Genomic DNA, 57671 nt, shown 5'->3' with positions numbered 1-57671 from the left:
GTCCATCTCGACGTGGCTCTCCGAGATCGGCGGCCAGGCGCCGAGCGCGTCGAGCGCGGAGACGAACGAGAACGGCGCCCCCGCCAGGTAGTCGCACGACCCCGAGCAGGTGAAGCCGAACCTCCGCAGCCCGGTGGCGGCCCGTACCTCCTCCAGCGGGGGCAGGATGAGCTCGGCCTCGCTCTGTCCCTCGTCGACGGCGCTGTGCCGGGTCTGCGCGAACGCGACGACCGCTATCTCCCGCATCTAGAGCTCCGCGTCCGGCTCGCCGGTGGGGGCGAACCACTTGATGTTCGACATGGACATCGTCCGCTCCTCCTCGGGCACCCACACGGCCCGCACCCGCATGCCCTGGCGCACCTCGTGGGCCGCGACCCCGCCGACCAGGGCGATCATCGGGATGTCGGTGCCGTCGAGCTGGATGTACGCCGAGACGAACGGCACCTCGGGGGCGCGCGGGTCGGGCAGGTTGTTGATGGCGAAGGTGGTGATCGTGCCGGTGTCCGGGACGACCAGCTCCTCGGTGATCGAGACCCCGCACTCGGGGCACGACAGCCGGTAGGGCACGTAGACCTTGTGGCAGGTGCCGCACCGGCAGCCGATGAGGACCCCCTCGGCGACGCCCTCCAGGAACCGGCCCAGCGCCAGGCCGGGTGTCACCGTGTACTCGACGCGGACCTCGGAGACGATCCTGGTGACCTCGGGGACGAAGCTCTCGATGTCGGTGATGTGCCCGGTGCGCCCGGCCCGCCAGCGGGGACGCACCCGCAGCCCGGGGCGCATCGCCCTGACGTCCCCCGCGTCCACCGCGTGCACCAGCGAGGTGTCGGCGCCGTCCAGCCGGATCAGGGCCCAGGCGAACGGCCGGTCCAGCGGGTGGTTCTTCCTGGGGGTGGTCACCCACGCCCAGCTCTCGACGGTGCCCGCGGGGCCGACCTCGACGAACTCGCCGGTCACGGCGTCGCCGGTCTCGGGGTCGTACTCCAGCGGCGGCACCAGCGTGCGTCCCGCCGCCGTACGGACCCCGACGAGCCGCCCGTCCCGCAGCTCGGTGAGGAAACGCCCGATCACCGGTCCCGTCGTACGCGTGTACCCGCCGGGGAACTCCAGCACGTGCCGCGCCCGCAGCGCCTGAGTGTCTTCGCTAGATGGCACGATCGTGTCCCTCCCAGTAGGGGTCACGCAGCTTGCGTTTGAGGAGCTTGCCGTTGGGCTCGCGGGGCATCTCCGCGATGAAGTCGACGGACTTCGGCCACTTCATCCTCGACAGGCGGCCCCGCAGCGACTCGACGAGCTCGGCGGCCAGCTCGGGTGAGGGAACGACGCCGGGCGCGGGCTCGACCACGGCCTTGATCTGCTCGCCCCACTCCTCGTCGGGGACGCCGAACACGGCCACGTCGGCGATCTTGGGGTGGACCATCAGCTCGTTCTCGATCTCGGCCGGGTAGATGTTGGTCCCACCGGAGATGATCATGTCCGCCTTGCGGTCGCAGAGGAAGAGGAAGCCCTCCCCGTCCAGGTAGCCGATGTCGCCGACGGTGAAGTGGTCGCGCAGCCGGTTGGCCTCGGTCTTCGCCGGGTCGCCCTTGTACTCGAACCGGACGCCCAGCATCTTCATGTAGATGGTGCCGGGGGTCCCCGTCGGTACGGGCTCCATGTTCTCGTCCACGACGAGCAGCTCGCTGATCGGCCAGGCGGTGCCGACGGTGCCGGGATGCTTGCGCCAGCCCTCCGGGGTGGCGATGGTGCCGCCGCCCTCGGTGGCCGCGTAGTACTCGTAGACGCAGTCGCCCCACCACTCCAACATCGCCCACTTGACTGGGACCGGGCAGGGGGCCGCCGCGTGGATCATCCACCGGAGGGAGGAGAGGTCGTACCTCGACCGCACGTCGTCCGGGAGCGCGAGCAGGCGCTTGAAGTGGGTGGGGACCATGTGCGAGTTGGTGACGCGGTACCTCTCGCAGAGCCGGAGCGTCTCCTCGGCGTCCCATCTGTCCATGTAGACGAGCGTGTGCCCCATCTGCAGGGCCGTCCCCCCGAACTGGGTGACGGCGGTGTGGTAGTTCGGCGAGGTGACCAGGTGGACGTTCTCCTTGCCCGGGGTGACGCCGAACAGGGTGAGCAGGAACGTCATCAGCTCGGCGCCCTCGTCCGGATCCAGGCCGCTGAGCGGGCGGCGCACACCCTTGGGCCTGCCGGTGGTGCCGGAGGTGTAGTGCATGGTGGCGCCCGCCGTACGGTCGGCGGGGGCGGTGTCCGGCTGCCCCTCGGTCAGCTCCGAGACGCGCCGCACCCCCTCCCCCCACCCGGACGCCTCCGCCTCTCCGGACGCCTCCGTCTTCGCCTCCCCAGATGCCCCCACCCGCACGGACGCTTCCGCCTGCCGGAACGCCTCCGTCTGCCCGAACGCCTTCAGACTCCCGAACGCGAAGACGCGGTCGGGGGCGATGCCCGACTCGGCGGCGCCGCGCAGGCCCTCCACGGCGTAGCGCTCGTGCACGAAGAAGGCGCGCGCCTCGCTGTCGGCGACGATGTAGCCGATCTCGGGGCCGGTGAGGTGCCAGTTGATCGGCGTGTAGTACCAGCCGGCCTGCAGGGCGGCGAGATAGAGGGTGAGCCCGTCGGAGCCGTTGGGCACGAGCCCGCAGATGCCGTCGCCCGCCTTGAGGCCGAGCCCTCTCAGGCCGTGGACGAGGCGGTTGGCACGGGCGAGCAGGTCACCGGCGCGGTGTTCGGTGCCGTCCGGGTCGACCGCCGCCACCCACTCGGGGTCCGCCTGCGCCAGTCTCCAGAAACCGAGCGTACCCATCGGACATCCTCTCGGTGGAAAGGCCCCGGCACACCGGAGTGCATCACGTTCTCTTTATCGCGACAAGCCCTGGCGGAACGGGGTATATAGAACAAGAATCTGTTCTTGTACGCATGGGCAGACTAACCCCGGGAGGTACACCTAGCAAGCGCTTGACTATCCGCAAACCCCGCCCCTTCCGTAAGGGACCGTCCCCCGAAGAGCACCTCACCCGACCCCGCCGGAACCCGTCTCCCAGGGCGGCCCAAGCGCGCGAAAGCGATCACACCCCGGGCGGCCCGACCACACGGAAGCGACCACACCCTGAGCGGTCCGACCGCCCGAAAAGACCACACCCCCGGGCGGTCACACCGCGCGGGAGCGATACGAACCCAGAATTTCCCATCAGACACCTGGTGAACCAACGGAGGTCGTCCCGTGGAACTCCTGCCGATCAGCACGCCGCACTGCCGGGTCGAACGCGACGGTCACGTCGTGATCGTCACCATGGACCGCCCCGAGGCGAGGAACGCGCTCTCCACCGACATTCTGGTCGGCCTGGCCGACGCCTGGGCGTACGTCTCGGAGGAGCCCGAGGTCCGCGTCGCCGTGCTGACCGGCGCGCACGGGACGTTCTGCGCGGGCGCCGACCTGAAGGCCATGGGCACCCCGTCGCGGGACCCCCGGGTCAGGGAGCGGGCCGCGGCCATCCCCGACTTCCACTGGAAGGGCCTGCTCCGCGACTCCGGCGCCCTGCCGACGAAGCCGATCGTCTGCGCGGTCGAGGGGTACGCCGTGGCGGGGGGCACCGAGTTGCTCGTCGGCACCGACCTGCGGGTGGTCGCCGAGTCCGCCACCCTCGGCCTGTTCGAGGCCCGTCGCGCCCTCTTCCCCATGGGCGGTTCCGCGATCCGCCTCCCCCGCCAGATCCCGTACGCCTTCGCCATGGACATCCTGCTGACCGGCCGCGCCGTCACCGCGCGGGAGGCGCTGGCCATGGGCCTGGTCAACCGGGTCGTCCCCGACGGCCAGGCGCTGACCGCCGCCCTGGAGATCGCCGCCCGGATCGCCGAGTGCGGCCCCCTCGCCGTCCAGGCCATCCTCCGCGCCTACCGCGAGACCCTGGGCCTGCCCGAGGCCGAGGCCCTGAAGGTCTCAGACACCATCGGCTGGCCGGTCATCGGCTCGGAGGACGCCAAGGAGGGCTCCCGAGCCTTCCGCGAAAAACGCCCGCCCGCCTACCGGGGCGAATGACCTGGAGCGGTATCGATTCCTTCTTCGATAACCGCCGTCCGCGACGCCCGCCGCCCGTTTATGCTGCTGCGGTGAACCATCGATGTCTACGCACTGTATGACTGGTGTTACGGAGATGACGCCCAGTGGCTTTACGACCTCGACGACGACCGGTCCATTTACTCGCATGATCACGGCCTGTACTTTCCGCCCAACCTCGGCGGCATCGAAGCCGACATCCTCAAGCGGTCCGCCGACGAACCGAACATGCTGCCCGACACCCCGAAAGGGTTGGATCCGAAGGCGGTCGAGACCGTCGCGAGGGCCCTTGAGAAAATAGATCGCGATGCTCTCGTCAACATCCTGCGCGCCGTGCCAGCATCGTGGCCGGTGAGCGACGAAGCTTTGGCAACGCTCGGCTGGTTTCTCGAATATCGGGCGCCTGCCGTGGCGAGCCGTCTCCGAGCCCTAGTCTGAAGGGGGTGTGACATCCGGTGAGCAGATACATCTACTCGATCGTTCGCTGTCTCCCCGATCCGCGAACCGGCGAATTCGTCAATGTCGGCGCCATAGCCGGCGACCCGAACACCGGCGACTGGGCTGTCCGGCGCTTGAGCAACACCGAACGGATCAAAAAGTTCGCACCGGCCACGGCGATCGATATCACCGACCGTTTCATGGTCCGCCTGAGCAGCGAGATAGCCGAAGCGCGAGAGACCCTGGAAACCGGGGACGGTCACCCGTTCGGCGACGACTGGCTCCGCGGGCTGCATCACGATCACCGGAACATCGTGCAGCTCAGCCCACCGGTTTCGATCGTCGCCAATCACGCTGAGGCCGCGCTTGACATCATCTTCGGGCGAATGATCATTGATCCGGCGTCGCAGCCACGACAGGTCACCGTCGGAAAGGACCGAGTCGTTCAGGATCTTCGTAAAGCCTATGCGCAGGCGCAAATACCAGCGCACCTCCTGAGACCGAAATCGGAGGTGTTCATCGGCGACAAACTGCATTCCGCCATCGACATAGCCATCGCCAACGGCAAGGTCGCACAGCTGGCACAGGGCTGGTCCTTCCGGATCACCGGCATGGAAAGGCTCCTCACACAGGTGAAGGCCTGGGGTTTCGCGCTGGAACGCCTGCGCCGCGGTGACGAGGCGCGGGTGGTGGACGCTCAGGGCCGGTTGAGCGAAGTCGCCCGAGACGTGAATCTGCAGGTGGTCATCGCGACACCTGAGACAACCCAGCAGGAGGCGGCCTACGAGGAGGCGGAGCAGGTGTTCCACACGCTGGGCGCCGAAGTGCATCCCGTGGAGAACGTCGGTGCCGTGAGTGCCCGAGCTGTGGAGCTCGTCCAGGAATTGCTCTGACGTGTCCGTTTTCGGTGCCCCGCCGCTCGCGGGTGGCGGGGCACTTCCGTATTGTCGACAGCGATCCTGGAGGTTCTGTGACATACGACGTGGCGGCCGTACGGGCGCGTTTTCCTGCTTTGGACGAGGGCGCGGCGCACTTCGACGGGCCGGGGGGTTCTCAGGTTCCCGCGGAGGTCGCGGAGGCCGTGGCCGGGGCGCTGCGGGCCGCCGTCTCCAACCGGGGGGCCGAGACCGCCGCCGAGCGGCGTGCCGACGGGATCGTGACCGGGGCGCGTCAGGCGATGGCCGACCTGCTCGGCGGCACGCCGGGCGGCATCGTGTTCGGCCGGAGCATGACGCAGCTCACCTACGACATGGCCCGCGCGCTCGCCAAGGAGTGGCGTCCCGGGGACGAGGTCGTGGTCACCACGCTGGACCACGACGCGAACATCCGGCCCTGGGTGCACGCCGCCGAGGCGCGCGGGGTCACGGTGCGCCGGGCCGGCTTCGACCCGGCGAGCGGCGTGCTGGACGTCGGCGCGGTCGCCGGACTGCTCACCGGGCGCACCAGGCTGGTGGCCGTCACGGCCGCGTCGAACCTGCTGGGCACCCGCCCGGACATCCCGGCGATCGCCGAGCGGGTGCACGCGGCCGGGGCGCTGCTCTACGTCGACGGCGTGCACCTGACGCCGCACAGCCTGGTCGACGCCGGGCGGCTGGGCGCCGACTTCTACGCCTGCTCGCCGTACAAGTTCCTCGGCCCGCACCTGGGCGTGCTCGCCGCCGACCCCGGCCTGCTGGAGACCGTCCACCCCGACAAGCTGCTCCCCTCCAGCGACACGGTGCCCGAACGCTTCGAGCTGGGCACGCTGCCGTACGAGCTGCTCGCCGGTACGACGGCGGCGGTCGACTTCCTGGCCGGTCTCGTTCCGGGGGACGGGACCCGGCGCGAGCGCCTGGCGGGCTCGATGGCCGCGCTGGAGGAGCACGAGAACGCCATGCTCGACCGGCTCGACGCCGGTCTGGCCGAGACCGCCGGGGTGACCTCGTACGGCGCGGCGTCGCGGAGCCGCACCCCGACGACACTGTTCTCCGTCGACCACGTCAAGCCGTCCGACGCCTACCGCTTCCTGGCCGAACGCGGCGTCAACGCTCCCGCCGGGAGCTTCTACGCGCTGGAGTGCTCCCGCCACCTGGGCCTCGGCGACACCGGGGCGATCCGGGCCGGAATCGCGCCGTACACCGACGAGTCCGACGTGGACAGGCTGCTCAGCGGCGTCCGGGAGCTGGCGGGCTAGGTGGGCGCGTCCGCCGCGACCGCACCCCGCCCTCCACCGCGCGCCCGGCACGGTTGGCGGAAAATCGGCCAGAAACCAGCCAAAAGGGACCGCTAGGAGGGACGCGGGCCGCCGAAGAGGCCGCCGGTGACGCAGACCCGGGTGTCGGCCGACAGGACCTCCACCCGTACGGAGGAGCCCGGGGCGGTGAAGGGGATGTGGATCCTGCCGTTTCCCTGGTCGAGGACGACCTCGACCTCCTGTTCCCCGACGTGCACGTAGGCCGCCGTCCGGGCGGTGGAGCGGTAGTCGAGGCCGAGGACGACCATGCCGCCCTTGTGCGCGAGGGGGATCGAGATCAGGCCGCCCCGCTGGGGGAAGCAGCCGCCGGGGGCGGCGACGTAGGGGCCGGTGAGGCGGGCCGGGAGGAGACGGCGTCCGGTGGGGTCGAGGACGAGGGGGGCGACGGCGGGCCGGGGGTTGCGCATGAGGGCGGCCAGACCGGGCGGGGCCAGCGGGCTGAGGGTGAGGTGGCTGAGCCCCTCGTCGCCGTACCCGAAGCCGAACTGGTCGTAGGGCGTCTGCTGGGGGTAGATGTCGCCGCCCGGCGGGGCGGAGGCCAGCGTGGCCCGTACCGAGGCGAGGTAGGAGCGGATCTCGGCCCGCCCCGGTTCCGTCCCCGTCACGTATCGGTGCGCGGAGTAGACGGAGAAGGCGGCGACTCCGGCCGCGAGCAGCACGCAACCGGTCCTGACGGCGGCGCGGGCCGGGACCCGCCTGAGGTACGGGCGCGCCTCGCCCAGCAGCGGGAGCGTCGCCAGCGCCAGGCAGAGGGCGAGCACCGGGGTGACGTCCGCGAGGTAGCGGGCCTCCTCGCCCAGGGCGCGGTCCAGGGAGCGTCCGGCCAGGATCGGCACCATGAGGAGGGGCGGGTAGAGGCAGAGGATCAGCCACGCCTTCCACGCCCCCCGCCGGAAGACCAGGGTGACGGCGACGACCACCGCGATGAGCAGCCAGGACGCGCCGATCATCAGCGGCGGCGGCACCGCGTAGAACTTGTACCACCACGGCCCCGGGCCTCCGGTCGCGAGCACGGGGAGGGTGACGCCCAGCATCCGCGCCATCGCCCGGCCCGCCACCTCCGACGCGGGCGCCCCGATGGCCTGGCCGTGCAGGCGGTCGAGCTGCAGGACGAACAGGATCGAGTACGCGCCCGCCATGACCGCGTACGCGCCGAACGCCGTCGCCAGGGAGCGCAGGCGCTCGCGGACCGGGAAGTACAGGACGGTGACCAGGACGAGCAGCAGGGGGATGGCGAAGACGGCCTTGAGGTGGAAGGAGCCGAGCCCGAACAGGAACCACAGTCCCGTCACGAACGCGTCCGCCCCCCGGCCGGTCCGCAGGAACGTCACGTGGGAGGCGACCGCCATCGCGATGGCGGCCTGCAGCGGCAGGGCCTGGACCGCCGCCGCCCACCAGTAGAAGGCGGGCAGGGCCAGCGGCGTGAACAGGTAGAGGGACAGGGGCACCAGGATCGCCCAGCGGGCCCCGAACAGCACGCGCAGCATGCGGTACACGGCGAGCGAGGCGCCGAGCTGGAAGAGCAGCAGCGCCGCCGCGGTCACCGTCCAGTTGTACGCGCCGAGCGAGGTGACGATCGTGTTGGCGACCATCCCGACCGGCATCACGTGCGCGGAGTAGACGCCGAAGAGGTAGTCGAGCCCGAACGGCTCGGCCGCGGCCCGGCCCACCATGTTGAGGTCGTCGCCGAAGAAGCCGCCCCGATGCAGGATCACGGCCCGCCAGGCCAGCTGGGCCACGACGAGGACGAGCGCGACGCCGAGCACCCGCCGAGCCCCGGGGAAGGACCGCGCGGGTCCCGTCAGGGGATCGGGAACACGGTCGGTGACCTGCGGGGACGCCATCGTTCTCCAAACTCATCGGCTCTGATGAGTTCTTAGCCCATTCGTCAATGTATGAGCTACCTACTCGTCGGTAATGCGACCCAATCGTTCCATAGCCCCGACGTACTGCTCGACCATGCGGAAAACGACGTCCCGGGTGGACCTGACCTGGTTCATCGTGCCGATGATCTGCCCGGCGGGGAAGGTCGCCAGCTCGGTCGCGTCGGAGCGGCCGATCCGGCGGAGCGCCTCGGAGATCAGCATGAACTGCAGCGGCATCGGGAGCGTGCCGGGCGACTCCCGCGACTCCCAGGCGTCGGTCCACTCGTTCCTGAGCAGCCGGGCGGGCTTGCCGGTCCAGGACCGCGAGCGCACGGTGTCGCGCGAGGTGGCCTCCAGGATGCGGCGCTTGACCACCTCGGAGGTGTCGGCCTCCTCCACGGCGAGCCAGATCGACCCCGTCCACACCCCCTCGGCGCCGAGCGCGAGCCCGGCCGCCATCTGGCGGCCGTCGCCGATGCCGCCCGCGGCCAGTACGGGGACGTCGACGGCGTCCACGACCTGCGGAATAAGGACCATCGTGGAGATCTCCCCGGTGTGCCCGCCCGCCTCGGTGCCCTGGGCGACGACGATGTCCACGCCGACCTCGACCTGCTTGACCGCGTGCCGGGGGGTGGAGGCGAGCGCGGCGACCTTCACCCCTTTGGCGTGGGCCTGGTCGACCACGTCGGCGGGGGGCGGGCCCAGCGCGTTGGCGAGCAGCGCGATCGGGTGCCTCAGCGCCACCTCGACCTGCGGGCGGGCGGTGGCGTCGGTCCAGCCGAGCAGCACCCTGCCCGCGTCCGCGTCGGCCGACAGCGGCGGCACGCCGTGCGCGGCGAGCAGGCCGTCGACGAAGTCGCGGTGCCCCTGGGGGATCATCCCCTGGAGCCGTCCCACGAGGTCCTCCGGGGAGTCGACCCCGAGGTCGGAGCCCGCGTACGAGGCGGGCATGACCACGTCGACGCCGTACGGCCTGCCGTCGACGTGGTCGTCGATCCACCTGAGCTCCGTTTCGAGCTCCTCCGGGGTGAAGTAGAGGGCGCCGAGCACCCCCATTCCCCCCGCGCGGCTGACCTCGGCGACGACGTCACGGCAGTGGCTGAACGCGAAGATCGGCAACTCTATCCCGAGCATGTCGGTGACACGTGTCCGCATGCGTTTGACTGTACGACCGCCGGAAAACAACTGCAACGCGTTCTAGTCTAGAACCTTTCTTCCGACCGAAAACCTAAGCTACTCGTGAGTAATGAAGTGGCAAAAAAGATGGAACGTGTTCCAGAGAGGTTCACGGAGAACGAGAAAGGGAGGGAGGCCGCAGCCCCCCTCCCCTCGTTCCGCGCCGGGGACCCGGACGCCCCCGGGGCCCTCAGAAGTCCCTGCGGCGCCTCATGAGCAGGAAGCCGGTGACGACCAGGACCAGGCCGGCCACCAGGAGCACCAGCGGGATCGTGGTCTTGAGCATCGTGATGGTGTTCCTGCTGTCGAGCGCGTTCTTGACCAGGTCGTCCTCGGTGTCCTGGGTCATCCTCGCGGTGGCGACGAGGGCGAGCGAGCGCTCGACGCCGTCCTCGGTCTTGAGCACCTCGTGGCGCTGCTGCTCCTGCCGCACCGGCGAGCCGGTGGCCGGCTCGATCCAGAAGGTGTTGACGCCGTCGTAGACGCGGTCCACCTGCACGTCACCGGTCTCGTCCATGCCGAGGACCGAGGCCGGGGCGGTGAGGGTGTCGGTCTTGGTCGGCGGGATGGACTGCTCGAACCGGTACACCGACAGCCCCCCGACCTGCTCCTCGCCGACGAACTTGGCGTCGAACGCCTTGCCGGTGGTCGAGTTGAACACGCTGTACGTCTTCTTCTCGACGTCGAAGGGCCACTTGTAGATCTGGCCCTGGAGCCGCACGGGCTTCTTGTCGATGTTGACGGCGCAGCAGTTGACGCCCTCGCCCGTGTACTTGTTGAACGCGCTGCGGCGCTCGGAGATCGAGATGTTGGGGTTGCCGTTGGTGACGTCGTTGATCGCGGTGAACTCGTCCCAGACGACCCGGTCGCCCTCGGCCCCGGTGACGTCCCCCCTGGTGGTGACGGTAATGTCGAGGTCGCCCGTCATCACCTTGAGGTCGCCGACGCTGAAGTACTGCGCCCCGGTGGCCTCCAGCTTGCTGACGCCGTACTGGTCGGCGGGGGCGGCGATGAGGCCGGTCGCCACCTGGAACCGCACGAGTGGCGCGAGAACAATGAGGAATGCCCCGATTCCGATCAATACCAAACCGATGACGCGACGCATCGCTCCTCCAGGGGCCGTCCGCTATCCATGTATCCCGATCGCCCTATAACAAGTTCCATTTCGCGATAATGTTAGTGCTGGGAATCACCTACGTCACCAGGGATGCCAAAAAGTGACCGAAACAGGTTCTATGCCGGTTGACCAGGGGTTGACCGGCAGGGACACCCGGGATCTCCCCGCGGTCGGCGGGCATCTCGACGCCATGGACGGCGTCCGCGCGGTCGCCTCTTTCAGCGTCCTGGTATACCACGTGGCGAGCACGACGGGCGCCTCCCTCAGGGAGGGGTTCCTGCCCGCCCTGCTCTCCCGGGGCGACATCGCGGTGCCGATCTTCTTCCTGCTCTCCGGCTTCCTCCTCTACCGGCCCTGGGCCCGGGAGGCGATGGAGGGCGGGGCACACCCCGGCACCGGCGACTACCTGTGGAAGCGGGCGCTGCGCATCCTGCCCGCGTACTGGCTCGTGGTCGCCGTCGCGCTGTCGCTGTGGTCGTGGCCGAGGGCGGCCGACCCGGTCAGCTGGCTGCCGTTCCTGCTGCTGGTGCAGAACTACGTCCCCGACCCGTGGTGGGCCGGTGCGAGCCCGCCGGGGCTCGGGCAGATGTGGAGCCTGTCGGTCGAGATGACCTTCTACCTCGCCCTCCCGCTGGTCGCCGTCGCGCTGCGCGCCCTGGCCCGGCGCGGCGCGGACCCGGTGGCCAGGGCCAGGCTGCTGCTCACCGGCATCTGCGCGCTCGCCCTGGTCTCCCCCCTCTGGGCGATCTTCAGCCACGTCCCGGTACACCGTCCAGAACTCGGGCTCTGGCTCCCCCGGTCGATGCTCTACTTCGCGACGGGCATGGCGCTCGCCGTCGTCTCGCTCTGGGCGCACGCCGAGACCGACCCGGACGCCCCGGTGCGACGGCTGACCAGGGGGGTGCGCGAGTCGTGGGTGACCTGCTGGATCATCGCCGCCCTCGTCTACGCCGTCGCGGCCAGTCCCGTCGCGGGGGGCCGCCTCTTCGAGATCCAGGACCTGTGGACGGACATCTTCGAGATGACCCTCTACACGGCCTTCGTCCTGGCCCTGCTCTCTCCCGTGGCCCTGCAGACGTCCGAGCCCTCGCCGCTGCGCTCGCTGCTCGGCAACCGGGTGATGCGCTATCTCGGCCGCATCTCCTACGGCGTCTTCCTGTGGCAGTTCGTGGTGATCGTGGGCTGGTACGAGCTGACCGGGCAGCAGACCTTCACCGGCGGCCTGCTGACGACGCTGGTGGTGTGCACCGCGTTCACCGTGCTGCTCGCCGACCTCAGCCACCGGCTGGTCGAGGCTCCGGCGCTGCGGCTCCGCCGCCGACGCTGACCTCGTCACTTTCACTTTCCGGGGCGGCGGAGTCGCGGGCCTGTACGCGCAGGCCCGCCACCAGCAGCAGCGCGCCGAGTACGGCGCACGATAGCGGGATCACCCGGTTGACGACGGCCGCCCAGCGGCGGAACTGTTCCGCCTCCCCGGCGTTCCACCGCTCGTCCCCGGCGCTGGTGCGCATGTCGGCGGAGAGCGCGACCAGCCGCCCCCGGCCGTCGGGGGTACGCAGGGTCTTGACCAGGTCCTCCCTGAACCCGATCACCATGCCGCTCTCCGGCTCCACCCAGAAGGTGCGGGTCCCGTCGAGGAAGGCGTTGACGGGGAACGGCCTCGCGCCGCCCAGGCCGAGGACCGACCCGGGCAGTTCCATGGGCTGCTGGACGAGCCGCTCGTTGACCAGGTACTGCGCGTAGCGGTTGACCCGGACGCCGTACATGGTCTCGATCCGCTCGAAGCGGGCGGCCACCGGGCGCCGGACGAGCGGGTCGTAGACCTGGTAGGCGATCGGCCGGGCGTCGAAGGGCCAGCGGAACACCAGCCCGCGCGGGGCGGGGTTCGCGTTCTCGTCGACGTAGTTCTCACAGCAGTTGACCGCCTGCCCCGTACGGCGGTCGAAGGCGGCGCGGCGCTCGTGGTAGTCGACGCGCCGCCCGTCGCGGGTGGCGAGGGAGACGAACTCGGTCCACACCGCGACGTCGGGGGTGGACCTGACCGTGTCCCCGTACCTGGCCACGGCCGTCTCCAGCGGGACGCCCCGGTGCGTGCGCAGGGTGGCGGTGTCGAAGTAGGTGCCGGACTCGGTGGTCAGCTTGGTGATCCGGTCCTGCTCGGCGGGCAGGACCAGGCCGCTGGGGTAGATGTAGAGGCGCACCAGCGCGGCCAGCGTGATCAGGAAGGCACCGGCGGCCAGGAGGAGCACACCGCGCGGCCTCTGCCCGATCATCGTCGCTCCGCGGGTTGGAGGGGAACGTCCCGCGTCCGCAGCCACGGGCGGGACGGCGGCGGCACGCGCGCCGCGGCAAGCAGCAGGCCCAGCACGACCAGGCAGAGATACTGCGCCACCACCGCCCCGGCGTCTCCGCCGTAGCCGAGCGCGAGCCCGGCCGCGCCGAGCGCCGCCGCCACCGGGAACGGCGTGAGCAACACCCCGCCGATCCGGTACGGACGGCCACCGGCGCTGTGCTCGGCCCCGGCGACGCCCCGCAGCCACAGGGCGAGCGCCGCCACCAGACCGGCCAGCGCGGCCCCGGCCCAGCCCTCGGCCCACAGGCCCAGCGCGGGGGCGAGCGGCCACAGCCAGGCCGCCCGCAACGACGCGGGCGGCGACGCGGGAAGCGGCCTCCCGGCCCGGCGGGGACGGGCCAGGGCGAGCGCGACGACGAGCGCGACCAGCGCCCAGCCCGCGATCAGCGACGCCCGGTAGAGGCCGTCGGGGGCGTACGTCATCACGACGGTCCCGCTCCCGGGGGGCAGCAGCCACGCCTGCCGCCAGCCGTCCAGCCGGGCCGGTTCCAGCACGCGCCCGCCGAACGACGCCTGCCAGCCCCTGTTGAAGTTCTCGCCGAGCGCCAGGTAGGAGGGCTCCGTCGTGGAGACCCTGACCCGGCGCTCCCCGGCGTCCCAGCGCTCGACGGCCGCGGGCCGCAGGGTCACCGGCGCGGCGGCGTCTCCAGCACTTCCGGCGCTCGCGGTGCTCGCGGTGTTCTCAGCGCTTTCGGTGCTCCCGGTGCTCTTGGTCTTCTCAGTGCTCTTGAGGCTCCCGGTGGCGCGCAGGACCATCGAGTCCACCCGGAAGCCCTGGAGCGCGGCGGCGCGTACCCGCAGCGTGCCGCCCCGCGACCACACCGCCTCGCAGGCCCGGTAGCCGACCGGACGGCCGTTGAGCAGGTCGCCCAGGGTCCCGCTGTGGATCTCGGTGGGCGTCTCGACCCCGTTGACGGTGAGCGTCGGGCCGAACCCGCAGGGCATCCGTACCGGCTGCGCGTCGAGGGCGGGCAGCGGCGCGACGCCGGGAATGGCCACGCCGAGCACCTCCATCCGCCAGGAGCCGAGGGCGGCGAAGGTGAGCTTCACCCGGCTCGCCCTCATCGGCGCGAAGCGGATCCACCCGTCCTTCGAGGCCCAGGCGTAGCGGACGCCGCCGTCGGTCGTGATGGTGACCCGGACCGGCGGGGCGCCCAGCCTGATGTCGGGGAAGTCGACGCGCAGGCGGGACAGGGTGATCTCCCTGCCCAGCTCGGCGGAGAGCGAGGGCGCCAGGTCCTTGGCCCCGGCGTACCAGATGGTCCTGCGGTCGTCGTCGAAGGCCGCGTAGGCGCCGGTGGCCGGGACGTCGGCCGCGGTGGAGGAGGCGGTGGCGCGCGGGAAGGTCCCGGTGGGCATCAGCACGGTCTCGGCCACCCGCTGGTCGGTGAGCACGGCCCTGCCCTCCAGCACGCGCCTTCCCGGGGCGACGGGAACCGACCGGTCGAAGGCGTACCCGTCCTCGCCCACGAAGCGCAGCCTGTCCGCGCAGGTCCAGGCGTAGGAGCCGAGCATGCAGCCGGGGGCGGTGTCCGTCCGGCTGGTCACGACCGTCTGCCCAGGCGCCGCGGGGTCGGCCGAGGAGGCGGCGGGGACCACGAGCGTGCGTCCGGGGCGGATCCCGGGGATGGACAGCTCGGTGATGCCGACCCGGGGGTTGGGGTCGCGCAGGACGCCGGTGACGCGGATCCGGAGCCGGGACGTCTTGCCTACCGGGACGTTCAGCCGTTCCCACAGCGAGGAGAGGGTGAGCCGGGTGCGTACCCTGCCGGTGTCGGTCTCGACCATGACCTCGGAGACCGTCACCGCGTCCTCGGAGCGTTCGAAGACGGCCTGGAGGGAGGGCACCGAGGTCGGCTCGGTGAACTGGACCTCCAGCCACTGCTCGGTGGGCGGCTCCCAGCCGGTGGAGCGCCAGCCGGTGCGCAGGTCGAAGTCCACCGCGGCGTACGGCTGCTGCCCGCCGTCGCGGGTCCCTGGGGTCACCCCGAGCCTGGACTGCGAGGAGGAGGCGGTGACGCCCTTGATCCCGCTGAGGACCGCGACCGTCTTCGGCTCGGCCCACGCGGGGTCGGTGAGGTCGTAGGCGGGCCCCAGGCCCTCGTAGGGCTCGTCCGGCGTCATCGTCTCGCCGTACGGCCTGCGCAGGTCGCTCACCACCAGCTCGCGCCGCCGCATGGTGTCGGTGAGCACGGTGTCGGCGGCGGGGATCGCGTCCGCGCCGGGGTCGTCGCCGAGGATCACCGGCCGGTCGTCGCCGAGGACGCCCTCCTCCGCCATGGTGAGCAGCGCCTCGGGGCCGCCGGAGACCCGCAGCGGCCGTTGCGCGGCGACCGTGCCGACGACGGGACGCGCCCCGGCGACCTCGTAGATCTCCAGGGACGTGTACGGCTGGTCGAGCCAGCCCGCGCCGGTCTGGGAGTCCTCGAAGCCGACCGTGGGCCCGAAGCCGCGCACCCGGTTCAGGCCGGGAGAGCGGTCCAGCGCCTCGTGCACGCGGGCGGGCCACGCGTCGCCGAAGGCGACCCTGTCGAGGTCGTTGCGGATCAGCAGGTAGCGCACGCCCATCCGGCGCAGCGTCAGGGTGAGCCCCTCGGAGCCCTGCCCGTTGGCGAAGCGGTCGTCGATCGCCTTGACGAGCCGGTTGGAGCCTGCCGTGCCCCACGGCACGATCGTGTTGCTCACCCAGCGGGCCTTCTTCAGCAGCGGCTGGAACGGCTCGTCGAGCGGGCGCCCCCAGGTGTACTCGCCCCGCCTGGCCCCCGGCAGGACCAGCACGGTGCCCTGGTCGGCCCGGTCGTCCAGCCAGGAGGCCGCCTGCCGCCAGTGCTCGGGGACGTCGGCGAACGCGCCGCCCGGGGCGATGCCCGCGGTGGCGACGGGGACGAGGGTGAGCCCGACCAGCCCGGCCCCCGCCACCGCGACGGGGATGCGGACGGCGGCCCGGCGCGCGCCCACGTACGAGACGAGCGCGGCGAGCCCGAGCACCAGCGGCAGCCGTACGAGCGCGTTGAACTTGTGCAGGTTGCGGAACGGCGCGAGCGGGCCGTCCAGCAGCGCCCTGAGGGGTTCGGCGAGCGGCCCGGCGTGTCCGGCGGCGAGGATGGCGACGCCCAGGAGCGTGGTCAGGAGCAGGAAGGCCCGCTCGGGCGTGCGCGCGAGGGTGAGCCCGGCCAGCCCGAACCCGGCGACGAGCGCGGTGACCAGCACGAGCCAGGGCACCGTGGCGTGCTCGTAGGCGGCGGGCAGGAAGGGGCGGCCGTCCACCGGCAGGAAGGCCACCCAGCTGTTCATCCCGCGCAGCACGTTGGTCAGCGAGCCCACGACCGTGGTCGTCCACGCGTTCTCGGTGAAGGGCATGAAGGAGAAGACGTACCGGCCGAGCATCACCAGGGGGACGAGCCACCAGAACGACACCGCGGCGATCGCGGCGAGCCACCAGGCGATCAGCCGCCGCTTGCGCGGGCCGCGCGACCGGGTCAGCAGATAGATCATCGGTACGACGAGCACGGCCAGCTCGGCGGCGGCGTTGATGCCTCCGGCGAACAGGAACGCCACCGCCGACAGGCAGGCGGCCCGGCGCGGGCTCGTCTCCCCCCGCGCGCCCCTGACGAGGAAGAGCAGCACCCAGGGCAGGACGGCGCTGGGGGCGAACTCCACGGAGTTGAACCCCATGAGCGCCTGCGCGTGCGGGGCGAGCGCGTAGGCGAGACCGGCCAGCACCCCGGCGAGCTGGCCGCCGATCCGCAGCGCCCTCGCCACCTGGGCGACGCCGACGAAGGCCACGCACAGGATCAGCGTCACCCAGAGCCGCTGCACCACCCACGGGGGCATGCCCGCGTTGATCAGCAGGGTGTAGAAGGGGCCCATCGGGAAGATGTAGCCGTACGCCTGGTTCTGCAGGTGTCCCAGATAGTCCTGGTCCCACATGTTCAGCGCCTGGGAGAGGAAGCCGATCGGGTTGATCGGCATGTCCAGCTTCGTCTCGGCGATGAGCATGCCCGGCGCCATGTTGAAGGCGACGGCCGCGAGGAAGAGGCATCCGGCGAGCAACCTGAGCCTGCGGCGGAGCCCGGTGTCCGAGGCCCCGAACTCGGCGGGAGGTGCGGACAGGCGGCTGATCCACGCCTCGGAGATCACAGTCACTTAGGGCGGGTCGGTCTCACCCGCGGCGAGACAGAGATCGGATACATGGAGGTGACGACCGTTTTTAGATAGCTCTGTGGTGATTAGTCCGGTCATCGTAGCGCCCGTTCTCCCCCAGGTGAACTCGGCGGCCCAGAGCCTGCACGCCTGCTGGATCTCCTCGCGCCTGGCCGGGTCCGACAGTTCCCGCAGCGCGCGGTCCACCACGTCGGCGAGCGCCTCGCCCTCCCCGACCAGCCAGCCCGTGACGCCGTCGCGCACCGAGTCGCGCAGTCCCGCGACGTCGAAGGCGACGGTCGGGACGCCGAGGGCGGCGGCCTCGATCACGGTCAGCCCCCAGCCCTCGAACTCCGAGGCGGTGACGTTGACCCGCGCCGCCCCCAGGATCGCGTTCTTGGCGGCCTCGGGCAGGAAGCCGTGCAGGTGGACCCGGTCCCCGAGACCGCGCCGGGCGGCGTGGGCCGCGAGCCGCTCCTGCTCGCCGCCACGCCCGATGACGTGCACGTGGACGCCGGGCCAGGCCGCTTCGAGGTCACCGGCGAGGTCCACCACCCGCTCGACGCGCTTGTGGCCCACGAGCCTGCCGAGGTAGACCACGGCGGGGTCCCCCGCCACGTCCCCGCCGTTCGCGACCAGGCGCGCCGCCGGGCTGCCGTTCGGGACGACCTGGATCGGCGCGAGCCAGCCGAGCCGCTCGCGCAGCTCGTTCCTGGAGGACTCGGAGACCGTGACGGTCGGGCGGCGCCGGTAGACCAGCCGGGCGACCGGCCCCTCGACGAAGCAGCCGATCCTGGCCAGCCAGCGCGGGAAGAAGGCGTAGAACTGCCGGTCGTGCACGTGGTGCACCAGGGAGATGACGACCGTACGCCGCCGCACGACCAGGGGGGCGAAGAAGGGGATGCCGTTCATGCAGTCGATGACGACGTCGAAGCGCCGGCGCCGCAGCAGCATCCAGAGCGGGACCAGCAGATAGACCAGGAACGGGTTGCCCATCCGCCGCAGCGCGATGCCGTCGCGCTCCTCGGCCGGGGACTGCCCGGCCTCCCGCGACGTGACGAAGGTGACCGACGCCCCCTGTCCCACCAGGTGGCGGCTGACCTGCCAGGCGTACTCCTCGGCGCCGCCCGCCACCGACTGCAGCGGCTCGCGGAAGTTCAGGACGGCGACGCGCACCCCGCGCATGGACGGCCGTTGCCGCGCCGTCGCGGCCACCAGGCCCGCGGGGGGCGGGCCCGGCGCCCGGCGGGTCGCCCTGGCGCCCTGTCCGGCCACGACCACTCCTATTCTCCGTACTTCTCCGTGCTCTCCGTACGGCACCGGGGGTTTCGCGCATGCGGCGGCCGGGCTCGGTCTCGTCGACGTGCCCCGGAACGGGTTCCCCGCGCGTCAGGGGTCCGGGGGCTCGGATGGGTGCCGGGGCCGTGGCCCCGGCCCGTCACCTGGTGCCGTAGTTGTAGAGCGGTCTGTTGGGCGGCTCGGGGGTCGGCGCCGCGACGTTCGTGACGGCCACCGAGGCTCCGACCGCCAGCACTGCCCCTACCGCCAGCGCGGCAATCACTCGCAACACCCGAGTTCTCCCTCCAACGCGTGGTCGTGCGGTCTGCCCGACAGTAGAACCTGATACAGGTCTTCGCTAGTCAATCGGTAAAAATGTGATAAATAATGTTACCAGCCGGTAAATCATGAAAAAGTTGTGCATCTCAGTGAATCAGAGGTGGAAGAGAAGTAGGTCCTGACCAGCGAAGACCAGCCTCGCACCGGTGAGCCTGGAGCTGAACAGGTTCTCGTTCGATCTCTGGATCAGCACGTGGCTGATCCCCTCCGCCGCCAGCGGCCCGGTCAGCGGTCCCGGCCCCGCGAGGACCGCGCCGACCCTGCGCGCCAGCGGATCCTCGGTGGCGAGGGTGAGCGTACGGCCGTCTCCCAGCCCGACCGGCAGGCCGTCGTTCCAGACGACCCTGCGCCGGAAGAGCTTGACCGCCGGGTCGAGCACCACCCGGCCCCCGTTCCAGCCGAACGCCCGGTACGCCCCCCACGGCAGCGTCAGCAGCGCCCCCGGCGCGGGATCCGCGTCCACGATCCGCTGCACCCGGGACCAGTCCGGGGGGTAGTCGGCCGAGGCCAGCCTGCCGAAGGCCCCTATCGCGAAGGTGGGCAGCACCAGCAGGGGCAGTACGAGCATGCCGGGGCGGATCGCCGGGGCCAGGCGCGCGGTCACCTCGGCCAGGCCGACCGCCTGCAGCAGGACGAAGGGGGCGAGATAGAGCTGCCCGTCGCGGAGCGGCCCGAATCCGGGCCACAGCCCGACCAGCGCCTCCACCACCCCCGGCAGGAAGGCCCCGGCGCACGCCACCACCAGCCCCGCCGCGGACGCGACCGCCAGCCCACCCCAGTACGCGGGCCGCCCGTCGCCCTGCCCGCCGCCTTGCCTACCGCCCCGGCCGTCGCCTTGTCCGTTGCCTTGCTCACCGTCTTGTCCGTCGCCCCGGCCGTCGCCTTGCCCACCGCCCTGCTCATCGCTCCACCCGTTGCCCGTGAACGGCCGTCCTCTTGCGAGCAGGGCGTACCCGGTCACCGCCGCCACGGTCACCGCCAGCCTGACCAGGGCCGACCACCAGGTCTCCTGTCCCGGTACGGCGGCTCCCGAGTTCCACACGCCGCCGAGGGTGAGCAGGCTGCCGAGGGTGCCCAGCGGCCCGTCCGCGCGGGGCGCGAAGGCCCGGACCCCGGCGGGGTCGGTGACGGCGGCGCTGCCCAGCGCCGGGACCAGCCACGGCAGGCTCAGCACGGCGACGGCCAGCAGGGCTCGCGGGGCCCGGCGGCCCGCCACCGGCACGACCGCCATCGCCGAGACGAGCATCGCCTGGAAACCCCCGATCGCCGCGGGGAGCAGCGCGAGGACCGTCCGCCCGACCCCCTCGCGGGTGACCGCGCGTACCGCCCACGGCAGGCCCGCATACCCGAGGAGCAGCGCCCACTGGCCGAGCAGCAGCCGCTGGGCGAGGTAGACGTTCCAGGCGTAGAACGCCGCGGCGGCCAGCCGGGCGACCCGGCGCTCCCCCGGCACCAGGGCCGCGGCGCCCGTCGCGGCGAGCACGAAGATCCCCAGCAGGATCGCCTTCTGCACGATCTGACCGGGAAGGACCGACGAGAGCAGGGCCACCACGAGGTCGCTCGGCACGGCGCGGGGAAAACCACCGCTCTCCGGCGGGATCGGCGGGTCCGGCACGAACACCATGTCGTAGCGGAGCACGAAGCCGGGCCCGAGCGCGGGCCAGAGCGCGAGCACCCCGAGGACCAGCCCCACCAGGGCGGGAGCCAGGCGCGCGGCCCACCGCTTCACACGGTCGAAACGGCTCACACCGGCCGCCCCCCGGCCCGGCTCCCGGACGGGCGGGGCTCCGCGACCGGACACGGAGCGCGAAGGGCGCGCACTAGCGGGCTGCGGGGCGGAACAGCACCATGTTCACGTACTCGCCACCGGGTCTGAGGAGGCGGGAGATGAAGCTCCGCTCCACCTCGCCGACCGCCGTCGCCTGGTGGGCGGCGAGGTCGAAGCCGTCCAGCGGGACCCAGGTGCCGCCGGTGAGGACGGAGCCGGTGTAGCCCCACTCCGCGAGCTGGTCGACGACCAGGCCGATGTCCTGGTGCCGGGTCTCCAGCTCGACCAGCAGGAGGGGCCGGTCCCGGTGGACGGTGCGCGCGGCGCCGCGCAGGGCGGCGAGCTCGTGACCCTCCACGTCGACCTTGATGAACCGGACGTCCTTCAGGTCCAGCTCGTCGATGGTGACGGTCGGGATGTCCACCGGCACGCCCTCCCCCTCCCCGTGGACGAGCGAGGCCGTCGCCTCCGCGCCCCGGCCGCCGCCGGGTATCCACAGCCGCGCCGTCCCCGAGCTGTCCGAGGCACCCGCCGCGATCACCCGTACGTCGGGGAAGGTCCGCCCGAGCAGGGCGGCCAGGCGGGGGTTCGCCTCGATCGCGACGACGTCGCAGCCGAGCCGCCGCAGCTTCGCGGTCCACGGCCCGTACCAGACGCCCACGTCGACGGCGGTGCCGCCGCGCGGCGCGAACTCCTCGGCACGGGCCAGCTCGGCGTCCAGCCGGGGGTAGACCCGGCGGATCACGGCGCCGAACCAGCGCGGCGGGATCGCACCGGCGACGGCGCTCCGGACGACCACACCTGGCCGGAACCGCATCGACATGCGCGAAGCCTAACCGAAGGGTCAAACCCGCCCCGTACCGGACGTAGCGGGCCCTGACGGGCGGGAACGCGCCCAGGGGCCGTCCCGCCCGAGGCCGGCGGGACGGCGGTAAAGGTGACACGGACGCGGAAACCGTACGCGGGGTGAAGGTGGCACGGACGCGGACGCGGGACCGTGCGCGGGAAGCCCCTACGGCAGGAGGCCGGTCACTTACCCGGCTCGGGGTCGCGGGGCAGGCCGAGCATGCGCTCGGCGATGATGTTGAGCTGCACCTCTGTCGTACCGCCGTAGATCGTCATGGCCCGGGTGGAGAGGACGGCGCGGTTCCAGTAACCGGCGTCGCCGAGCTTCATGTCGGCGGCGATGACGGCCGAGGAGCCGAGCAGCGAGACCGCGCACTCCGAGACGTGCTGGGCGTGCGAGGTGGACAGGAGCTTGCGGACCGAGGCGTCGGCCCCGGGCTCCAGCCCGGTCAGCTGCTTCAGGGTCACCCGCAGCCCGAGCGCGGCGATCGAGTGACCCTCACAGACGACGCGGGCCAGCTCCTGGCGTTCGGCGGGGGTGAGCTGCCTGCCGAGGCGCCCGGCCAGGCCGAGCAGGTCGGGGACGGACGAGCCGGTGCCGCCGGAGCCCGACGAGAGCGAGACCCGCTCGTTGGACAGCGTGTTCCTGGCGACCTTCCAGCCCTGGCCCACCTCGCCGACGACGAGCTCGTCGGGGACGAACACGTCGTCGAGGAAGACCTCGTTGAACAGGTTCTCCCCGGTCATCTCGGTGAGCGGCCTGACCGTGACGCCTGGCCCCTTCATGTCGACCAGGAAGTAGGTGATGCCCTCGTGCTTGGAGCCCTCGGAGGAGTCGCGGGCGATGCAGATGCCCCACTCGGCGAAGTGCGCCACGGAGGTCCAGATCTTCTGGCCGTTGAGCCGCCAGCCGCCCTCGACCTTCTCGGCCTTCATCTGCACGTTCGCCAGGTCGGAGCCCGCGCCGGGCTCGGAGAAGAGCTGGCACCAGATCATCTCGCCGCTCAGCGTGGGCGGCAGGAAGCGCTCCTGCTGCTCGGGGGTGCCGTACGTGACGATCGACGGCACCACCCAGGCACCGATGATCATCTGAGGCAGCTTCACCCTGGCGGCTTTGAGCTCCTGGAAGATGAGAACCTGTTCCAGCGGTCTGGCGTCGCGGCCCCAGGGCCTGGCCAGGTGCGGCATGACGTATCCGGCGCTCGCCAGCGCCCGCTTCTGCTCCCTGCCCTCCAGTGCGGCGAACCCGGCGATCTCGGCCCGGATGCCCTCGCGCAGCTCGGCGGCCTCCTCGGGCAGCTCGATCTCCAGCTCCCGGCTCACGCCGTTCAGGGCCAGTTCCGCGACCGACTCGGCCCACTCCCCCGAGGAGCCGAGCAGGGCGCGCAGGGTGAGCGCGCGGCGGTAGTACAGGTGGGCGTCGTGCTCGTAGGTGTAGCCGATGCCGCCGAAGATCTGGATGGCGTCCTTGGCGCAGAGCACGGCCGCGTCGGGGGCGACCACCCCCGCGATCGCGGCGGCGTAGGCCAGCTCGTCGGCCGACACCTCGGCGCCGCCGGTCGTCCCCTCGGTGGCGCGGGCGGCGTCCCACACGGTCGCGCGGGCCTGCTCCAGGGCGACGAGCATCCGGGAGGCCTTGTGCTTAACGCCCTGGAACTGCCCGATCGGACGGCCGAACTGCACGCGGACCTTGGCGTACCCGGCGGCGGCGGCCACGCACCACGCCGCGACGCCCGCGGCCTCCGCGCCGAGCAGGATCGCGGCCAGGTTGAGGACCCCCGTGCCCTGCAGCCCGTCGAGGACCCGCCCCGCGGGTACGGTGACCGCGTCCAGCTCGACCCTGGCCACCGCCCGGGTGAGGTCGAGCGACCTGACCGGGGTGACGGTCGCCGAGGAGGCGTCCACCGCGACCCACTCCTCACCGCGGTCGGTGCCGACCGGGAGCACCAGGACGTCGGCCGACGCGCCCCCCAGGACCAGCTCGGCGGCGCCGCCGATCGTGAGGGCGCCGTCCTCGCCACGGGTGCCGGTGATCGAGGCACCCAGCGCGACCGCGCCGGTCAGCGTGCCGTCGGCGAGGCCGGGCAGGAGCTCGGCGTGGGCCTTGCCGTCGGAGGCGAGGATCACCGCACTGGCGAGCACCGTGGGAACGTACGGGCCGGGGGCGACGCGCTCGCCGAGGGCCTCGACGGCGACGGCGGTCTCCAGCAGGCCGTAGCCGCTGCCGCCGTGCTCCTCGGGGATGTGCAGGCCGAGCAGGCCCTGGTCGGCCAGCCCCGCCCAGAAGCCGGGGCGCTCCTCGCCCTCCGCCGCGACGGCGGCGCGCACGACCTCGGACGGGATGTTGCGCTCCGCCCATCCGGTCACCGACTCCCGGAGCGCCTCGTGCTCCTCGCTCAACCCGATCGCCATGACAGCCTCCAGACAGGATTCAATGCCAGAACCATATTCTAGAAGGTACTTCCATCACAACGCACGGGAGATCCCGTCGAAGAGACCGGGAGGCGGGGAGGAACCTCAGAGCGCGCGGACGCTCGCCATCAGCGGGGCGATGTCGGCCCAGAGCGGCTTGCGCGCGTCGGGCACGGTCACGAAGAGCATGGAGGGCTTGCGGCGGCCGACGTCGACCACGGCGAGCGCCGCCTGCGAGGTGCGCTTCTTGCCCTTGACCTCGTAGGTGACCCGGTAGGCGAGCATCCATCCCCTGCCCCCGGCGGGCCGCTGCGAGGCGGTCCAGGTGACCTTGCCCCCCGCGGGGTGGTGGTTGCGGATCGTCCACCTCACCGCGTTCAGCGCCGCCCTGCGGTAGTCGGCGTCGCTCTTGAGCGCCTTGGCCGGGGTGGCGCCGGGAAGCGGCCCCGAGGCGATGACCGTACGCGGCAGCCGGGCCGCGCCGACCTGCTGGCCGACGGAGAACGACGGCACGGCCTTGGTCTGCCACGGCGCGCCCAGGCTGACGTAGGTCAGCGCGGACCTCGTGTCGGTCACCGCGCCCAGCACCGTGCTCGGCCTGCCCGGCAGGACCTGCAGGGGGGTCGCGCCCGGCAGGGCGGGCAGCGTGATCGGCGGGGCGGTCGGCGAGGGCTTCGCGGTGGGCACCACGGCCCGGCCGACCCCGGCCGGATCGTTCGTGGGCTCGTCACCGGAGAACAGGACGAAGATCAGGGCCACGATGACACCGGTGAGGGCGGCGGCGCCCAGGCTGTAGGCGACCCGGATCGGGATGTCGCCGATCCGCATCAGCAGGCCGCCGGACTTCTTCGCCCCGCCCTTCGCCGCCGAACCCTCCCGCGCGGTGCCGGGCTCCGCGAACACGCCGGGCCGCTGCGCGGCGCCGGGCCACCCGGCCGCCGCGCCCTGCCCACCGCGCGGCCCGTTGTCCGCGCCCCCAGAGGGCCGCGCACCCGGACGGCCGGGCGCTCCGGTCCGGTCGGGGCGCCAGGGGCCCGCGGAACCGCCCACCTGCCTGACCGGGATCGTGCCGAGCCCGCCCGACTCGCGCACCTGGTCGGCGTCCGCCTTCGACTCGTCCCGCCGGTCGCCGGACGTCGTGCCGGGCGAGGGCTGAGGGCGGGGGAACGATCCAGGGGGCCTGGAGACCAGGGCGGTCTCCTCACCGTCGCCGATGGGGAACCTCCGGGGCACCCGGGGGCTGATGATCGAACCGTCCTCGGCGGGTATGGCGGGTATGGGAGCCGTGGGCGCCTCGTATGAGGGGATGTATCTCTCGTGAGAGCGCCCGGAGGAGTTGCCGCCGACGTCCGCCATACGCGTCAGGTTATGTCACCCCGGAAAGATTCGACGCATCGTCGTTTATTACGCTTCGGCCACGAGGTGTGCATCAGCCCAGGTAATCGTCTTTCCCCTTCCATGAACAGAATCTCGTTCTGTATGGTCGCGCCATGAGGGCTACGAGGGGCTTCTACGAGATCGCGGCGGCCGATCCCGGACGCGTCGCCGTCGTCGCGGACGCGGCCGTGACGGCGGCGGCCACGACCTACGGCGAGTTGCACGAGCGGGTCAACCGGGTCTCGCACGGCCTGCTGGCGCGCGGCACCCGGCCGGGCGACACCGTCGTGACGGTCCTGCCCAACGGGGTCGACGCGATCACGATGATGCTGGCGACGTACCAGATCGGCGCCTATCACGTTCCGGTCAACTGGCACTACACGGCCGAGGAGGTCGGCTACATCGTCGCCGACTGCGCGGCGCGGACGGTGGTGGGCTCCGAGCGGTACGGGCACGCGGTGCCGGGCGGGTTCGTGGAGACCGGCGCCCTCGCCGAGGGGCGGCCGGGCACCCCGCCCGAGGGGCGCAGGGCCGGGTCGATGATGCTCTACACCTCGGGCACCACCGGCAGGCCCAAGGGCGTGCGGCGGCGGCTGCTCGACCTGAGCCCCGAGGACCTCTACCCGATCCTGACGCGCAAGAGCTGGCGGCACTTCGGGCTGCCGCCCGGCGGGACGCACCTACTACTGTCGCAGCTCTACCACTCGGCGCCGTACGGGCAGGCGATGATGGCCCTGCAGTTCGGGCACACCGTCGTGGTGACCGAGCGGTTCGACGCCGGGGAGACGCTGGAGCTGGTCGAGCGGCACGGGGTGACCAACGCGTTCATGGTGCCGACCATGTTCCACCGGCTGCTCGCCCTGCCACTCTCAATTAGGACAAAGCACGATTTATCGTCATTGACGCATCTTTATCATGGTGCCGCGCCCTGCCCGCCCGCCACCAAGCAGGCGATGATCGAGTGGCTCGGCCCCGTGCTGTGGGAGTACTACGGCTCGACCGAGGCCGCCGTGGCCACGATGGTCTCCTCGGCGGAGTGGCTGGAACGACCGGGCACGGTCGGCCGGGCGATCGACGGCATGGAGTTCACGATCGTCGGCGACGACGGCACGGAACTCCCGCCCGGCGAGCCCGGCATGGTCTACATCGGCGGCATCAACCGCTTCGAGTACCACCGCGACCCGTCCAAGACCGCCTCCGCGATGCGCGGCCACCTTTACACCCCCGGCGACATCGGCTACCTGGACGAGGACGGCTACCTGTTCCTCTGCGACCGGCGCACCGACCTGATCATCTCCGGCGGGGTCAACATCTACCCGGCCGAGGTCGAGGCCGTGCTCCAGGAACACCCCTCGGTGGCGGACGTGGCCGTGATCGGCGTACCCGACCCCGAGTGGGGCCAGCGCGTCGTCGCGCTGGTCCAGCCCGCCGAGGGCGCCACCCCGGGCGCGGACCTCACCGGCGCGCTGCTGGCCCACTGCGCGTCCCGGCTGGCACGCCTCAAGCACCCCCGGGTGATCGAGTACCGCGACCGGCTGCCGCGTACCCCCACGGGCAAGCTCAGTCGCGGCAATCTTCGTAAGACGTATCTTCCCGCCTGAGCTGGGCAAATACCCTTGTATGGGGGGATCAAAGGCAGGCGCCGCGCTACTGGCGGCCACCGTCATGACGCTCGCGGGCTGCGGTCAGGGCCTGGAACTGCGGACATCCGGGACGGTCGACCTGCCCGGCGCCCCCACCCCCGGCGCGTCGGCGGGCACCTCCGCCGGAGTCGCCCCGAGGGACTCCCCCGCCCCCGCGTACGCCCCGGACGCCCTGGAGGCCGCGTACGAGCGGATCATCGCCAAGGTGCTGCCGTCCATCGTGCAGATCACCACGGGCGACGGCCTCGGCTCGGGGATCGTGTACGACACCGCCGGGCACATCATCACCAACGCCCACGTGGTCGGGAACGCCAAGCGCTTCGAGGTCACGCTCGCCAACGGCGGCACCCCGCGTACGGCGAAGCTGGTCGACGCGTTCGAGCTGGGCGACCTGGCCGTGATCAAGGTGGACAACCCGTCCGGGCTGAGACCCGCCGTCTTCGGCGACTCCGCCGGGCTGCGGGTCGGCGAGATCGTGATGGCCATGGGAAACCCGCTGGGCCTGTCGGGCAGCGTCACCGAGGGGATCATCTCGGCGCTGGGCCGCACGGTCACCGAGCCCGGGGGCGAGGACTCGCCGGGCGCGACGATCAGCGGGGCCATCCAGACCTCCGCGCCCATCAACCCGGGCAACAGCGGCGGCGCCCTGGTCAACCTCAGGGGCGAGGTCGTCGGCGTGCCGACCCTGACCGCCGTCAACCCCGAGCTCGGCAACGCCCAGGCCCCGGGCATCGGCTTCGCGATCCCGGCCAACATCGTGAAGGACGTCGCCACCCAGATCATCAGGGACGGCAGGGTCACCAACACCCGCAGGGCCGCGCTCGGCGTCGTCGTGCAGACCGTGATCGACATGAGCGGGCAGCCCGCGGGCGTCAGCGTCGTACGGGTGCAGCGGAACAGCGGCGCGGAACGGGCCGGGCTCAAGGCCGGAGACCTGATCGTCTCGATCAACGGCTCGCCCACTCCGTCGACCCAGGAACTGTCGGCGATCCTCGCGCAGCTCAGGCCCGGCGAGGACGCGAAGGTGGAGGTCCGGCACCCCGACGGCTCGACGACCACCGCGGTCGTCCCCCTCGAAGAGCTCCCCGGCGGCTGATCCCGCTCCGAACCCGCCTTCCGGTGACCCCGCGGGGTCACCGGAAGGCGGGCCGGGTCAGTACGGCAGGACGCGGTCGGTGAAGGACTTGGCCACGAAGGGCGCCTTGAACTTGGGGAAGGCGACCGTCTTCACGTCACCGTCGGAGGTGTAGCGCTCGTCGGCGTTCGCCTTCAGCCAGTCGAGCCAGGCCACGGAGCAGAACTTGACGCAGTCGCCCTTCTTGTCCATCGAGCGGATGCGCGGGATGCCGAGCGGGTCGAACTTCTTGTTGAACGGCGACATGGCCGGGGTGTAACCGGCGAGGAACACGCCGCCGTAGTCGTAGGAGACGTCGCCCGAGGAGCCCTTGAGTCCCCACTCCTTGCCGTCGGGCTGGTTGCCGTACGGCAGGGCGAGCGTGACCGGAGGCAGTTTGATCAGGCCGGTGATGAGCCGGTGACCCGCCGCCACCTCGGCGGTGACCGCCTTCTTCGGCTTGCCGCGCAGGCTGAGGTGGTCGCGGGTGTGGTTGCCGATGTCGTAGCCCTTGTCGGTGAGCCAGAGGAGCATCTGCGCCCCCTCCTCCGGCGTCGCCTTGCCGAACATGTCGCGCGTGACGTAGAACGTTCCAACGCCACGGAAGCCCGGATGGGTCTTGGCGACGCTCTGGAGGATCGCGACGGCGGTGTTCGGCTTGGGCAGCCCCGTCCCGTCCAGCTCGAACTGCGAGGGCGAGGAGTCGTCGAAGGTGAGGACGACGGGATGCTTGCCCGCCGGGATGTCGATGCGCCCGGTGACGAACTCGGCCGCGGTGATCGCGACGTAGTCCTCCCTGGCCAGCCGCTCCAGCTCGGTACGGAACTGCGCGGGGGTGCGGTCGTCCTGGGTGGAGGGCTTGTCGACGATCCGGTGGTACATGAGGACGGGCACCTGCCCGAGCTCGTTGGCCTTGGCCTTGGCCGCGGCCTGCGTCTTGGCCTTGAGGAGGTTGGCCTGCGAGGCGGCGGCGGCCGACGCCTTCGCCGAGGCCGCCACCCTGGCCCTCTGCGCGTCGCCCTCGTCCGGCCCCGTCGATCCGCATCCGGCCAGCACGGCTCCCGTCGCGATGACGACCACACCGGTACTGCCCATTCTGAGACGGCCCATCGAATTCCTCCAAGCGCACTGACGATACGCTTCTCATCCCCCTCTGACCTGCGGGTTGACCCCCAGACCCGGCAAAGGTTCCCGCCCGCGCGGCCTTTCCGCGACGCCATGCGACACCGGGACAAAAGGGGCGCGTCCGGGCCGGGAAGCCGGGCGGTGACGGGATTCTCACCCGGCGGAGACGTCGCAAGTAAGGACGTCGAATCATATTTCGGTGACGTTACCGATGACTTAGATTGTTGACCATAATTCAATAACTTCGTCACATTACCGTTGACTGCCCTGGAATTCGCGCCTACCGTCCGGGCATCCGAGCGGCGTCGTGAGGGGGAAAGATGGCGGAACGCCTGAAGAACCGAGGGCTTGTCGGTGAGCTGGCGGCCGAGTTCGCGGGCACCATGATCCTTATCCTGTTCGGGGTGGCGGTGGTGGCCCAGGTCGTGGCGGCCGAGATCGGCGACCACGACAGCATCGCCTGGGCGTGGGGACTCGGAGTGACCCTGGGCGTCTACGTCGCGGCACGCACCAGCGGGGCCCACCTCAACCCCGCCGTCACCATCGCGCTCGCCGCCTTCAGGGGCTTCTCCTGGCGCAAGGTGCTGCCGTACTCCCTGGCACAGACCGCGGGCGCGTTCGTGGCGGCGCTCATCGTCCGCTTCAACTACGGCGAGGTGCTGCAGAAGGCCGACCCAGGGCTCACGATCAAGACCCAGGGCGTCTTCTCGACCCTGCCGGGCAACGGGAGCCTGCCCATCGGCACCTGGGGCGCCTTCCGCGACCAGGTGATCGGCACCGCGATCCTGCTCCTGCTCGTCCTCGCCGTCTCCGACGCGCGCAACTCGGCGCCCATGGCCAACCTGGCCCCCTTCGTGGTCGGCCTGATCGTCGTGGCCATCGGCATGGCCTGGGGCACCAACGCCGGGTACGCCATCAACCCCGCCCGCGACTTCGGGCCGCGACTCGCCTCGTTCCTCACCGGGTACGAGACCGCCTGGCAGGATCAGTACGGCCAGCTCTACTTCTGGGTGCCGATCGTGGCGCCCGTGATCGGGGGGCTGATCGGGGCGTTCCTGTACCAGGTCTTGATCGCCAGGTTCCTTCCCCCCGAGGACGCCGCGCCCGAGGTGGGGCGGGTGCCGTCCGGCGAAGGAGCCGGAACCACCTGAACCGTCACGGGGAGAGCGGCGGATCTCCAGGAAAGTCTCACAGAGGAGGCACCATCCATGCCTGACTTCGTCGGAGCGATCGACCAGGGAACGACGAGCACCCGTTTCATGATCTTCGATCATGGCGGTAACGAGATAGGCCGCCACCAGCTCGAACATGAGCAGATCCTGCCGCGGGCCGGGTGGGTCGAGCACAACCCCACGGAGATCTGGGAGCGCACGAGGGCGGTGGTCGAGACCGCGATGAACAGGGCCGGTCTCGCCGCCTCCGACCTGGCCGCGCTCGGCGTCACCAACCAGCGCGAGACCGCGGTGGTCTGGAACCGCAGAACCGGGCGCCCGTACCACAACGCGATCGTCTGGCAGGACACCCGCACCGACCGGATCGCCTCCGCCCTGGACCGCGACGGCAGGGGCGACGTTATCCGCCGCAGGGCGGGCCTCCCCCCGGCGACGTACTTCTCCGGCGGCAAGATCCAGTGGATCCTGGAGAACGTCGACGGGGTGCGCGAGGCGGCCGAGGCGGGGGAGGCCGTCTTCGGCAACACCGACACGTGGCTGCTGTGGAACCTGACCGGCGGCACCGACGGCGGCGCACACGTCACCGACCCGACCAACGCCAGCCGCACGATGCTGATGGACCTGGAGACCCTCGACTGGGACGACGAGCTGCTGTCGTTCTTCGACATCCCCCGCCGGATGCTGCCCTCCATCGCCCCCTCCTCCCACCCCGGCCTGTACGGCGTCACCCGGGCGACCGGCCCGCTGAAGGGAGAGGTCCCGCTCTCCGGCGACCTCGGCGACCAGCAGGCCGCCACCGTCGGGCAGGTCTGCTTCGGCGTCGGCGAGGCCAAGAACACCTACGGCACCGGCAACTTCCTGCTGCTCAACACCGGCACCGAGCTCGTACGATCCCAGAACGGCCTGCTCACCACCGTCTGCTACCGCTTCGGCGAGGAGCCCCCGGTGTACGCGCTGGAGGGCTCCATCGCGGTGACCGGCTCCGCCGTGCAGTGGCTGCGCGACCAGCTCGGCATCATCTCGGGGGCGGCGCAGAGCGAGGCGCTCGCCCGGCAGGTCGAGGACAACGGCGGCGTCTACTTCGTCCCCGCCTTCTCCGGCCTCTTCGCCCCGTACTGGCGCTCCGACGCCCGGGGCGCCATCGTGGGCCTGTCGCGCTTCAACACCAACGCCCACCTCGCGCGGGCCACCCTGGAGTCCATCTGCTACCAGACCCGCGACGTGGTCGAGGCGATGCGGCAGGACTCCGGCGTCACCCTCGACGTCCTGCGCGTCGACGGCGGCGTCACCGCCAACGACCTGTGCATGCAGATCCAGGCCGACCTGCTCGGCGTACCCGTCTCCCGTCCCGTCGTGGCCGAGACGACCGCCCTGGGAGCCGCGTACGCGGCGGGGCTGGCCGTCGGCTTCTGGAAGTCGACCGAGGAGCTCAGGCAGAACTGGCAGGAGGGCCGCCGCTGGGAGCCCCAGTGGTCGGAGGAGCAGCGGGCCACCGGCTACGCGGGCTGGAAGAAGGCGGTCGAGCGCACCCTCGACTGGGTCGACGTGTCCTGAGGACCGTGAGCACCGGCGGACCTGCCCCGTACGACCCGCGGATCCCCCGGGTCGCGGGGCACCCCGGTCACGGCGAAACCCGTCGGGCTCGGGACGGCGACAGCGACCGGGACGGCGGCCACCCGCCGGTCAGGCCCCGGACCGCGACCACGCGCCGGTCACCCGCGAAACCGGCCAGGCCCCGGACAGCGGCGAGCGGGACGGCGACCGCGCGCCGCTCACCCGGTGGGACCCGTCAGGCCCCGGCGAGCATCACGCCCAGCCTCTCGACCGTGGGCCGGGACTCCACGTGCAGCCGGGAGACGTCCAGCCCCTCGTCGGCGAGCACGACGAGCAGCGCCTCCTGGCGGACGGCGTAGACGACGATGTATCCGCTGCGGCAGCGGGTCACCACCTCGCGAAGCTCTCCCATGCCCACCTCGTAGCCCGTCCGCTTGCCCAGGCCCAGCGTGGCGGCGGCGAGGGCGGCCAGCACCTCGGGCCTCGCCCCCTCGCTGTCGGCCGCGACGAGCAGCCCGTCCACGGACGCGACGGCCGTCTCCAGCACGCCTGCCACCCGATCCCGCAGGATCTTCAGCTCGGCGAGCACCGCTTGCTTGCTCATCACATACCTCCAGCGTGGAGACGATCCCAGGCCCGGGGGCCGGGGAGGGAAGGCGGCACGGTGCCGCGCGAGGGGTCTTTCTCGGAAGTCTGAGCGGGCCGGGCGCCGCCTCGCACACCCCGGAACGGGAAGGTGCCCGGCCAGGCCGCGACGAGGGTGTGAATGCCGTCATTCACCGGCGGGGTCGACCTCCTCCGGCTCCAGCGGAGGCATGGACCGGAGAGCGAGAAGAGGTCGGGGAAGGACAGGTCCTCCCCCGGCGGCGGCCAGCATCTCGTTGATCTTGCTGGTGCCCGGACGGCGGCGCGGCAGCTGGGAGTCCGTACTCTCGTCCGGATCCTCCACGACGAGCTCGGGAGCGGGCGCCCCCTCCCCCGCCGGGGGACCGCCGAGGTCGAGCACCCCCTCCTCGGCCATCCTGGCGACCTCGCTCATCACCGAGAACAGGCCCTTGCCCAGGACGAAGGCGATGTCGCGCGGCGTCCGGCGTCCGTTCGCCCGTTCCAGGACGGCACGGCGGATGCGGTCGGAGCCGAGCAGCGTGGGAACGGGGACGGCCGGGGGCACGGGCCTGACCCGCATGGACAGGCCCAGCCGCGACCAGGTCTCCACGTGTCCCATGCGGCGCGCGGTCTCCCGTGCCAGCCGCCCGTGACCGATCCCGGGCAGGACGGGCAGCAGCGGCTGGCGGTCGCCGGGTCCCACCGCTTCGGCGGCGCAGGACTCGACACCGTAGAGGACCATCGCGAACACCGCGTCGAAGAGCGCGGCCAGGCACACCGCCTCCAGCGCCGCCTCGCCGATGACGCCGCGCCCGGCGAGCTCGGCGGCCAGCCTGTCGGCGGGAGCACCGACCGTGTACGCGTCGGTCCAGTCCTTCTCGGACACCCTGCCCGACCGCAGCAGCAGCGACTCCGGGCCGGGGGCGACCGGTGTCGTGGCGGCCACCACGAGACCGTCCCTGACCCACAGCGCCCCTCCGGGACCGCCCTCGACGCGGAGCACACCGGAGAACCCCTCGGGCGAGCGCCGGAGAAGGAGCTTGCCGATCTCGCCCAGGACCTCCGGTCCCGTGGCGCTCACACCGTCATCCCGTGGCGGGAAGGGGAGCGGTCCACCGCTCCGCGGGACGGCATCGGCTGGGTCACGGCCGACGACGGCACAAGGTCACCTCTGGTTCTGCTCGCGGAGGCTGAGTCGTTCACGTACGGAATGTGGGTCGGCCTTCACCACCGGATGTCTCCCCCAGCTCTCCCTCGGACGCCCAGAGGGGAGACGACGCGACCGCCGCAACCCCGGACGAGCCGGGAGACGCACGGACGCGGCACACCACCCCTGACTCCGTGAACAGGACAGATCACGGGCCGGAGTGCTGGATATCTCCCCAAATGAGCCGTTCATCCGCTACTACACCATATTGCACTTCACTAACGGTAGTAGTTAAGTGTACTTTACGTATCGACAGCCACAAACTGCCTCATCTGCCTGTCCGATAGCGCCTGCCCGGCGAGACGCCGGAGCGCCCCCGCTCACCTGGGAAAGAAGCTCATGAACATCGAAACCGCCCTCAAAGAGACCATGACGATCGACGGCGCGGTCGGCGCGGCGCTGGTCGACTACGAAAGCGGCATGTGCCTCGGCACGATCGGGGGAGGACGCGAACTCGACCTGGAGGTGGCGGCCGCGGGCAACACCGACGTCGTCAGGGCCAAGGTCCGGACCCTGTCCGCGCTGAACATCCACGACTCCGTCGAGGACATTCTCATCACGCTGGCGAAGCAGTACCACATCATCAGGCTCCTGTCCGACAGCTCCGGCCACACCTTCCTCTACCTGGTGCTCGACCGCGACCGCGCCAACCTGGCCCTGGCCCGGCACCACCTCAGGCGCATCGACGCCGCACTCACCATCTAGGCGTACCCAGGCGTACGGAAACCACGGGGCGACACCACGACCAGGCGCCGCAGGGGCGGCCCCTGGTCGACGCGCGAACCCGTCCGCCGGTGAGGCCGTCCGGACAACGACAAAAGGCGGCCGGGACGGCGGTGGCGCCGAACCGACCGCCCTTCGGCGATCTGTTCCGCACGGTTCGGTGCGGAACGGGGGTGGAGGTGGCGGGAATCGAACCCGCGTCCTTCAACTCCAAGACAGGGCTTCTCCGGGTGGAGCCTGCTGTGCTTTTCTCAGCCCCGGCAATCACGCAGGCAAGTCGCCGACGGGCTCAGCCACTGTAAGATTTCCCGATCTTCCCCGTGGCCGGGTCGATCGGTTGAGCCTCCTAGCGATGCCGGATCCGGGCCGGAGGCGCTCCCGGGCCGGCAGAAGTCACTCGCTGCTTAGGCGGCGAGGGCCAGGTTGCCCTGGCTGACTTCGGAGTGCGTCTTATTGGCACTTGTTGGTCGCGGTCACAGTGTTAACGAGGTTATGTCCGCAGTCCTCGACCCGCTTCACCTGACTTGAAAAGCCAAAGTCGAAACCAGTCACCCCCTGTTGAGTTTTCAACGCGGCCCCGGGGGGCCGAGCTATCCGAAGATACCCGTTACAACACGGCTAACGCGAATCGAATTCCCGCCCGGCGCGCCACGGGGAGCCCGTCCGGCCGCACCTGACGGCATGCAAGCCAGTGCCGGGAAAACCGTACGCCTGGACGCCGAAACCCCGGGGACGCCCGCGAATCGCGTGCGTCCCCGGGGTCGACCGGCAGGGTCGAGCCGGTCCTGACGGCAGGGCTTCCCCCGAGATGAAGCCCTGACCTCATCACAGCGACCGAGTCCGCAACCCCCCAAGCGGAGCCCGGTCACTTAGAAGGACGCAAAAGAGACACTCCATGGTTGCTCAGGGTGAAAAGAATATTGCGGATAGTCACAGCCCGGCGTGGAGCCCCTGGAAGAACCGCCCGGCGATGCTCGCCCCCGCCGTGGCGTCCGAGCTCTGCGCCAGCACGGCGACGGCCACGTCCCCCTGCCACCCCACGAACCAGGCGAGCGGCTTACGGCTCTGCGCGGCGACGGCGGTGATGCCGTGGACCGGGTCGCCGAGGGCCGCGGCGGCACGCGCGGAGCCCGTGGTCACTCCGCTGCGCATGAAGGCGCGGAGGGTCTCGACCGTCTTGTCGTCCAGCTTGACCGGGTCGGGCGCCTTGGACGGCTTGGCGTCGGTCGCGGGGTCGGTCGTCTGGGGCTCGGTGACCAGGACCGGCGGGCGCCAGGTGCCCGAGGCGACGGCCCCCGCGACCAGCGCCATGGACAGCGGGCTGACCAGGACGTTCTGCCCGGTAATGGCCCTGGCGGTGGCCGCGTCGTCCTTCAGTGGCTTCATCGAGCCGCTGAAGGACCTCAGCGGGAGGCTCCAGGGCGCCCCGATGCCGAACTTCGCGGCGTCGGCCTCCAGCTCCGAGCCGTTGATCCTGCGGGCCAGCGCGGCGAGCGCGGTCACGCAGCCGGTGGCGAAGTTGGTCTGGATGGTCGGCGAGTCTCCCGCGGGCACGCCCTCCTGGTGGAACGCGGCACCCCCGACGGACCTGTCCGCCGGGCAGGCCATCCGCTGCTTCGGATCGATCTTCGCCCTGAGCATGCCCTCGACGGTCATGATCGAGAAGGCGGTCCCCGCGGGGAACCTCCCGGCGAGGGCGTGCCTCTCCTGGTTGTACGGCTCGGTGCTGGACACCGCCAGGATGTCGCCGGTCGAGGCCTGGACCGCGACCAGCATGCCGGGAGTCCCGCCCAGCAGCGCGCCGTCGGCCGCCCTCTGGTGGGAGCGGTCGAGCGTGGTCTTGACCGGCGAGGTCGAGCGGTCGGGCCGCCACTTCTTGAGCTCGGTCACCTTGAGCGTCTTGAGGTCGATGGTGATCACACGCGTGTCGGTCGAGCCGGTCAGATGCTCCTGGTACGCCCTCTGCAGACCGCCCCTGCCGACCGTGTCCCCGGCCCGCTGCGGGCCGCCGAGCTGCTGCTCGCTCTCCGCGGTGACGGCGGTGACGGTGCCGACGATCTGGGTGGGCGAGGCGGGGGCGACCGCCTGCTCCTGCGTGTCGAGGGTGAGGCCGGGGATCGCCTCCAGCTGCCCCTGCAACTGCCGGAACTTCGTACGGCTGAAGGTGACCAGCGGCACCTGGAGGTTGGGCGGCGCGGAGCGGATCCGGCTCAGCAGGCGGTCCTGCGGGAAACCAGTGATCTTGGAGAGCTTCTCGCAGAGCTCGTCCGCCTGGCCGCTCCTCAGGTTGGCCGGGACCACGCTCGCCACGTGCAGGACGGCCTTCTCCTGCAGCGGGTCGCGGTTGCGGTCGAGGATCGGCTGGCGGCCCTCGGGGGTGACCTTCACCGCGAACCGCTCCCCCTCGCGCAGCTGGGGGTGCAGGACGCTGGGCGACCAGCGCACCTTCCACTGGCCGTCGACCAGGTGGAGCGGCAGCTTGCCCTCGTACTCCCACAGGGGGTTGTTCTCCCCCAGGTCGACCTCGGCGTCGAAGTCGGCCTCGACCTCGTCCGCCGCGCGCCGCATGCTCTTGACGTTGAAGCGGAACGAGGCCGCGTCGAGCTGGAGCTTGGCGTCCTCCAGCGCCCGGCCGACCACCTTCTGGTCGCCGTCCGTGCGCCTGGCCGCGGCGGCGTAGTCGCCCGTCTGCCAGCCGACCAGGAACTCGCGCACCGCCTCGTGAGCCGAGGGCTCCTCGAAGCACGCGGACAGCATGGGAGCCGTCGCCGCCAGCGCGAGCGCCGCGGCGGTGGTTCGCCGGGCCTTGCCCCTCACGATCACCTGTTCCTGTGCCTGAGCGCGCGCGCCATCTCCCGCTTGGCCTGGTTCTCGGCCAGCGTCTGCCGCTTGTCCCAGTCTTTCTTTCCCTTGGCGAGGCCGATCTCTATCTTGGCCTTGCCGTCCTTGAAGTAGATGGCGAGCGGCACCAGGGTCAGGCCGCCCTCCTTGGTCTTGGAGACCAGCTTCTCGATCTCCTTGCGGTGGAGCAGGAGCTTGCGGGTTCGGCGCGCGGCGTGGTTGGTCCAGGTCCCCATGGTGTATTCGGGAATGTGGACGTTGATCAGCCAGGCCTCGCCGTCCTTGATGACGGCGTACCCGTCGAGGAGAGAGGCACGGCCGAGCCGCAGCGACTTGACCTCCGTACCCTGGAGCACGAGACCAGCCTCGTAGGTGTCCTCGATGTGGTAGTCGTGCCAGGCACGCTTGTTCTGGGCGATTACCTTCCGCCCGGTCTCACGTGGCATGTCTGGAGCCTACCGGTGACCGGGGCCACGGGCCGCGCCCGCGAGCGCGGGCGGGGCCTGGATCGGCGCGCGGGAACCCCGCACCCGCGGGACGGTCACGGCGTACGGGGCCCCAGGACAGGCGCACACGCAGGTCACGGCGTACGGAGCCACGGGACCGTCACACCCGCAGGTAGCGGCGGAGCGTGACGAAGGACGCCAGCACACAGATGAGCACGCCGAAGACCATGGTGACACTGATCACCGAGGCGACCGTCTCCCAGGACAGCTGGCTGTTGGGAGAGAGGTAGAGCTGCACCCCGTCGAAGAGGAAGACCTTGCTGACGATCAGCAGCATCGCGGCCAGCACACCGCCGATCAGGCCGGCGATCACGCCCTCCATCACGAACGGCAGCTGGATGTAGAGGTTGGAGGCCCCCACCAGCCGCATGATGCCGGTCTCACGCCTGCGGTTGTACGCCGAGAGCCTGACGGTGTTGCCGATCAGGAGCGTGGCCGCGAAGACCAGGATGATCGCCACCACCAGGGCCGCCCAGCGGAGCTTCTCCAGCAGCCCGAAGAACTTCTCCAGGAGCTCCTTCTGGTTGACCACGTTGGAGACCCCCGCGGCGCCCTTGACCGCCTCGATCACCGGCGCGTAGGCCTCGGGGTCCTTGAGCTTGACCCGCAGCGACTCGGGCATGTCCTCGACCTGGATGGCGGAGAGCAGCACGGTGTTGTTGGCGTTCTGGGCCCGGAAGTTCTTGTAGGCCTCGGCCGCGTTCTCCACGGTGACCGCCTCGACCTGGGGCATCGCCTCGATGGTCGACTTCAGCTCGGCCTGTTCCTGGGGATTGACGCCACCGCTGCCCTTGCACTGCGGGAAGGGATCGTTCTTCTTGCACAGGAAGACCGAGACCTCGACCTTGTCCGCCCAGAAGTCCTTCATGCTGGAGATCTGAGAGTTGATCATCAGACCAACGCCCAGCAACGCCATGCCGATCGCCACGGTCACGATGACCGCGATGGTCATCGTGAGGTTGCGGCGGAGGCCGATCCAGACCTCGGAGAAGATGAAGTTTGCCCGCATGCTCTTCCTGTCGCTCTATCCGGTCCTGGTGTCAGTACGCCTGGCCGTACACGCCTCGCGACTGGTCACGGACGATCTTGCCGTCCTCCAGTTCCACCACCCGCTTGCGCATGGAGTCGACGATGGCCGCGTCGTGCGTGGCCATGACGACCGTGGTGCCGGTCCGGTTGATCCGGTCGAGCACCTTCATGATGCCGATGCTCGTCGCGGGGTCGATGTTTCCGGTCGGCTCGTCGGCCAGCAGGATCATCGGCCGGTTGACGAACGCACGGGCCATAGCGACCCGCTGCTGCTCGCCACCGGACAACTCGTCGGGCATCCGGTGTGCCTTGCCCTCAAGGCCGACCAGTTCGACGACCTCCGGGACCACCTTACGGATGAAACGCCGGGGCTTGCCGATGACCTCCAGAGCGAACGCGACATTTTCATACACGTTCTTGTTCGGGAGCAGCCGGAAGTCCTGGAAGACACATCCGATCCGGCGGCGCAGGTGCGGGATCTTGAAGTTGGACAGTCGGGCGAGGTCCTTGCCGGCCACGTGGATCGCGCCCGAGTTGGGGCGCTCCTCCTTCAGGACCAGCCGGAGAAAGGTCGACTTCCCGGACCCCGAGGGGCCGACGAGGAACACGAACTCGCCCTTGTCGACATCGACGCTGACGTGGTCCAGCGCGGGCCGGTTCTGGTTCGCGTAGACCTTGGTGACATTATCAAAATGGATCACGGGCGCATCACGGCATGCCAGTCTAGGGGTTAGGACGGTCGCAGGAGTGGCAGAGGGCCACTTCCGCCTCTCGCCGGCCGGGGGGCGCCGGTCTTTTACTCTCGATCGACGTTCCGGTTGGCCGGAGCCCAGTCTAGGGGGAAGACTGGCATGGAAAGCCCATAACGGAAACAAAACGATTCGGCGCCCGGTAACGACCGCATAAAGTAGTTCTGACCTCGAAGAGGGAGGACGTCATGAGCTGTGAAGACCTGGTCTGCGCGGGGTGCGCTCACCCCGTGGCCGAAGGCCGCTGCCCACGCTGCCGCGCGTACCGCGAGCGGATGCACCAGAACGCCTTCGGGAACATGACCCCCGCGCTCGTCTCGCTGGCACTGATCGCGCTCTTCTTCCTCAGCCTCGCCCTGAAGCACCTCAGCGGCGCCTGACCGCCCTCCCGGGCCCCTCCCGGGGCTCGCGGGACGGTCACGGAGGAAAACCGCCTCACGGGCGCCCGCAGGCGTCCGTGAGCGAGGCCCGCGGAGACCCGGGGACGGGTTCCGTGAGCCCGGGGCCCGCGAAGGCGCGGGAGACGGATGTGGAGACGGGCCTACTCGTCGACGCCCGACTCCTGGCGGCGGGTCCAGCGGATCTCGGCCTCGATGAAGCTGTCCAGGTCGCCGTCGAGCACCCCGCTCGGGTTGCCCTCCTCGGCGCCCGTCCGCAGGTCCTTCACGATCTGGTACGGGTGGAGCACGTAGTTACGGATCTGGGTGCCCCACGACGTGGTCGACTCGCCCCGGATCTCGTTCAGCGCCGCCTTCTCCTCCTGGCGCTTGCGCTCCAGCAGCTTGGCCTGGAGCACCGCCATCGCGGTCGCCTTGTTCTGCAGCTGCGAGCGCTCGTTCTGGCAGGAGACCACGATGCCCGTGGGCAGGTGGGTCAGGCGGACCGCGGAGTCGGTCGTGTTGACGCCCTGGCCGCCGGGGCCCGAGGAGCGGTAGACGTCGACGCGCAGGTCGTCCTCGTTGATGTCGATGTGGTCGGTCGTCTCGACGACCGGCACCACGTCGACGCCCGCGAAGGAGGTCTGGCGGCGGCCCTGGTTGTCGAACGGGCTGATGCGGACCAGCCGGTGGGTGCCGTGCTCGCCGCGGAGCGTGCCGTACGCGTAGGGGGCCTTGACCGTGAAGGTCGTCGACTTGATGCCCGCCTCCTCCGCGTAGGAGGTCTCGTAGACGTCGGTCGGGTAGCCCTTGCGCTCGGCCCACCGCAGATACATCCGCTGGAGCATCTGGGCCCAGTCGGCGGCGTCCACGCCACCCGCCTGTGACTGGATCGTGACGACCGCCTCGCGGGCGTCGTACTCGCCGGACAGGAGGGTGCGGACCTCCAGGGCGCCGATGTCGCTCTTCAGGGACTCCAGCTCGCGGTCGGCCTCCTCCCGCGTGTCGTCGTCCCCCTCGTCGGAGGCCAGCTCGTAGAGGACGGAGAGGTCGTCCAGCCGCCGCCCCAGCGACTCGATCCTGTTGACCTCGCCCTGGAGGTAGGAGAGCCTGCTGGTGACCTTCTGCGCGCGATCCTGGTCGTTCCACAGGTCGGGCGCGGCGGCCTGATCCTCCAGCTCCTCGATCTGCTTGCGCATCGCGCCAAGGTCGAGCACGTCCTGGATGCTGTTCAGCGTCCCGGTAAGCTCGTTGATCTGTTCTGCCGGATCGATGAGTGCCACGTCTGTAAAGGGTACGCGACCTCCGAACCCCATCGTGTACGGCGCGCTCCCCCACCATGGCTAGCATGGCCCGCATCGGGGAGCATCGGGAGGTGGACGTGCGCGAACACGGGCGACGTGGTGTGCTCGCACTCGCGCTGGCGTTGGTCGCCGTGATCACCGCGACCGCGGCGTGCTCCGGTTCCGGCGACGTCCGGCCGGAGCGGAGCCCCCTGGCCGGAGGCGCCACGCCGACCGCCCGGCCCTCGACGGCTCCCCCGCCGCCGCCGGTCACGCTCGCCGAGGCGGCGAAGGCGCTGGCGGGCGTCGTGGGCGCCGACGGGGTACTGGGGGCGGCGAAGCCGCACCTGGACGCCGACCGCAAGCTCATGCTGGCCCAGACCCGCGACGGGCAGCAGGCCCTCAGCGCGGCGGCCTTCAACGGCTCCGCCGGGGCCCTCCCCCACTACACGTGGGGCACTCCCCGGCTGCTGGTCCCGCGCGACCAGGCGGGCCCGCTCTGGTTCGCCGCGTTCGTGGACCGCGAGGAGTCCTCGGGCAGGGTCCGCACCGCCGTGCTGACCCTGATGCGGCAGGGCGGCGCGGACTGGCAGATCAGCTCGACCTCGCTGCTCGACGAGGGCGTACGGCCCCCCGAGGTCGTCCTGGACGCGGAGGGGTACGCGACGGCGCTGGGCGAGGAGGACACGACGGTGGCGATCAGCCCTCGGCTGATGGCCCCGCTGCACGCGACCTCGGCCGAGGAGGAGAAGGGGATCGCGGCGAAGCTGATCGAGGAGGGCCCGCACACCACCGGCTTCGCCAACGAGATCACCGAGAGGCGCAGGGCCGAGAAGACCAACTGCCTGGGCTACGACTCGATCTTCGCCGCGAGCGACTACCCGGTGCACGCGCTGCGCACCGCCGACGGCGGCGCGATGGTCCTCTACTCCCTGATCAGGACGACGACACGGACGATCAGGATCACCCCGTGCGGGTCGGACATCCCGATCCCGCCCGAGGCGAGGAAGCTGACGAGGGAGCCATTCATCCTCAAGGAGCTGCGCATGGTGGAGACGCAGCTGTACGTGAGCACGGTCCCCGCCAAGAGCAGCGGCCGTCCGGCCAAGGTCATCGGCTACCTCGGCGGTCTCACCAAGGTCACCGTGAACTAGCCGGAGCCGGAACCGGTCCTTCCAGCGCCCCTCGTGCGGAGCGCACGGCCCCGGAGACCCGGACCGCCCTGGCCGCGCGACGCATCGCGCGGCCGGGCGGGGGGCGGGTCAGGCGTCGGCGTGCGGGAGGTTGATGGTGGCCACCAGCGTGCGGATCGCGCGCAGCGCCACCGACAGGGTCGCGAGGTCGAAGTTGTCGCTCTCCCAGATCTCCGACAGGGTCTGCCGCGCCCGCGAGACCGCCGCCGAGTTGGCCTCGGTCCAGCGGGCCAGGCGCTCCTCTGGCGACAGTCCCGGCGTGCTGTGCGTCAGGACGTCGTGGGTGAGCGCGGCGTGCGCGGCGTAGAGGTCGTCGCGGAGCGCGGCCCGCGCCATGGAGTTCCAGCGGCTGTCCCTGGGCAGCGCGACGACGCGCTCGCGCAGCCTGGAGAGCTGGAGCCGGTCGGCGAGGTCGAAGTAGACCTCGGCGACGTCGTGAACGGGGCGGCCGGTGCGTGAGGCCACCTCGACCAGGTCGAACGTGGAGTAGGCGGGCACCATCGCGGCGACGCGCTCGGCCAGCTCGGCCGGGACGCCCCGGGAGACGAAGCCGTCGCGCCGCTCCTCGAACGCGGACAGGTCGGACCCGGTCAGCAGCTTGGGCAGGTGCGGCAGCAGCCCGTTCATGCCCTTGGCGAAGAAGCCGACGGTGGAGGCCAGGTCCAGCGGCGGGCGCCGGTTGCCCAGCAGCCAGCGGGTGCCCCGCTCGACGAGCTTGCGGGCCTCCAGCTCCATCGCGATCTGGGTGGAGGTGTCGACCTTGTTGTCCAGCTCCTCGATCTGGCGCCAGAGGCTGGGCATGTCGAAGACCTCCCGCGTGACCAGGTAGGCGCGGGCGATGTCGGGGCTGGACGCGCCGCTCTCCTCGCCGAGGCGGAACATGAAGGTGGTCCCGCTGGAGTTGACCAGGTCGTTCACCACACCGGTGGTGATGATCTCCCTGCGGAGCGGGTGGGTGTCCATGTAGGTGCGGAGCGCGGGGTCGCGCAGCGCCGAGGGGAAGTAGGACACCAGCCAGGAGGCCAGGTAGGGGTCGTCGGGCAGGTCGGAGGCGAGGATCTCGGCGTCGGTCACCAGCTTGGTGTAGGCGAGCAGCACCGAGAACTCCGGCGCGGTCAGCCCGAGCCGGGCCTGGCGGCGTTCGGCGAGCATCTTGTCCGAGGGCAGGAACTCCAGCTCCCGGTTGAGCAGCCCGGCCCGCTCCAGCCTGCGCAGCTGGCGCGAGTGGATGTGCAGCATGTCGGGGGCCTGCGCGCGGGCGGCGGCGAGCACCACGTTCTGGTCGTAGTTGTCGCGCAGGACGAGCCCGGCCACCTCGTCGGTCATGTCGAGGAAGAGCTGGTTGCGCTGCTTGTCGGTGAGCTCCCCGTCGCGGACGGCCCGGTCCAGCAGGATCTTGATGTTGACCTCGTGGTCGGAGGTGTCCACCCCGGCGGAGTTGTCGATGAAGTCGGTGTTGACCAGGCCGCCGTTGAGCGCGAACTCGATCCGGGCGAGCTGGGTGAAGCCCAGGTTGCCGCCCTCGCCGATCACCTTGCAGCGCAGCTCGGCGGCGGTGACCCGCAGGCCGTCGTTGGCCTTGTCGCCGACGTCGGCGTTGGACTCGCTCGACGCCCTGACGTAGGTGCCGATGCCGCCGTTCCACAGCAGGTCGACCGGGGCCCGCAGGATGGCGCTGATCAGGTCGGCCGGGGACAGGGACGTCACGTCGCCGTCGATGCCGAGCGCGGCGCGCGCCTGCGCGGAGACGGGGATCGACTTGGCCGTACGGGGCCAGACGCCGCCGCCCTTGGAGATGAGCGAGGCGTCGTAGTCCTCCCAGGAGCTGCGGGGCAGCGCGAACAGGCGGGCGCGCTCGGCGTAGCCCCTGGCGACGTCCGGCTGGGGGTCGAGGAAGACGTGCCGGTGGTCGAACGCCGCGACCAGCCGGATGTGCTGGGAGAGCAGCATGCCGTTGCCGAACACGTCACCGGACATGTCGCCGATCCCGGCCACGGTGAAGTCGGTGCTCTGGATGTCGACGCCGGTCGTGCGGAAGTGGTACTTGACCGACTCCCAGGCGCCCCTGGCGGTGATGCCCATGGCCTTGTGGTCGTAGCCGATCGAGCCGCCGGAGGCGAAGGCGTCGCCCAGCCAGAAGCCGTACTCCTTGGCCACGGCGTTGGCGATGTCGGAGAACGTCGCGGTGCCCTTGTCGGCGGCGACCACCAGGTAGGTGTCGTCGCCGTCGTGCCTGACGACGTCGGCGGGCGGGACCACCTCGCCGTCGACGAGGTTGTCGGTGAGGTCGAGCAGGCCGGAGATGAACATCCGGTAGCAGGCGATGCCCTCGACGAGGGTGTCCTCCCGCGACCCCGACTTTGGCGGATTTTTTACGACAAAGCCGCCCTTGGAGCCGGTGGGGACGATGACGGTGTTTTTCACCATCTGTGCCTTCACCAGCCCGAGCACCTCCGTACGGAAGTCCTCCATCCGGTCCGACCAGCGCAGCCCGCCCCGCGCGACCTTGCCGAAGCGCAGGTGCACGCCCTCGACCCTGGGCGAGTAGACGAACACCTCGAACTTGGGCCGGGGCAGCGGCAGCACGCCGATCGACGGCGAGTCGAGCTTCAGGCTGACGTACGGCTTGCGCTCGCCGTCCGCCCGCTGGAAGTAGTTGGTCCGCAGGGTGGCCCCGATCATCTCCAGGTAGGCCCGCAGGATCCGGTCCTCGTCCAGCGAGGCCACCTCGTCCAGGGCGCCGAGGATCTCCTCGTGCAGCGCGTCGGACAGGTCGGAGCGGACCTCGGCCGGGCGCCGGGGGTTGAGCCTGGCCTCGAACAGGCGCACCAGCAGCCGGGCGAGCCGCACGTTGCCCATCAGCACCCGCTCGATGTACTCCTGGCTGAACGTGGTGCCCGCCTGGCGCAGATACTTGGCGTACACGCGCAGGATCTCGGCCTGCTCCCAGGTCAGCCCGGCGGCCAGGACGAGCCCGTTGAACCCGTCGCTCTCCACCCGCCCGGCCCACAGGGCGCCGAACGCGTCCTGGAAGAGCCGCTTGAACTCGTCCCTGTCGACCTCGGGCGAGGGCGTGTAGCGCAGGCCGAAGTCGTAGATCCAGGCGTCCTTGGTGGCCGGGTCACCGTCGCGGTCGACCTCGTACGGCCGCTCGTCGACCACCTCCACGCCCATCCGCTGGAGCAGCGGCAGCACGCGCGACAGGGAGACGGGCGCGCCGAGGCGGTAGAGCTTGAAGCGGCGCTCGCCCTCCGGGGCGTCGTACGGCTCGTAGAGGTTCATCCCGATCTCGTCGGTGGAGGCGGCCAGCGCCTCCAGGCGGCGCAGGTCGGCGACCGCCATCCGGGCGGGGAAGTCGGCCTTGTACCCCTCGGGGAACGCCGGGGCGTAGCGGCGGACGAGCTTGGGCACCTCGTCCTCGGGGCTCAGCTCGGTGATCGCGGCGACCAGGTCGTCCTCCCAGGACCTGGTGGCGGCGGCCAGCCTCGCCTCCAGCTCCTCGACGTTCACCGTGTCGGCGCGCAGCGGCCTGCCGCGCTCGCCGCGCACGACCACGTGCAGCCTGGCGAGGGCCGACTCCCCGATCATCGCGCTGTAGTCGAAGGAGGTGGCGCCGAGCGCCTTGAGCAGGATGTCCTGCATCTTGATGCGGATCTTGGTGGTGTAGCGGTCGCGCGGGAGGTAGACCAGGCACGAGACGTAGCGGCCGTAGTCGTCCGGGCGCAGGAAGACCTTAACCTGCTTGCGCTCGCGGAGCCTGAGCACGCCCAGGGCGATCGGCAGCAGCTGTTCCACGGAGGTCTGGAAGAGCTCGTCCCTGGGGAAGGTCTCCAGGATCTCGATGAGGTCCTTGCCGTCGTGGCTGTCGGCGGTCAGCCCGGCGAGCACGAGCACCTCGGCCAGCTTGCGCCGGAGCACCGGGACGCGCGAGATCGACTCGCTGTAGGCCACGTGGGTGAAGAGGCCGAGGAAGCGCCGCTCGCCGACGACCTCGCCCGAGGCGTCGAAGAGCTTGACGCCCACGTAGTCGAGGTAGGCGGAGCGGTGGACGGTGGCGCGGGTGTTGGCCTTGGTGACGATCAGCATCTGCTGCTTCTCGCGGGCCTTGGCGCGCAGCTCGGGCGGGAGCGCGGCGAAGCTGCCGGAGTCGGCGCTGTCGCTGCGCAGGATGCCCAGCCCGGTCCCGGGGATCGGGTGCAGCCTGTCGCCCTCCTCGCCCTCCTCCAGGCGGTACTCGCGGTAGCCGAGGAAGGTGAAGTGCCCGTCGGCCAGCCAGCGCAGCAGCTCCAGGCTGTCCTCCACCCCGGCGGGGGCGAGGGGCGGCGGGTTGGCCGAGACGTCCTCGGCGGTCCGCAGGGCGAGGGTCCGCATCTTGACGAAGTCCTCGACGGCGCCGCGCACGTCCTCCAGGACGCGCTGCAGGTCGGTCTCGATCGCCCTGAGCGCGGCCTGGTCGCCCTGCCTGTCGATCTCGAAGTGCATCCACGACTCGGCGAGCACCTGCCCGGTGACGTCCTCCTCGTCGCGCCCGAGCAGCTTGCCCGTCATGTCCCTGCGCACGCGCATCTGCGGGTGGACGACCAGGTGGGTGCCGATGTCGTGCCGGTCGAACTCCATGGTCACCGAGTCGACGAGGAAGGGCATGTCGTCGGTGACGATCTCCACGACGGAGAACCCGGGGTCCCAGCCGTGCTCCTCCAGGGTGGGCGTGTAGGCCCGCACCAGGGCACGGCCCTGGGGGCGCCGCTCGGCGAGCTGCCGCTGGGTCATCGCCGGACCGTACACGTCGACCGGGTCGCGGCCGAGCAGGTCCTCCGGGGCGACATGCCGGTAGTAGAGCCGCAGGAAGGCGAGCGCCTCCTCCACGCCCACGTGATCACTGCCCGGTGTGTGCGCGCACGTCTCCGCGGCACTCCTCAGCAGCTCGTCCTTGGCCTCGTCGAGCGGCATGTCGCTCTCACTCCTTTGTGAGGGGTTTTGCATAGTTAGATGAGGATCCATGGTGGATCTCACGATTCCCGCGGAGATGGTTCCCGGCGGAGAGGAAGTGATGTCGCCCGCGCCCTGCGGGATGCGGCGCGCTCGCCCGGCCGTCCGTTCCCGGCCACGGTCAGCTCCCCGGGGATCGGGGCGCGAAACGCCCACCACGGGGTGATCGTCGTGTCATGGGTGATCGGGATCTCGGCCAGGCGCCCCGGTTCGTCTTGGGAACCGCGGTCTCTCGCCGCTGCCGGCGGGGAACGGAAGGCTCCTGGTCGGAGACGGCGGGTTCTCCCTGCGGGATGGCGGTAGGGCAATCATCCCACAGGGTCGCCTCGGAACGGCTACGGCGCCTCCGGGCGAGTCTGGGCTCGCTCCGGGCACCTCGCCCGGCGGGCGGGGCCGTCCGGCCCGCACTCCGCCCATCGGGCATGGCCCGCGGCACGACACCTCCAGTGGCCGTCTGTCCCGATCCTCGTTGACCGGGACACACCACCGTTCCTGATATCACCCCAAAAGCGGTTAAACGTCAATGTGGAGTCCGGTCATCGTCCAGGGCATTGGAGCGGTCCCGCTTCACCACATCGAGGAGTCCGGGAACCTCACTGAGTTCCCGGAGCTCGATCTGGCACTCCTCGCAGGTCATGAGATGGCTTTGGAACGCCTCGTGGTCCTCTTCGTCGAGCACCCCGAGCGCGTACGCCGCCACGTCATGATGCGGGGAGGGCAACATCAGCTCGCGACACCTCTCTCCTTCAGGACCTTTCGGAGAGCCCGGATTCCGTAGTAGAGCCGGGACTTGACCGTACCCGGCGGGATCCCGAGGATCTCCGCCGCTTCGTTAATCGTACGGTCCCGTAGGTAAGTCTGCTCGATGACTTCGCGGTGTTCTGGGGACAGTTCTCGCAACGCCTCGGCGACGATCATCGCCTCCAGCGCGCGATCGGCCCCGTCGGGAACGGGCACAGCGTTCGCGTCGGCGGGTTCGACCTCCTGTGGTCTCGTCCCTCGCCTGCGACGACCGTCGATGACGATACGGCGGGCGACGGTCAGGAGCCAGGCCCACAACAGGCCGGGCTCTCGTTGCAACCTCCCTGCGTTACGCCAGGCTCGGACGAGCGTCTCCTGGACGACGTCCTCTGCCCATTGCAGATCGTTACCGGTGGCCTTACGCACATGGCGGAGCAGGGGTACACCGAACTCCCGGTACAGATCTTCTACCAGGAGGACATCGGTGTCCGCGCTCTCGAACCGACTGTCGAGTTGACGCACGGGCACATCTTTACACCTTCGTTATGTGTCCCGTCTGCAACTCTGGCAACTCCAGTCATTTCTAACTATCTCATCACTTCTCGTGAACCACCCCGGGCGGCGCCGCGTACCTCCCACCAAGTGCGCCCGCACCGGCGGGCCTCGGGGAAAGGAAACGACATGGCAGTGCGGCACATTCCGTGGCCGGTCGGAGCTGTCCTCCTCCTCACGCACCCGGCCCCGTACGGGCCGGGCGGCACGTTCGCCACCGCGCCGGGCGCCGAGATGGCCCTGGTAGCGGCCAGTCTCTGAGAGCGGAATCGGGCCATGTTCAGATCACTGTTCCGCCGCTTCAAGAACGGCGAACCCCTGCTGTTCGGGGTCTTCATCGCGATCGCCGCCGTGGCGGTCGTCCTGATCACCCCGCCCGGCGGCGGGGCGGCCGCGCAGGGCTGGGTCCAGACCCCTCAGGGGCCGCTGGGCGCGGCCGACCGCGATCTGCTGGTCAAGGTCCGTCTGGCCGGTCTCTGGGAGATTCCCAGCGGTCAGCAGGCCCAGCAGAAGGCCGCGAGCAAACGGGTGAAGGAGGTCGGCATGCACCTGATGACCGACCATCTCAAGCTCGACGAGCAGGTTCGCGCCCTCGCGGCGAAGCTGAACGTGCCGCTGCCCGACCAGCCCAACGCCGACCAGCAGGGCTGGATGGCGCAGCTGGCGGCGGTGAAGCCCGGCGCGGAGTACGACCTCCTGTTCGCCAAACTGCTGCGGGCGGCCCACGGAAAGGTCTTCGGGGTGGTCGCCGGCGTACGGTCCGGCACCCGTAACGACCTGGTCAGGGCATTCGCCCAGCGGGCGGTCGAGGTGGTCATGAAGCACATGACCCTGCTGGAGAGCACCGGACTCGTCGACTACTCGGAACTGCCCGAGCCTCCGATGCCCTCCCCGCCGCCGCCCGTCTCCGCTCTCGACACACCTGTCAGGAGAGAAATCGCTTGAAAATCATGAAACGCTCGCTCGTCTCCCTGTCTGCGCTGGCGCTGGCCGCCAGCACGCTCACCACCGTCACGTTCACGGTGGCGGTCACGACTCCCGCCTACGGTGACCACTGCGACCCCGCCGAGCAGCCGGCCCAGAACCAGCGAAGCCAGCAGGACCAGAACCAGCAGGGTCAGCAGAACCAGGACCAGCCCGCGCAGGACGCTCCCGCGCAGGACCAACCGGCTCAGGACCAACCGGCTCAGGATCAGCCCGCGCAGGACGCTCCCGCCCAGGACCAACCGGCTCAGGACGCTCCCGCTCAGGACCAGCCCGCCCAGGACCAGCCCGCCGACGCGCCTCCCGCGGGCGGCAGCCTCATCCAGGCGTCTCCCACGGAGCCGGCCGCCCCCGACGCGCCCGCCGACCAGCAGGCCCCGGCCCAGGACAACGCCGACAACGCCGGTAACCCCGACAACGCGGGCGACAACGGCAACGCCGACGACAACGCCCGCCGCAGGCCCACCCAGGCACCCTCACAGAGCCCCACCAACGCTCCGCCGACCGACCAGCCCGCCGACCCGCCCGCGGAGACGCCGGCGCCCAGCGAGACGCCCGCTCCCCCGCAGGACGACGAGGAGGCCGAGTGCGCCGACCTCGGGCCGTTCCCCGAGGACTTCATCGACATCCGGCAGGTCCAGCGGAACGTCCAGGAGGTCAGGCCGAGGCGCAGCGGCTCCGCGGGCCTCTTCACCTCCCGCTGTGGCACGAACAGGAACGGCCACCGCAACTCCGACAACTTCATCGTGGCCCCCGGCGTGACCAACGGCGCCCACCACATCCACGACTACGTCGGCAACCTGTCGACCGACGGGTTCTCCACGGACCAGTCCCTGGCCGCCGCGGGCACCACGTGCGCGCTCAACGACCGCTCGACCTACTTCTGGCCGGTCCTGCGTGACCGTACGAGCGACGCCAACGTCAACGACCCGGACGGCAACGTCGGCACCATCCTGCAGGCCCGCCAGGTGAGCCTGCAGTTCCGCGGGAACGCGGTCTCCAGGGTGAGCGCGATGCCGCGCTTCATCAGGATGATCACCGGTGACGCCAAGGCCGCCACCAACGGCGGCGCGAACGCCCTCGCCAAGTGGACCTGCACCGGGTTCACCAACCGGATCACCACCAAGTACCCGCTCTGCCCGCGCAACAGCCAGCTCGTCCGGATCCTGGACTTCCCCAGCTGCTGGGACGGCCAGAACACCGACAGCGCCAACCACCGCACGCACGTGCTGTTCCCCGACGCGAACGGCGCCTGCCCGTCCGGCACCAAGGCCATCCCGCAGCTGCGGATGACCTTGACCTACTCCACTCCGCGCACGGCGTCCTTCGCGCTGGACGCCTTCCCCGAGCAACGGCACAACCCCGTAACCGACCACGCCGACTTCGCCAACGTGATGCCCGACCGGCTCATGAGGCTCGTCGTCGACTGCATCAACAGGAACCGTCGCTGCTGACGGCCCCCTTCCGAGACCGCCGCTTCCCGTCTCCGCGCCTCTTCCACATCCCCGCGGAGACGGGGGGCGGCATCTCGCGATATCAGAGTCCTTCACCCTCGTACGCAGACGGCGTTCGAGCCGCTTCGCAGACAGGAGCCATAGGTGGGTAACAGACGGACTCCGAGACACACCCGGTCGGAGGCCGGGATCAGTCTCGACCAGAGGCCCGCCAGGATCGGCCTCGGTGTCACGATCACCATCTCCGTGGTCGGCCTTCTCATCCTCGGGCGGACAACGCCCGGTATGGAGGCGGCAGCCACCATCCGTGGCATTTTCTCGTTCTTCTCGGGCGTGATCGCCCTCGTGTCGCTCACCGCGACCGTGGCGCTCGGCCTGCTCTCCGCCGACCGGATCGTGCTGCCCGTCCTGGGCAGGATCCGGTCGCAGCTCGTCCACCGGGCCGCCGCCATGCTCGGCATGGGCTTCCTCGCCATCCACGTCATCATGAAGATCATTGAAAGCAGGACCTCTCTCGCGTCGGTCGTGGTCCCGCTGGGCGCGAGCGGCCAGAGCCTGTACGTCGGATTCGGCGCCATCGCCTCCGACCTGATGATCGTCGTCTTCCTCACCGGGGTCGCCCGGGCCAGGTTCGCGGAGAACCGCAGGCCGTGGCTCTGGCGCATGCTGCACGGCTCCGCCTACCTGGCGTGGCCGATGGCGGTCCTGCACGGGCTGACCGCGGGCCGCGCGCCCGCCGAGTGGGTGACCTGGAGCTACGTGGTCTGCCTGGTCGCGGTGGGAGCCGCCCTGCTGATCAGGGTGATCTCCGAGCTGCAGCCCAAGCCGATCATCGTGCGCGAGGAGATGCCGGTGGCGGTGCCCGTCGCCGCGGATCTGAACCCGCCCACGAGCATCACGCCGCCCACGAGCATCGTCGGCCGCATCCCGCGCATCGTCCGCGAGGAGCAGCCTGAGCTTCGCCGTATCGGAGATGTCGGATGATTCCCTACCGCGTTCCCCCCGTTCGCCAGCTGGGACCCGCCAGGCTGACCGCCGGGCTTGAGGACTGCCGCAGGATGGACCTCGCCGAACACCGCGACATGCACGGCACGGCACCGGGCATGTCCGGCGAGGAGCTGGCCGCGCTCGCCGACGAGGTGGACATGCGCGGCCGGGGCGGGGCCGCGTTCCCCTTCGCCCGCAAGGTCCGCGCGGTGATGGACAAGAAGGCGGAGAAGGTCGTCCTGGTCAACGCGGCCGAGGGCGAGCCCGCGAGCAGCAAGGACACGATGCTGCTCACCAGGACCCCGCACCTGGTCATCGAGGGCGCGCTGCTCGCGGCGGGCGCGATCGGCGCCAAGCAGGTCGTGATCGCGACCGTCGAGGGCGGCATGGGCCAGGCGTCCGTGGCCGCCGCGGTCGAGGAGCGGGGCATCAGCGACCAGGTCAGGGTGGTCGGCATCGTCGAGAGGTTCATCTCCGGCGAGGGCGGTGCCCTGGTCCGTTCGGTGAACGGCCTGGTCGGGGAGCCGCCGGGCCGCAAGGTCAGGGCCGTGGAGAGCGGCGTGAACGGGCTGCCCACCCTGCTGTCCAACGCCGAGACGTACGCCCAGCTCGCGGTCCTCGCGACCCTGGGCGCGGAGCGGTACGCCGACGTCGGCACGGCGCGCGAGCCGGGGACGGTCCTGCTCACCGTGGGAGGCTCCGCCAAGGCCCCGGCCGTGGTCGAGGTCGCGACCGGCACCCCGCTGTACGCCGTCCTGGACGCCTGCCAGGCCTCCACCGGCGACGGGGTGCTGGTCGGCGGCTACCACGGCGCGTGGCTCCACGCGGACGCCGCGGCCGTGGCGACCGTCTCCCGCCAGGGCATCTCGGAGGCGGGCGGCCAGCTCGGCGCCGGGATCATCGTGCCGCTCGGCGGGGAGACCTGCCCGCTGGGCGAGACGGTCAGGGTCGCGAAGTATCTCGCCGCCCAGTCGTCGGGACAGTGCGGCCCCTGCCGGCTCGGGCTCCCGGACGTCGCGCAGTCGATGGCCGAGCTCGTGAACGGGTCGGCCTCCGCCCTGGACGAGCTGCGGAGCAGGGCCGCGAGCGTCAAGGGCAGGGGCGCGTGCTTCCACCCCGACGGAACGTCCAGGTTCGTGCTGTCGGCGCTGGACGCCTTCCCCGAGGACATCGAGGAACACCTCCTGCGCGGCAGCTGCGGGCGCCCGGTGCTCGGCGTGCTCCCCCTGCCCCCGCAGGAGAACGAGCCCGAGGTGAAGCTCACCGTGGACTGGACCCGCTGCCAGGGGCACGGCCTGTGCGCGCAGCTCGCCCCCGACCTCGTCCACCTCGACGAGCACGGCTACCCGGTGTTCAGCCGCGACACCGTACCCACCCAGTTCCGGCGGATGGCCCGCAGGGCCGTCGAGATGTGCCCGGCGCTCGCGCTGCGCGTGGCGCAGGAGGCATGAGTCATTGTTTTTCCCGCTTTTCTCGTCAGGGGTGATGTGAATGTGACCAACCAGAAGGGCAGTGCGGTCGTCCTACCGGTCAGTTGAACACTGAACCTCGGGGAGTAACGACATGCGGATCCCTCCGGACAGGCGGGCATTCCTTCGGACCGGCGGCTTGGCCGCCCTCACACTGGGCGCTCAGGGCATACCTGCCCTGGGCGCCATCGGCATGACCGGGCACGGTGCCGCCGGTGCCGCCGGTGTCACAGCTGCCCCCGGCACGACCGGCCGGGGTGCCGCGGGCGCGCCCCGGCCCGCCGACTGGCGGGCCCTGGCCGGTGGGCTGGAGGGCAGAATCGTCCGGCCGGGCGACGCCGCGTACGACGGCGCCAGGAAGCTGTTCAACCCCACCTTCGACGCGGTCCGGCCCGCAGGGGTGGCCTACTGCGCCAACCCCTCCGACGTCGCCGAGTGCGTCGGCTTCGCGCGCCGCCTGAACCTGCCGCTGGCCGTACGCTCCGGCGGGCACTCCTACGCGGGCTGGTCCACCGGGACCGGCCTGGTCCTCGACGTGTCCCGGATGAGCAAGGTGAGCCACGCCTCCGGGCGGGCGACCGTCGGGGCGGGCGCCAAGCTGATCGACGTCTACGACAGGCTGGCCGCGAGCGGGGTCAGCATCCCCGCCGGGACCTGCGCCACGGTCGGGGTGAGCGGGCTGGCGCTGGGCGGCGGGATCGGCGTGGTCTCCAGGAAGTACGGCCTGACCTGCGACGTGATGGAGTCGGTCCAGATCGTCACGGCCGACGGGAAGCTGCTGACCTGCGACGCGAACCACAACGCCGACCTGTACTGGGCCTCGCGGGGCGGCGGCGGGGGCAACCTCGGCGTGGCGGTCTCCTTCGGGTTCAGGACCCACCCCACCCGCGAGGTCACGGTGTTCTTCCTGCACTGGCCGTGGTCGAGGGCGGCGAAGGCCCTGCGCGCCTGGCAGGCGTGGGCCCCCGCCGCCCCGGACGCCATGTGGTCGGGGATGCACCTGAGCCGCGACGGCGCGACGGACGTGCAGGTCGTCGGGCTCTACCTCGGCGGCAGGGCCGGGTGCGAGCGGCTGCTCGACAGGCTGGCCGACGCGGCCGGGTCGCCGTCGTCGAGCACCGTCAGGCAGACCTCCTACCGCCAGGCCATGCTGCTCATGGCGGGCTGCGGCTCGCTCTCGGTCTCCCAGTGCCACCTGGGCGGCTCCCTGCCGGGGCAGACCCGGGGCGGGCGGCTGTCCAGGGACACCTTCACGGCGAAGTCGCACATGGCCTACCGCCCGCTCTCCGAGGCCGGGGCCAAGGCCCTGGTCGCCCAGGTCGCCCGCCCCGGCGAGCACACCGTGCTGCTGGACGCCCTCGGCGGCGCCGTCGCCAGGGTCCGCCCCGACGCCACGGCCTTCCCGCACCGGGCCGCCCTCTACAGCGTGCAGTACTACGCCCACCGCTCCGGGGCGGCGGCCTGGGCCAGGACCGCGCACGCGGCGATGCGGCCCCACTTCGGCGACCACGCGTACGTCAACTACATCGACCCGGAGCTGGGCGGCTGGCGGGCGGCCTACTACGGGGGCAACGCCACCAGGCTCGCCCAGATCAAGTCCGCCCGCGACCCGGGCCGCCTGTTCCGCCTTCCCCAGGGGATCTGACCCCGTCCCGCGTACCCGGTGCCGTCCCGGGACATCGTCCCGGTGGGCCGGGCGCACGGCCGGGTACGGTGTGACGACCGGCACGGGAGGAGCGGGCTCGGGGAGGAACGGTGACGATGGCGGCGCGCGTCGCGTGGTCCTGGTGCGCCCTGACCCTGGTCCTGGCCGCGCTCGCCGTGGCCCTCGGCGCCCTCGACGGCACGGATCCGCTCACCCAGTCCCATCTGCTGTTCGTGGCGGCCTGCGCGCTCGCGGGCGGGCTCATCTCCTCGCGCCGTCCCGGGCACGGGGTGGGCCGGCTGCTGGCGTTGAGCGCGTTCTGCTTCGCGCTCATGGAGGCCTGCGGGCACTACGCGATCCTCGGCCTCGTCACGCGTCCCGGACTGCCGCTGGCCGGGGCCCTGGCCTGGCCGCAGACCTGGTTGTGGGTACCGGCGAACCTGTCGATCTGCCTGGTCCCGCTGTTCTTCCCCGGCGGGCGGCCGTACTCGCCGGGATCGCGCCGGCTGGTGGTCGGCGCCGCCGCCGCAGGGGTGGTGGCCATGGTGGCCGGTGCGCTGCGTCCCGGTGAGAACGGCCAGGTCGCCGAGGGCAGCGGGGTGGTCAACCCCCTCGGGGTCGCGGGGCTGGCGGGCGCGGCACCGGCGGTGGAGACGGCGATGACGGTCCTGTTCGCGGTGGTGTTCGCCGCGGGCGCGCTGGACCTGGGCCTGCGGGCCCTGCGCAGCCGTGGCGAGGAGCGCCCGCGGATCGCCTGGCTGGCCTACGCGGCCGCCGTCGAGGCGGTGGTCGTCGCGGCCAGGCTGGCGGCCGGGCTGACCGACGACCTCCCCGGCGCCGTCTGGCCCTCGACGAGCACCTTCTGGGAGCTGGCCGGCGCGGCGGGCGCGACCTTCCTGCCGGTCGCCATCTGCGTCGCGATCCTGCGTCACCGGCTCTTCGACATCGACCTGGTGATCAACCGGACGCTGGTCTACGCGCTGCTCTCCGCGTGCGTGACCGGCGGGTACGTGGCCGTGGTCGGCTACCTCGGCGCGCTCTTCCCCTCCGGTGACCTGCCGATCTCCGTCCTGGCCGCCGGGCTCGTCGCCCTCGCCTTCGCGCCGCTGCGGGAACGGCTGCAGGGCTGGATCAACCTGCTGACGTACGGCGAGCGCGACGACCCGTACGCGGCGCTCACCCGCCTGGGCCGTCGCCTGGAGAACACCGCCGAGCCCGGGAGCGTGCTGCCGGGGGTCGCGCGCTCGGTCGCCGAGGCGCTGCGCCTCCCGTACGCGGTGGTCGAGACGGCCGGGGGCTCGCGGCACGCGTACGGCACCCCCGGCGCGGACCTGGTACGGCTGCCGCTGACGCACAACGGCGAGCGCGCCGGTGACCTCATCCTGTCGCCCCGGCCGGGAGAGAGCGGCTTCGGCCCCCGTGACCTGCGCGTACTCGGCGACCTGGCCAGGCAGGTCGCGGTGGCCGTGCACGCCGTGCGCCTCTCCGCCGACCTACGGCGCTCGCGGGAGCGGCTGGTGATGGCCCGCGAGGAGGAACGGCGCCGGTTGAGGCGCGACCTGCACGACGGGCTCGGGCCCACGCTGGCCGCGCTGACCATGCGCGCGGAGGCCGTGCACGACCTGGTCGGCGACGAGCGCGCGCGGCGGCTGCTGGCCGGGATCGTCTCCGACGCCGAGGCCGCGGTGGCCGACGTCCGGACCCTGGTGGAGGGGCTGCGCCCGCCCGCGTTGGACTCCCTGGGGCTGCTCGGCGCGCTCCGCGCCCACGCGACCCGGCAGCCGTCCGGCCTGCGCGTGACCCTGTGCGCCCCGGACGACCTGCCGCCGCTCCCGGCCGCCACCGAGGTCGCCGCCTACCGGATCGCGTCCGAGGCGCTGGCCAACGTCCGCAGGCACGCCGGGGCGACCCGCGCGGAGCTGCGGGTGGAGGTCGCGGACGGCACGCTGAGACTGGAGGTGTCCGACGACGGCCGGGGTATGCGCCCGGGACCCGGGTCCGGGGGGCCTGACGGTACGGGGAACGGCGCCGGGGAGCCCGGTTCCGGGGAGCCGGGCGCGGCAGGAGCCGCTGCCGGGAGGCCGGACGGTACGGGGAACGGCGCCGGGGAGCCGGGGGCGGGGGTCGGGCTGGCGTCGATGCGGGAGCGGGCCGCGGAGCTGGGCGGATCGTGCACGTTCGAGGAGCGTCCGGAGGGCGGGACCCTCGTCAGGGTCGTACTGCCCGCGGGCGATAAGGAGGAAGGGGACAGCGGTGATCCGGATCCTGCTGGTTGACGACCACCCGGGGTTCCGCGCGGGACTGCGGACCCTGCTGTCGACGG

Annotated in this window: 45 protein-coding genes and 1 other RNA gene (2 of these 46 cut by a window edge); 20 read left to right on the top strand and 26 right to left on the bottom strand. The window is 71.1% G+C overall.

Features of this window, described 5'->3' with window-relative positions; all coding sequences use genetic code 11:
* The 3 genes in view from ACW9TB_RS18665 to ACW9TB_RS18655 are tightly spaced (each overlapping or abutting the next) and all read right to left on the bottom strand, a layout consistent with a single transcriptional unit that may run on beyond the window.
* A protein-coding gene (locus tag ACW9TB_RS18665) for a thiolase domain-containing protein (RefSeq protein ID WP_472749270.1) crosses the window boundary here: on the bottom strand, positions 1-246 show its 5' portion. It extends 774 nt beyond the left edge of the window; 246 of the gene's 1020 nt are visible here — the first part of the coding sequence; the start codon lies at positions 244-246; its stop codon lies off the left edge, out of view.
* Positions 247-1155, bottom strand: a complete 909-nt coding sequence (locus ACW9TB_RS18660) for a Zn-ribbon domain-containing OB-fold protein (protein WP_472749269.1) — start codon at positions 1153-1155, stop codon at positions 247-249.
* The gene (locus tag ACW9TB_RS18655; protein ID WP_472749268.1) at positions 1145-2809 is read right to left on the bottom strand and encodes an acyl-CoA synthetase; all 1665 of its coding nucleotides are present in this window, start codon (positions 2807-2809) and stop codon (positions 1145-1147) included. The genes ACW9TB_RS18660 and ACW9TB_RS18655 overlap by 11 nt, the downstream gene beginning before the upstream one ends.
* Before the next feature lie 417 nt (positions 2810-3226).
* On the opposite strand from ACW9TB_RS18655, the gene ACW9TB_RS18650 reads away from it, so the two are divergent.
* The 4 genes from ACW9TB_RS18650 to ACW9TB_RS18635 all read left to right on the top strand — a co-directional run bounded on the left by ACW9TB_RS18650 (position 3227) and on the right by ACW9TB_RS18635 (position 6671).
* On the top strand, positions 3227-4042 hold the full coding sequence (locus ACW9TB_RS18650) for a crotonase/enoyl-CoA hydratase family protein (RefSeq protein ID WP_472749267.1): 816 nt from the start codon (positions 3227-3229) through the stop codon (positions 4040-4042).
* A gap of 246 nt (positions 4043-4288) precedes the next feature.
* Complete coding sequence (locus tag ACW9TB_RS18645; RefSeq protein WP_472749266.1) at positions 4289-4498, top strand: hypothetical protein; 210 nt, start codon at positions 4289-4291, stop codon at positions 4496-4498.
* A gap of 17 nt (positions 4499-4515) precedes the next feature.
* Positions 4516-5391, top strand: coding sequence for a DUF3037 domain-containing protein (locus ACW9TB_RS18640; RefSeq protein ID WP_472749265.1), 876 nt, complete (start codon positions 4516-4518; stop codon positions 5389-5391).
* 77 nt (positions 5392-5468) lie between these two features.
* Positions 5469-6671, top strand: coding sequence for a cysteine desulfurase-like protein (locus tag ACW9TB_RS18635; protein ID WP_472749264.1), 1203 nt, complete (start codon positions 5469-5471; stop codon positions 6669-6671).
* 92 nt (positions 6672-6763) lie between these two features.
* Here ACW9TB_RS18635 and ACW9TB_RS18630 read toward each other — a convergent pair whose 3' ends face one another.
* The 3 genes from ACW9TB_RS18630 to pgfA (ACW9TB_RS18620) form a co-directional block, all read right to left on the bottom strand.
* Positions 6764-8575 carry a hypothetical protein gene (locus ACW9TB_RS18630; RefSeq protein ID WP_472749263.1) on the bottom strand — a complete coding sequence of 604 codons (1812 nt, stop codon included), beginning with the start codon at positions 8573-8575 and terminating at the stop codon, positions 6764-6766.
* 60 nt (positions 8576-8635) lie between these two features.
* A complete protein-coding gene (locus ACW9TB_RS18625) occupies positions 8636-9751 on the bottom strand; it encodes an NAD(P)H-dependent flavin oxidoreductase (RefSeq protein ID WP_472749262.1) in 1116 nt (371 codons plus the stop codon).
* Between the two features lie 211 nt (positions 9752-9962).
* The gene (gene pgfA / locus ACW9TB_RS18620) at positions 9963-10877 is read right to left on the bottom strand and encodes a cell envelope lipid trafficking protein PgfA (RefSeq protein WP_472749261.1); all 915 of its coding nucleotides are present in this window, start codon (positions 10875-10877) and stop codon (positions 9963-9965) included.
* A 130-nt stretch (positions 10878-11007) separates the two neighbouring features.
* On the opposite strand from pgfA (ACW9TB_RS18620), the gene ACW9TB_RS18615 reads away from it, so the two are divergent.
* Complete coding sequence (locus ACW9TB_RS18615) at positions 11008-12216, top strand: acyltransferase family protein (protein WP_472749260.1); 1209 nt, start codon at positions 11008-11010, stop codon at positions 12214-12216.
* Here the strand turns inward: ACW9TB_RS18615 and pgfA (ACW9TB_RS18610) are convergent.
* The 8 genes from pgfA (ACW9TB_RS18610) to ACW9TB_RS18575 form a co-directional block, all read right to left on the bottom strand.
* Positions 12164-13162 carry a cell envelope lipid trafficking protein PgfA gene (gene pgfA / locus ACW9TB_RS18610; RefSeq protein ID WP_472749259.1) on the bottom strand — a complete coding sequence of 333 codons (999 nt, stop codon included), beginning with the start codon at positions 13160-13162 and terminating at the stop codon, positions 12164-12166. The genes ACW9TB_RS18615 and pgfA (ACW9TB_RS18610) overlap by 53 nt on opposite strands.
* Positions 13159-17388 (bottom strand): alpha-(1->3)-arabinofuranosyltransferase domain-containing protein, encoded by a 4230-nt coding sequence (locus ACW9TB_RS18605; RefSeq protein WP_472749258.1) that lies wholly within the window; start codon positions 17386-17388, stop codon positions 13159-13161. The genes pgfA (ACW9TB_RS18610) and ACW9TB_RS18605 overlap by 4 nt, the downstream gene beginning before the upstream one ends.
* Complete coding sequence (locus ACW9TB_RS18600; RefSeq protein ID WP_472749257.1) at positions 17389-18660, bottom strand: glycosyltransferase family 4 protein; 1272 nt, start codon at positions 18658-18660, stop codon at positions 17389-17391.
* A 163-nt stretch (positions 18661-18823) separates the two neighbouring features.
* Complete coding sequence (locus tag ACW9TB_RS18595) at positions 18824-18955, bottom strand: hypothetical protein (RefSeq protein WP_344745256.1); 132 nt, start codon at positions 18953-18955, stop codon at positions 18824-18826.
* Between the two features lie 141 nt (positions 18956-19096).
* Positions 19097-20749 (bottom strand): MmpA family trehalose lipid delivery protein, encoded by a 1653-nt coding sequence (locus ACW9TB_RS18590; RefSeq protein WP_472749256.1) that lies wholly within the window; start codon positions 20747-20749, stop codon positions 19097-19099.
* A 73-nt stretch (positions 20750-20822) separates the two neighbouring features.
* Positions 20823-21593 carry an FkbM family methyltransferase gene (locus tag ACW9TB_RS18585; RefSeq protein WP_472749255.1) on the bottom strand — a complete coding sequence of 257 codons (771 nt, stop codon included), beginning with the start codon at positions 21591-21593 and terminating at the stop codon, positions 20823-20825.
* Positions 21594-21799: 206 nt separating this feature from the next.
* Complete coding sequence (locus ACW9TB_RS18580) at positions 21800-24028, bottom strand: acyl-CoA dehydrogenase (RefSeq protein WP_472749254.1); 2229 nt, start codon at positions 24026-24028, stop codon at positions 21800-21802.
* Between the two features lie 105 nt (positions 24029-24133).
* A complete protein-coding gene (locus tag ACW9TB_RS18575) occupies positions 24134-25384 on the bottom strand; it encodes a hypothetical protein (protein WP_472749253.1) in 1251 nt (416 codons plus the stop codon).
* Positions 25385-25518: 134 nt separating this feature from the next.
* On the opposite strand from ACW9TB_RS18575, the gene ACW9TB_RS18570 reads away from it, so the two are divergent.
* Both ACW9TB_RS18570 and ACW9TB_RS18565 read left to right on the top strand, forming a co-directional pair.
* Positions 25519-27006, top strand: coding sequence for an AMP-binding protein (locus ACW9TB_RS18570; RefSeq protein WP_472749252.1), 1488 nt, complete (start codon positions 25519-25521; stop codon positions 27004-27006).
* Between the two features lie 19 nt (positions 27007-27025).
* On the top strand, positions 27026-28144 hold the full coding sequence (locus ACW9TB_RS18565; protein ID WP_472749251.1) for a S1C family serine protease: 1119 nt from the start codon (positions 27026-27028) through the stop codon (positions 28142-28144).
* Between the two features lie 57 nt (positions 28145-28201).
* Here the strand turns inward: ACW9TB_RS18565 and ACW9TB_RS18560 are convergent, their stop codons facing one another.
* The gene (locus tag ACW9TB_RS18560; protein ID WP_472749250.1) at positions 28202-29272 is read right to left on the bottom strand and encodes a polysaccharide deacetylase family protein; all 1071 of its coding nucleotides are present in this window, start codon (positions 29270-29272) and stop codon (positions 28202-28204) included.
* 335 nt (positions 29273-29607) lie between these two features.
* Here ACW9TB_RS18560 and ACW9TB_RS18555 point away from each other — a divergent pair, with 335 nt between their 5' ends.
* On the top strand, positions 29608-30438 hold the full coding sequence (locus tag ACW9TB_RS18555) for an MIP/aquaporin family protein (protein WP_472749249.1): 831 nt from the start codon (positions 29608-29610) through the stop codon (positions 30436-30438).
* A gap of 57 nt (positions 30439-30495) precedes the next feature.
* Positions 30496-32013, top strand: a complete 1518-nt coding sequence (gene glpK, locus ACW9TB_RS18550; RefSeq protein WP_472749248.1) for a glycerol kinase GlpK — start codon at positions 30496-30498, stop codon at positions 32011-32013.
* A 235-nt stretch (positions 32014-32248) separates the two neighbouring features.
* Here glpK and ACW9TB_RS18545 read toward each other — a convergent pair whose 3' ends face one another.
* Both ACW9TB_RS18545 and ACW9TB_RS18540 read right to left on the bottom strand, forming a co-directional pair.
* Complete coding sequence (locus ACW9TB_RS18545) at positions 32249-32617, bottom strand: roadblock/LC7 domain-containing protein (RefSeq protein WP_472749247.1); 369 nt, start codon at positions 32615-32617, stop codon at positions 32249-32251.
* A gap of 168 nt (positions 32618-32785) precedes the next feature.
* The gene (locus tag ACW9TB_RS18540) at positions 32786-33700 is read right to left on the bottom strand and encodes a hypothetical protein (protein WP_472749246.1); all 915 of its coding nucleotides are present in this window, start codon (positions 33698-33700) and stop codon (positions 32786-32788) included.
* 465 nt (positions 33701-34165) lie between these two features.
* On the opposite strand from ACW9TB_RS18540, the gene ACW9TB_RS18535 reads away from it, so the two are divergent.
* On the top strand, positions 34166-34531 hold the full coding sequence (locus ACW9TB_RS18535) for a hypothetical protein (RefSeq protein ID WP_472749245.1): 366 nt from the start codon (positions 34166-34168) through the stop codon (positions 34529-34531).
* Between the two features lie 189 nt (positions 34532-34720).
* On the opposite strand, the gene ssrA is transcribed toward ACW9TB_RS18535, so the two are convergent.
* The 5 genes from ssrA to ftsE all read right to left on the bottom strand — a co-directional run bounded on the left by ssrA (position 34721) and on the right by ftsE (position 39626).
* Positions 34721-35105: a transfer-messenger RNA gene (gene ssrA, locus ACW9TB_RS18530) on the bottom strand.
* A gap of 374 nt (positions 35106-35479) precedes the next feature.
* Positions 35480-37366 (bottom strand): penicillin-binding transpeptidase domain-containing protein, encoded by a 1887-nt coding sequence (locus tag ACW9TB_RS18525; RefSeq protein ID WP_472749244.1) that lies wholly within the window; start codon positions 37364-37366, stop codon positions 35480-35482.
* A gap of 2 nt (positions 37367-37368) precedes the next feature.
* Positions 37369-37836, bottom strand: coding sequence for an SsrA-binding protein SmpB (gene smpB, locus ACW9TB_RS18520; RefSeq protein WP_436760400.1), 468 nt, complete (start codon positions 37834-37836; stop codon positions 37369-37371).
* A gap of 160 nt (positions 37837-37996) precedes the next feature.
* Positions 37997-38905 carry a permease-like cell division protein FtsX gene (ftsX, locus tag ACW9TB_RS18515; RefSeq protein ID WP_472749243.1) on the bottom strand — a complete coding sequence of 303 codons (909 nt, stop codon included), beginning with the start codon at positions 38903-38905 and terminating at the stop codon, positions 37997-37999.
* A gap of 31 nt (positions 38906-38936) precedes the next feature.
* Entirely contained in the window at positions 38937-39626 is a 690-nt protein-coding gene (gene ftsE, locus ACW9TB_RS18510; protein WP_012888192.1) for a cell division ATP-binding protein FtsE, read from the bottom strand.
* Between the two features lie 236 nt (positions 39627-39862).
* On the opposite strand from ftsE, the gene ACW9TB_RS18505 reads away from it, so the two are divergent.
* A complete protein-coding gene (locus ACW9TB_RS18505) occupies positions 39863-40054 on the top strand; it encodes a hypothetical protein (protein ID WP_472749242.1) in 192 nt (63 codons plus the stop codon).
* 161 nt (positions 40055-40215) lie between these two features.
* Here the strand turns inward: ACW9TB_RS18505 and prfB are convergent, their stop codons facing one another.
* A complete protein-coding gene (gene prfB, locus ACW9TB_RS18500) occupies positions 40216-41334 on the bottom strand; it encodes a peptide chain release factor 2 (RefSeq protein ID WP_472749241.1) in 1119 nt (372 codons plus the stop codon).
* Between the two features lie 65 nt (positions 41335-41399).
* Between prfB and ACW9TB_RS18495 the strand changes: the two genes are divergently transcribed.
* A complete protein-coding gene (locus ACW9TB_RS18495; RefSeq protein ID WP_472749240.1) occupies positions 41400-42488 on the top strand; it encodes a DUF8094 domain-containing protein in 1089 nt (362 codons plus the stop codon).
* A 108-nt stretch (positions 42489-42596) separates the two neighbouring features.
* Here the strand turns inward: ACW9TB_RS18495 and ACW9TB_RS18490 are convergent, their stop codons facing one another.
* From ACW9TB_RS18490 to ACW9TB_RS18480, 3 genes are all read right to left on the bottom strand, one after another.
* Positions 42597-47477, bottom strand: coding sequence for an NAD-glutamate dehydrogenase (locus tag ACW9TB_RS18490; protein ID WP_472749239.1), 4881 nt, complete (start codon positions 47475-47477; stop codon positions 42597-42599).
* A gap of 559 nt (positions 47478-48036) precedes the next feature.
* Positions 48037-48216 carry a zf-HC2 domain-containing protein gene (locus ACW9TB_RS18485; RefSeq protein WP_472749238.1) on the bottom strand — a complete coding sequence of 60 codons (180 nt, stop codon included), beginning with the start codon at positions 48214-48216 and terminating at the stop codon, positions 48037-48039.
* 23 nt (positions 48217-48239) lie between these two features.
* Positions 48240-48779 carry a sigma-70 family RNA polymerase sigma factor gene (locus ACW9TB_RS18480; protein ID WP_329090583.1) on the bottom strand — a complete coding sequence of 180 codons (540 nt, stop codon included), beginning with the start codon at positions 48777-48779 and terminating at the stop codon, positions 48240-48242.
* Positions 48780-48938: 159 nt separating this feature from the next.
* Here ACW9TB_RS18480 and ACW9TB_RS18475 point away from each other — a divergent pair, with 159 nt between their 5' ends.
* From ACW9TB_RS18475 to ACW9TB_RS18440, 8 genes are all read left to right on the top strand, one after another.
* Positions 48939-49070: a hypothetical protein gene (locus ACW9TB_RS18475; RefSeq protein WP_472749237.1), complete on the top strand. Its 132-nt coding sequence runs from the start codon at positions 48939-48941 to the stop codon at positions 49068-49070.
* 15 nt (positions 49071-49085) lie between these two features.
* Complete coding sequence (locus ACW9TB_RS18470; RefSeq protein ID WP_472749236.1) at positions 49086-49754, top strand: DUF4142 domain-containing protein; 669 nt, start codon at positions 49086-49088, stop codon at positions 49752-49754.
* Between the two features lie 5 nt (positions 49755-49759).
* Entirely contained in the window at positions 49760-51247 is a 1488-nt protein-coding gene (locus ACW9TB_RS18465; RefSeq protein ID WP_472749235.1) for a DUF1996 domain-containing protein, read from the top strand.
* A gap of 144 nt (positions 51248-51391) precedes the next feature.
* A complete protein-coding gene (locus ACW9TB_RS18460) occupies positions 51392-52231 on the top strand; it encodes a hypothetical protein (RefSeq protein WP_472749234.1) in 840 nt (279 codons plus the stop codon).
* Positions 52228-53685: an NADH-ubiquinone oxidoreductase-F iron-sulfur binding region domain-containing protein gene (locus tag ACW9TB_RS18455; protein ID WP_472749233.1), complete on the top strand. Its 1458-nt coding sequence runs from the start codon at positions 52228-52230 to the stop codon at positions 53683-53685. Before ACW9TB_RS18460 ends, ACW9TB_RS18455 begins: the two co-directional genes overlap by 4 nt.
* A 157-nt stretch (positions 53686-53842) precedes the next feature.
* Complete coding sequence (locus tag ACW9TB_RS18450; RefSeq protein WP_472749232.1) at positions 53843-55348, top strand: FAD-binding oxidoreductase; 1506 nt, start codon at positions 53843-53845, stop codon at positions 55346-55348.
* Positions 55349-55464: 116 nt separating this feature from the next.
* On the top strand, positions 55465-57624 hold the full coding sequence (locus ACW9TB_RS18445) for a sensor histidine kinase (RefSeq protein WP_472749309.1): 2160 nt from the start codon (positions 55465-55467) through the stop codon (positions 57622-57624).
* Positions 57602-57671, top strand: the beginning of a protein-coding gene (locus ACW9TB_RS18440; protein WP_472749231.1) for a response regulator transcription factor. It continues 584 nt past the right edge of the window; 70 of the gene's 654 nt are visible here — the first part of the coding sequence; the start codon lies at positions 57602-57604; the stop codon falls past the right edge of the window. The genes ACW9TB_RS18445 and ACW9TB_RS18440 overlap by 23 nt, the downstream gene beginning before the upstream one ends.

The organism is Streptosporangium sp. H13245, from assembly GCF_055690525.1.
This window is presented reverse-complemented; position numbering and strand designations above follow the sequence as displayed.

Bases quoted from the DNA above. Each gene is read 5' to 3' on its own strand.
- ACW9TB_RS18655 (WP_472749268.1), bottom strand. From the start codon at position 2,809: ATGGGTACGCTCGGTTTCTGGAGACTGGCGCAGGCGGACCCCGAGTGG.
- ACW9TB_RS18645 (WP_472749266.1), top strand. From the start codon at position 4,289: ATGCTGCCCGACACCCCGAAAGGGTTGGATCCGAAGGCGGTCGAGACC.
- ACW9TB_RS18630 (WP_472749263.1), bottom strand. From the start codon at position 8,575: ATGGCGTCCCCGCAGGTCACCGACCGTGTTCCCGATCCCCTGACGGGA.
- ACW9TB_RS18625 (WP_472749262.1), bottom strand. From the start codon at position 9,751: ATGCGGACACGTGTCACCGACATGCTCGGGATAGAGTTGCCGATCTTC.
- pgfA (WP_472749261.1), bottom strand. From the start codon at position 10,877: ATGCGTCGCGTCATCGGTTTGGTATTGATCGGAATCGGGGCATTCCTC.
- ACW9TB_RS18615 (WP_472749260.1), top strand. From the start codon at position 11,008: ATGCCGGTTGACCAGGGGTTGACCGGCAGGGACACCCGGGATCTCCCC.
- pgfA (WP_472749259.1), bottom strand. From the start codon at position 13,162: ATGATCGGGCAGAGGCCGCGCGGTGTGCTCCTCCTGGCCGCCGGTGCC.
- ACW9TB_RS18585 (WP_472749255.1), bottom strand. From the start codon at position 21,593: ATGTCGATGCGGTTCCGGCCAGGTGTGGTCGTCCGGAGCGCCGTCGCC.
- ACW9TB_RS18580 (WP_472749254.1), bottom strand. From the start codon at position 24,028: ATGGCGATCGGGTTGAGCGAGGAGCACGAGGCGCTCCGGGAGTCGGTG.
- ACW9TB_RS18575 (WP_472749253.1), bottom strand. From the start codon at position 25,384: ATGGCGGACGTCGGCGGCAACTCCTCCGGGCGCTCTCACGAGAGATAC.
- ACW9TB_RS18570 (WP_472749252.1), top strand. From the start codon at position 25,519: ATGAGGGCTACGAGGGGCTTCTACGAGATCGCGGCGGCCGATCCCGGA.
- ACW9TB_RS18565 (WP_472749251.1), top strand. From the start codon at position 27,026: ATGGGGGGATCAAAGGCAGGCGCCGCGCTACTGGCGGCCACCGTCATG.
- ACW9TB_RS18560 (WP_472749250.1), bottom strand. From the start codon at position 29,272: ATGGGCCGTCTCAGAATGGGCAGTACCGGTGTGGTCGTCATCGCGACG.
- ACW9TB_RS18555 (WP_472749249.1), top strand. From the start codon at position 29,608: ATGGCGGAACGCCTGAAGAACCGAGGGCTTGTCGGTGAGCTGGCGGCC.
- glpK (WP_472749248.1), top strand. From the start codon at position 30,496: ATGCCTGACTTCGTCGGAGCGATCGACCAGGGAACGACGAGCACCCGT.
- ACW9TB_RS18545 (WP_472749247.1), bottom strand. From the start codon at position 32,617: ATGAGCAAGCAAGCGGTGCTCGCCGAGCTGAAGATCCTGCGGGATCGG.
- ACW9TB_RS18535 (WP_472749245.1), top strand. From the start codon at position 34,166: ATGAACATCGAAACCGCCCTCAAAGAGACCATGACGATCGACGGCGCG.
- smpB (WP_436760400.1), bottom strand. From the start codon at position 37,836: ATGCCACGTGAGACCGGGCGGAAGGTAATCGCCCAGAACAAGCGTGCC.
- ftsX (WP_472749243.1), bottom strand. From the start codon at position 38,905: ATGCGGGCAAACTTCATCTTCTCCGAGGTCTGGATCGGCCTCCGCCGC.
- ACW9TB_RS18505 (WP_472749242.1), top strand. From the start codon at position 39,863: ATGAGCTGTGAAGACCTGGTCTGCGCGGGGTGCGCTCACCCCGTGGCC.
- ACW9TB_RS18495 (WP_472749240.1), top strand. From the start codon at position 41,400: ATGGCCCGCATCGGGGAGCATCGGGAGGTGGACGTGCGCGAACACGGG.
- ACW9TB_RS18490 (WP_472749239.1), bottom strand. From the start codon at position 47,477: ATGCCGCTCGACGAGGCCAAGGACGAGCTGCTGAGGAGTGCCGCGGAG.
- ACW9TB_RS18475 (WP_472749237.1), top strand. From the start codon at position 48,939: ATGGCAGTGCGGCACATTCCGTGGCCGGTCGGAGCTGTCCTCCTCCTC.
- ACW9TB_RS18470 (WP_472749236.1), top strand. From the start codon at position 49,086: ATGTTCAGATCACTGTTCCGCCGCTTCAAGAACGGCGAACCCCTGCTG.
- ACW9TB_RS18465 (WP_472749235.1), top strand. From the start codon at position 49,760: ATGAAACGCTCGCTCGTCTCCCTGTCTGCGCTGGCGCTGGCCGCCAGC.
- ACW9TB_RS18455 (WP_472749233.1), top strand. From the start codon at position 52,228: ATGATTCCCTACCGCGTTCCCCCCGTTCGCCAGCTGGGACCCGCCAGG.
- ACW9TB_RS18445 (WP_472749309.1), top strand. From the start codon at position 55,465: ATGGCGGCGCGCGTCGCGTGGTCCTGGTGCGCCCTGACCCTGGTCCTG.